Source organism: Companilactobacillus formosensis, from assembly GCF_005405305.1.
Classification (GTDB): Bacteria; Bacillota; Bacilli; order Lactobacillales; family Lactobacillaceae; genus Companilactobacillus; species Companilactobacillus formosensis.
This window is the reverse complement of record NZ_BJDU01000012.1, coordinates 1-56,299: the sequence shown is the minus strand read 5'-3', so window position 1 is coordinate 56,299 and position 56,299 is coordinate 1. Positions and strand designations below refer to the sequence as shown.

The window sequence follows — 56,299 nt, the reverse complement described above, 5'->3', positions numbered from 1 at the left end:
ATGCGTATTCAACTTATAAGAGCGTAAAGAAAAAGAACCATACCAATTAAGGCATGATTCTTAGTAAAAGGTCTTACCAACATGATTTGACTTAGACCCCGATCCTCTTTTTTAATGCTTATTATTTTCTAGGTTTTTGAATTGTTTTATTATCTAGATCAGTTCTGACTACTAAGACATCACATGCAGCAGTTCTAGTTACATATTCAGTAACTGAACCAATGAGAAGTCTTTCCATAGCGTTAAGACCAGTAGCACCGATCATGATCAAGTCGACACCTAACTTCTTTGGAAAGTCAGTAGCGATGATAGCTTTTGGTGAGCCATATTCAATACTGTAGTCAATTTCGTCTAAACCAGCATCCTTAGCCGTTTTAACGTATTTCTTAACTGTTTCCTTAGCTTTTTCAGTAATTTGTTCTACCATTGTTGAATCGAAGCTAGAAACGTTTTGGAAAGCTCTAGTATCAATGACGTGGATTAAATGGATCGCAGCCTTATTTCTCTTAGCTACTTCGACAGCTTTTTTAAATGCTAATTCTGCCTCGAATGAACCATCAATTGGTACGAGAATGTTTTTATATTGTTGTAACATAAGTATCACCCCGTTAATGTAATATTACTGCTTTTATAATTTCATTTTAGTTTATTTGGGGAAATAAATACAGTAATCCAACGATATTTAACGTATATTTGCTAAATAAATTGAAAATCCTGCCGCAATCAAACTACCTAGTAATAGAGTAATGAAGTTTGCCTCACGACTTCCAAAAAAGGCAATGGCAATTCCCATAATAGCGACTAAAACCAGTAGTACAGCCGTATAGCGCATAACGTTTTTAAGTGTTAAATTTTCATCTGGTGAATAAATTAAAAATTTTCCACTACTATGTGACCAAAGAATGTAAGCTAAAGCTAACAAAAAAATCACAAAAAAGATCATTAAAATTTTAATTATCATAATTATTCTGACTCCGTTTCGAATTCTTTTTCCAAGATTGTATTTGTTGGATTCTGAGGTTTAAAGCTTGTTCATATTTACCAGTATCATTTGGTTGATAATAGTGACGATTACGCAAATTATTTGGCAAGTATTGCTGTTCAACCCAAGAGTTTGGATAATTGTGGGGATATTTATATTCAATTCCATGACCCAATTTTTTGGCTCCAGAATAATGAGCATCTTTTAAATCGTCAGGAATGGAATTGGCTTTGCCACTACGAACATCTTCTAATGCAGAATCAATTGCGACCATGCCCGAATTTGATTTAGGGCAAAGACACAAATCAATGACGGCATCTGCTAAGGGAATCCTAGCTTCAGGTAATCCCACCATTTGTGCGACCTGACAAGCTTGAACTGCTCGGGCACATGCTTGAGGGTTAGCCAATCCGACATCTTCATAAGCGCAGACCATCAGCCTTCTAATAGCAGAAGTTAAATCGCCGGCTTCTAATAGACGAGCTAGATAAAGAATTGCTGCATCAGGATCACTACCACGAATTGATTTTTGAAAGGCTGACATAACGTCGTAGTGACTATCGCCATCTTTATCTGAAGAAATAGCTTTTCTTTGAACAGATTCTTCAATAGATTGTAAGTCGATGTGAATTGAAGCGTCTTTTTCTGGTTTTGTCGAAAGTACTGAAAGTTCCAGTCCGTTTAAAATACTTCTTAAATCACCGTTTGTCGAGCTAACTAATAATTCAAGTGCATTGTCATCAAGCTGGACATGGTATTTTCCTAAACCTTTCTCTGAGTCGTTTAAAGCTCTTTTAACGGCTTTTTTTAGATCATCACTATTAAGTGGCTTTAATTCAAAAATTTGCACTCTAGAGCGAATAGCAGGGCTTATATTGATATATGGATTTTCAGTTGTAGCACCGATCAAAATTATCGAGCCACTTTCCAACATTGGCAACAAAAAATCTTGTTTCGTTTTGTCTAGACGATGGATTTCATCAAGCATTAAAACAACCGTACCGCTCATTTTTGCTTCTTCAGCTACGATTTGTAAATCTTTTTTAGTATCAGTTGCTGCATTTAACATGCGAAAGGCATATTTAGTAGAGCCGGCAATAGCACTGGCAATACTAGTTTTACCGATCCCCGGAGGTCCATAAAGAATCATCGAGGACAACATTTTGCTTTCAACCATTCGACGAATGATTTTATGTGGTCCGACTAAGTGTTGTTGTCCGACGACTTCATCGATATTAGTAGGGCGCATTCGATATGCTAATGGTTTTTGCATAGCTCCTCCTATATAATTAATATAATATATTCTACAACAAAGGATTGAGAACATGTTTGATAAAAATGATTTTAAAGTTTTTGAAGATATGACACTTTCTGGACGTTTAGATTTAATTAAAACAAATTTGGACCCAAAATTCGAAGTTTTTGGTACGGATTTATTAAAACATCTAGAAGATGAATATCAACAGCAATTTTTCATGAAAATAGCAAAGCACCAGCGACGGACGAAAAATCCACCTCCAGATACGTGGTTGGCTATTAATCAAGATAAAAAGGGTTATAAAAAAACTCCTCATTTAGAGTTTGGTTTATGGCCAGACCGTTATTTTATCACATTTAGTCTCTTAGCAGATATTCGGAATCGTCAAGAATATTACCCAATTTTAAGAAAATATCAAAAGCAGATAATTCGAGAAGGTTGGGGAGTTTCCAATGATCATACTTCTAGTAAATTGTTGACGGCTGACGATTTTGAAAAAGTTGTTGAGCGTTATCAAAAAGTAAAGTCTAGTGATTTAGTAATTGGTTTTGAGTTGTTAAGTAGTTCCGATGAAGTAGCTAAGGGTAATTATGATCAAATATTAAAAGATAAGTTCTTACAATTGAGTAAGTATTTAATTTACTTCAATCAAGAAATTTCTTCACAAAATTAATTTTTTGTTATTAGTTTAATTTGTTTAAAAAACATCCTATAATGATGTTGAATTAAGAGAATAATAATTAAGGGATGATGAAGATGGAGTGGTATAAATGTGCGGAATTTTGGTTCGGCGTAATCATAACGTTGGCGTTTTTCCAATTGTTTTTTAACGCAACCTTTGGAGTCATGTGGTGGAGCGGCTTGATAGCAAGTATCGTTGGTCTGCTACTTATTTTAAATTCATTAAGTAGGATTAAATTCAAGTAGAGAACGTTATTGGAATGAGATTATTTCATTCTGATAGTGTTCTTTTTATTTATGTATAAAATAAGGCAAAAAAAATACATCCACCAAATAGTGAATGTATTTTTGTCCAAATATTAAAGTACTTGGTTGTAGTATTCAACAACTAGTGATTCATCAATGTTTGGTTCTAGTTCGTCACGTTCTGGGTTACGTACTAGTGAACCTGTCAATGTGTTTTCGTCGAAGCTAACAAAACCAGGACGACCAACAACGTTTTCAAGGTTTTCCTTAACAATAGCAAGGTCCTTTGACTTTTCACGAAGGCTGATCTTTTGACCAACTTGAACTTCGTATGAAGGGATATCAACACGTTTGCCATCAACTGTGATGTGACCGTGGTTTACAAGTTGACGAGCTTGTGGACGTGAACTTGCAAGACCTAAACGGTAAACAACGTTATCCAATCTTGTTTCAAGAAGGATCATTAAGTTGATACCATGGATACCATCCATCTTACCAGCACGGTTAAATAGGTTACGGAATTGACGTTCGTTAACATCATACATGAAACGTAACTTTTGCTTTTCAGCTAATTGTTGACCGTATTCTGAGATCTTACGACGGCCACCATTTGGTCCGTGTTGACCAGGGGCGTAGTTTCTACGAGCGATTTCCTTACCAGTACCTGAAAGTGAGATACCTAAACGACGTGATAATTTCCAGCGTGGGCCAGTATATCTTGACATATTTTAATTCCTCCAAAATGTTTGTCTGGAGTAAAATAATTAACTAGAGCTTAGCATTCGTGCAGTTATCGTTACAAATTTCACCTTGTGCAGCCACAGGTTACTGATTGAACTAAATCGTCGATAACTGTTGACGTTCTTGCCGCTCTTTGCTGCATATTTTACACGAAGGCTAGTATACCGTGATGACGAGTGATTGTCAAAATTATTTTGGGAATAGTTTAAAACTTTATTATGAAAAGCTGACTTAGATAATAATAGGAGTAATATTTGTTATAATTTCATAAAGACAAGAATGAATCGTCATTAGGGGTGTAAATGTGTTTGTAATTATTATTGGAATAATCTTAATCGTTCTATTTTTCTTATGGTACATGTGGTTTTTACAAAAGAAAAATGCTTCCACGTTAAACGAATATAAGGATAGAACTGATCACTTAAAAGAAGCTCGTTTAGAAGGCAAAATTGAGAAACTAACTAAGATGAAATTGTCTGGTGCTAGTGATGATCGTTTTAACCAGTTGAAGGTTGAATACTACAAGCAAGAAGAAGAGATTTTTTCAGATATTCTTCGACAAATGCGTGGAGCTGAATACAAGAACACCGAATTTAAAGTTTTCGGTGCTAATAGCGACTTGAAAAAAATCAATGCTAGTTTGAAACAGTTTGAAGATGAACTCTCTCGAATCTCGCAAGGATTTGATGAACTGCTAAAGAGCAATGAATTGAATGCCACTCATAGTGAAGAATTACAAAAGAAATATCAAACATTACGTAAACAAGTTTTGACGCAATCATTTAGTTATGGTCCAGCAACCGATAAGTTAGAGGATGAATTGTCAGAAATCGCTAATTTATTAGATAACGAAAAGCAATTGACTACTAAGGGTGATCATATTGAAGCTAGTCAAATTTTAGACGATATTAAAATCAAATTAGGTTTGATTACAGACCAATTAAAAGTTATTGAACCTTTGTTCCACGACTTAAATGAAGTTTTCCCAGGACAAGTGGACGAAATCAAGTTTGTCTTTCAAAAGCTAGACAAGCAACATTTCAAATTCAACGATGATATAGTTGCCTTGATTCAAGAAGTTCAAAAAGAAATTGATGAATCAAATGATAAATTAGGTGAATTGAATTTCGACGCCGTTAATACTAATAATGAAGATATCAAACAAAGAATCGATGACTTGTACGAAACGTTAACGTTGGAAATAGACGGTAAGCGTGACGTTTTAAAGGAACAAAAACCTGTCTTAGATTACATCAATCACGCAGTTTTTCAGCACAATCGTTTGGATAAGAGAATTCGAAAACTACAAGAAGGCTATATCTTAACGGATAAGACATTGGATACTTTTAAGGGCAATTTTGACACGTTGAATGAAGTTCGTCGTGAATATGATGCTGACGTGCAGAGTATTGCTGATAAACAGGTGATTTTTTCACAAGTAAGAACTGATTTTAAGAATATCGTTAAAGAATTGGACGAGATTGAGACTAGCGAAAAGGATATCAACGATGAACTCAATCAAATGTTAACTAGTGAACAAATTGCTCGTAATAGTGTCGACGAATATGCCAAACGTTTAGAAATTCAAAAAAAGATGATTGAACAATTGCGTTTGAATGGTTTGCCAGATGATTACCTTGATTACTTCTACATGGTTTATGATGAGATCAATAAATTATATGATAATTTAGATGCTGATCAAATTAATATGGAAGATATTAGTAAAGCGGTCATCATCACTCAAGAAGATTTGAATAACTTGGTTGAAAAAACTTCTAAATTGAAGTATAACGTTCAATTGGCTGAAAAGTTGCTTCAATATGCGAACCGTTATGCTACTAAAGATGGTGCTTTCAGCGATGAATTGGCACATGCGCGTTCATTATTTGATGATGATTACAATTATCAAGAATCAGTCGATGTAATTTCAAAAGCCTTGGAAGAGGTTGAATCTGGTTCAGTTGATCGGATAAAAGAGACAATTAATTCTTAATTTTTCTAAAAGTGTGTTAAATTATAATAGATAAAAATTTGGGCCTTTGAGGCCTTTTTATTTTGGTGAGGCAAAAATGATATATTTTGATAATAGTGCAACAACTAAAGTTAATGATTCAGTTCTAAAAACTTACAATGCTGCTAGTGAAGAATATTTCGGGAATCCTTCAAGTTTGCATAAGTTAGGATTAAGAGCTTATGAATTGTTGGAAACATCTCGTAAACAAATTGCAAAGTTAATGGGCTTCAAGCAAGACGAAGTCGTTTTTACTAGTGGTGGTACTGAGGGTAACAATTGGATCATCAAAGGTACGGCTTTTAAGAAGCGTGAATTTGGTAAACACATCATTACTACACAAATTGAGCATCCATCTGTTTTGAATACGATGCATCAACTTGAAGAATTAGGTTTTGAAGTCACTTATTTACCAGTTGATAAAACTGGTCATATCAGTGCTGATGATCTTAAAAATGCTATTCGTGACGATACGATTTTAGTCTCAACTATGGCAGTTAACAATGAAATTGGTGCAATTCAACCAATCCATGAAATTGCTAATGTTTTAAAAGACTATCCAAATATCAGTTATCACGTTGATTCTGTTCAAGCAATTGGTAAGAATATCCAAGATAAGTTCATGGATCCACGTGTTGATTACTATACTTTCTCCGGACATAAATTCCATGCACCACGTGGAATTGGTTTCATTTATATGAAAGAAGGCAAGCAACTTGAACCACTGATGGCTGGTGGCGGTCAAGAGTCAAATCTTCGTAGTGGAACTGAAAATACTCCAGCAATTGCAGGTATGGCTAAAGCTATTCGTCTTTTGAAAGAGGATGAAGCTAAAAAAGCTGACAAGATGGAACAACTAAAGGAAAAATTAGTTAACCATTTGAAGACTATGGACAATGTTCACGTCTTTTCACAAATTGCTGATAATTTTGCTCCACACATCATTTGTTTTACAATCGATGGCGTTCGTGGTGAAACAATCGTGCATACGTTTGAAGATCGTGATATTTATATTTCTACAACTAGTGCTTGTTCATCCAAAAAAGGTTTGGAATCAGGTACTTTAAAGGCAATGAATGTTAGAGAAAATGTTGCAACTAGTGCCGTACGTGTTAGTTTAGACGAAAGCAATACTGAAAAAGAAATGGATGAATTTATTAAGAATTTAGATGAAATTCATGATCATTTCCAAATTTTGAACTAGGAGAAATACATGGAATATACTGAAATTATGGTTCGTTACGGCGAACTATCAACAAAGGGTAAAAACCGTAAGAGCTTCATCGACCGTCTTCACGGAAATGTAGCTAAAGTTTTGAAGGATTACCCTGATCTTAGAATGCAACCACATCGTGACCGTCTACACATTAAGCTAAACGGTGTCGATGCAAAACCAGTAATGGAAAAATTAAAGAATGTTTTTGGTATCCAAACTTTTTCACTCAGTGTGAAAGTTTCACGTGATTTTGAAGACGTAAAGAAAAAAGCTGTTGAAATGATGCATGAAGCTTATAAGCCCGGCATGAGTTTCAAAGTAGGAACTAAACGTGCAGACAAGACTTATGAACTAGATACTAATCAAATCAACTTGCAATTGGGAGATGCCATTTGTGAGGCTTTCCCAGGAATTGATGTTGAGATGAAACGCCCTGATATCAAGATTTCTGTCGAAGTTCGTCAAGATGGAATTTATTTATCCTACTTAACAGTCAAGGGCGCTGGTGGTCTACCTGTTGGTACTGCTGGAAAAGCTATGTTGATGCTGTCTGGTGGAATCGATTCTCCAGTTGCTGGATACTTGGCTATGAAGCGTGGAGTGGATATTGAAATGGTTCACTTCTTCAGTCCTCCATATACTTCAGAACAAGCTTTGAATAAGGCTAAAGAACTAACTTCTAAGTTGACTGCCTTTGGTGGCAATATCAAGTTTATCGAAGTACCTTTTGCTGAAATTCAAGAAACTATTAAATCTAGTGTTCCTGAAGGTTACTTGATGACGATTCAACGTCGTTTCATGTTGAGATTGACTGATATGATCCGTGAAAAAGAACACGGTTTAGCAATTTTCAACGGTGAGGCTGTCGGTCAAGTTGCGTCACAAACATTGGAAAGTATGGCAGCCATCAATGATGTCACAACAACACCAATCTTACGTCCCGTAGCAACGATGGATAAAACAGAAATCATTCGTTTAGCTGAAAAAATCGATACTTTCAATCTTTCAATTCAACCATTCGAAGACTGCTGTACGGTCTTTGCTCCACCATCACCAAAAACACGTCCAAGTATCGAAAAAACTCGTCATTTTGAAAGTGTCTTAGATATTGACGGATTGCTTCAACGTGCTATGGATGGTATCAAGATTACAACTATTGAACACGGCGACAAGTTCATGGAAAGTGATCAAGAAAACATCAGTAGTTTGCTATAAAATTAATTGACGTTTAATAAAGAATGTTTTATTATCAGAATATCAGCTTTGAGCAGGAGTGTTGATTGAGGAGATTTCAGAGAAGGCATGTTGTTGAGAATTGCCGAATTGAATCAATTGATTGTTGCCTGTGAGCTATCATTAAATGATCGGGCCACCGTTATCTGTTGAGTGAAGAGTGAAAACTCTTAATTTAGGTGGTACCGCGAGCATTCGTCCTATTAGGGATGGGTGCTCTTTTTTTTACAGTCTCTTACCGGCGAAGCCGGTTAGAGAGTGTTATGGGGATGCGCAAGCATCCGTATTCCATGGTATTTGGCGAAGCCGGTTAGAGAGTGTTATGGGGATGCGTAAGCATCCGTATTCCATGGTATTCGGCGAAGCCGGTTAGAGAGTGTTATGGGGATGCGTAAGCATCCGTATTCCATGGTATTCGGTGAAGCCGGTTAGAGAGTGTTATGGGGATGCGTAAGCATCCGTATTCCATGCACTATTAAGTTATTACAGAGTAAAAAAAGTTAAAAATGGAGGAACAACTATGAGAGAAATCGACATGGATACAAAATATAATCCCCAAGAAGTCGAAGCAGGTCGTTACCAAACTTGGTTAGACGAAGATGTTTTTAAACCTTCTGGAGATAAGAAAGCTAAACCTTATTCAATCGTTATCCCACCACCAAATGTTACTGGTAAGTTGCACTTGGGTCATGCTTGGGACACGACGATTCAAGATACTTTGATTCGTTACAAGAGAATGCAAGGCTATGACACTTTATACCTACCTGGTATGGATCATGCCGGAATTGCTACTCAAGCTAAAGTTGAAGCTAAACTACGTGAACAAGGAATTTCTCGTTACGATTTAGGTCGTGAGAAGTTTGTTGACGAAGTTTGGAAGTGGAAAGATGAATTTGCTTCTATAATCAAATCTCAATGGGGTAAATTAGGACTTTCATTGGATTATTCACGAGAAAGATTTACTTTGGATGAAGGTTTGTCAAAAGCCGTCCGTAAAGTCTTTGTTAAGTTGTACAACGAAGGTTTGATCTATCGTGGTGAATACATCATCAACTGGGATCCACAACTACAAACTGCTTTGTCAGATATCGAAGTTATCCACAAGGATGACCAAGGTGCTTTCTATCACGTTAAGTATCCATATGCCGATGGTTCAGGCTACATTGAAATTGCTACAACACGTCCAGAAACTATGTTTGGTGATGTAGCTGTTGCCGTTGCTCCCGATGATGAAAGATACAAAGACATCGTTGGTAAAGAAGTTGTCGTTCCATTAGTTGATCGTAAAATTCCAATTATTACTGACCACTACGTTGATAAAGAGTTTGGTACTGGTATGGTTAAAATCACTCCAGCTCACGACCCTAATGACTTTGCTGTTGGTAATCGTCATGACTTAAAGCGTATCAACACAATGAATGCTGACGGTACAATGAATGAAAATGCTGGTAAATATAACGGCATGGATCGTTTCGATGCTAGAAAGGCTATCGTTAAAGACCTTCAAGATCAAGGATACATGATCAACATCGAACCTTACGTCCACAGCGTTGGTCATTCAGAACGTTCTGGCGTACAAGTTGAACCAAGACTCTCAACACAATGGTTCGTTAAGATGAAGCCACTTGCTGAAATGGCTCTGAAGAATCAAAAGGGCGATGACAAGGTTAACTTTGTACCTGATCGATTTGAAGATACTTTCACACAATGGATGGAAAACGTTCATGATTGGGTTATTTCTCGTCAATTATGGTGGGGACACCAAATTCCAGCTTGGTACAACAAGAAGACTGGTGAAACTTATGTAGGTGAAGAAGCTCCTAAAGATATTGAAAATTGGGATCAAGAACAAGATGTGCTTGATACTTGGTTCTCAAGTGCTCTATGGCCATTTTCAACTATGGGTTGGCCAGATACTGACGCAGAAGATTTCAAGCGTTACTTCCCAACTAATACTTTAGTTACTGGTTACGATATTATTTTCTTCTGGGTTTCAAGAATGATTTTCCAAAGTTTGAAGTTTACTGGTAAGAAGCCATTTGATCACGTTGTTATCCACGGTTTGATTCGTGATGAACAAGGTCGCAAGATGAGTAAATCACTTGGTAACGGTATCGATCCAATGGACGTTATCCAAAAATATGGTGCTGATGCTTTGCGTTGGTTCTTGATGAACGGTTCAACTCCAGGACAAGATACGAGATTCAGTTACGACAAGATGGACTCTGCTTGGAACTTTATCAATAAGATCTGGAACGCGTCTCGTTACGTTATTATGAATCTTGACGATGACACTCCAGCTATGGATGATCTTTCACAAGTAACTAGTTATGACTTATCTGACAAGTGGATCTTAGCCAAATTGAATCACACAGTTAAAGAAGTTAACCGTTTGATGGATAACTTTGAATTTGGTGAAGTTGGTCGTAATCTTTACAACTTTATCTGGAATGATTTCTGTGACTGGTATATCGAAATGAGTAAGGCTACTCTAACTGGTGATGATGAAGCTGCTAAGAAGCAAAAGAAGATGATCTTGACTTATGTCTTGGATCAAACTTTGAGATTGATGCACCCAATCATGCCATTTGTTACTGAAAAGATTTGGTTAACAATGCCTCACAACGGTAAGTCAATCATGCAAGCTAAGTATCCAGAAGACCATAAAGAATTCGATGATAGTGATGCTATGGATCAGATGGACATTTTAATCGAATTGATCAAGTCATTGAGAAAGATTCGTTTGGAAGCTAATGCACCAATGTCTAAAGCTGTTGATATTTTAATCAAACCTCAAGACGACAAGGTTAAAGATGTGGTCTTGAACAATAAGGAATATATTGACCGTTTCATGCATCCAAAGGACTTGAAAGTTGCAACTGACATCAAAGCTCCCGCTTTAGCAATGACGGCTGTTACAAATGGTGCTGAATTGTATGTTCCATTGGCTGAACTTATCAACATTGATGATGAAATTGCCCGTCAAAATGAAGAAGTAGCTAAACTTGATAAAGAAATTGAACGTATCAACAAGAAACTTTCTAACAAGAACTTCGTTGAAAAGGCTCCAGAAAAAGTTGTTGCTGAACAAAAAGAAAAATTGGCTGATTATCAATCACGTCAAGCAAAAGTACAACAAAGAATTCAACAATTGCAAGCTAATAAATAATGTTTGAGTATATAATGATGAGGGTTGGCAAAAGTCCAGCCCTTTTTATTTAAGAAAAATTGGAGAAAAATATTGTTAGAAACTTACGAAGAGACATTAAAATTTATTCATAGTTTACCCAAATTCAAACGAACTAATGATTTGGACAATATTAAAGAAGCCCTGAAACGCTTAGACAATCCCCAGAATAGTTATGAAACGATTCATATTACAGGGACTAACGGCAAAGGAACGACAACTAATTTCTTGGCAAACTTACTAGAAGCCAGTGGTAAGCGAGTAGGAATGTTTACGTCGCCGTTTATTAAAGAATTCAATGAACGTATTCAAATCAATCATCAATATATTTCTAATGACGAATTAGTTAAAGAAGTTAACTATATTAAAGAAAAAGTTGCCGGAATACCCTTGGCAGAATTTGAATTTGTAACGATTTTGGGTTATTTTTATTTCCGTGGTCGTGTCGACATAGCTGTAATTGAAGCTGGGATTGGTGCTCGACATGATAAAACTAATGTTATTACACCAGTTCTCTCAATTATTACTTCAATCGACTTGGATCATGAAAAGTTAATTGGACCAACCTTACAAGATATTGCCAAAGAGAAAGCTGGTATCATCAAACCTAATCGTCCTATCATAACTGGAAGGTTACATGAATCAGTTCAAGGTATTATTCAAACTGAGGCTGAAAAATTAAAAAGCCCATTATTTAGTTATGAACGTGATTTTTCAATAAAAAAATATAAAAATAATGATTTATCTTTATCGTTTATATATTATGATGATAAGCTATCAATAGAAGACATAACTTGTTTTGGTTTTGAAAAAACTACGGCAATTAATGCTTCGATTGCGATACGAGCTTTTCTGGAATATCAAAAAATACATGGTATGAATTTGGATCTAGAATTGATCAGAAGTAATCTCGATAAATATCAATTACCTGGTCGCAGTCAAATAGTTCAAAAGAAGCCATTGATTTTATTGGATGGAGCTCATAATATTTCAGCAATTTACAATTTAATCAATTCTTTGTCATTAAATTATGAAAATAAGGATATAATTGTTTTATATGCAGGGATGAAGGATAAAGATCGTCATGACATTTTGGACGAATTAGTACCAAAATCTAAGCATATATATATTACAAAGCTTGATATGGCAAGGTCTGCTACCAAAGAGGACTATAATTTATCACAGTATTCTAATGTTTCTTTCATTGAAAATTATCGTGGTGAATTGCAGAAAATTATTTCTCACTTGACCGATGATCAAATATTGTTAGTTACAGGATCATTTTATTTAGTTTCAGATTTGGAGAATTATTTTTCGTAATTTCCAATTATGATGATAAATTTAAGAGAAAGAATTTTAAGTTATGGTGTCGCTACATTAAAAGATGAAGAATTGTTAGCGGTAATTTTGGGAAGTGGGACTAAAGAATATCCTGTAGCCAAACTTGCTAAACAAATAGTTTCTGAATCTAGTAGTTTAAACTTGAGTTTAGAACAATTAATGTCTTTTAATGGAGTAGGAGTAGCGCAAGCTTGTAAAATACTTGCGGCAATAGAATTAGGATCAAGAAAAAATAAAGCTGATACCTTATCAGAAGAAACTGTTTCAGTTGATGATATGGGTCAACATTTAATTAAGAAAATTGGGAATGCTCCACAAGAAAAGCTAATAGCAATATATTTAAATAATAGTTATCACGTGATCTCAGAGAAAATTATTTTTATTGGTACAGTCGATTCGGCAACAGTCCACCCTCGTGACATTTTGCGGGAAGCGATTGGGATGTCGGCAACGCAAATTCTGATTGCCCATAACCATCCAAATGGCTCATTGATGTTTTCGCAAAACGATCAGGAGTTCAGTTTAAGGTTACAAAAATGTTGTCATTTAATAGGAATAAACTTAATAGACCATTTAATTATTACGAAAAAGACATATTCTAGTCTAAAGTCTTTAAATTTAATTTAGGATATGATTTCGTCGTACTTTCATTCGGCGTTTTCTATGATATAATTTTGATTAGCGTAAAATGTGGTGTGTACTTTAAAGGAGAGAAAATAAATTGTTTGGTATTGGATCAAAGAAGCTCGGTATAGACTTGGGAACTGCAAATACTCTAGTTTATGCTGAAGGAAAAGGTATAGTTTTAAATGAACCTTCAGTCGTTGCAAAGAACAACAACACTGGAGAAATCGTTGCTGTCGGTTCAGACGCACGTGAAATGATTGGTCGTACACCGGGTAGTATTTCTGCAATTCGTCCAATGCGTGACGGTGTAATTGCCGATTATGACACAACAGCAGCTATGATGAAGTACTTCATCGAAAAGACTGCTAATAATTCAAAGCCATCAGTTATGGTTTGTGTTCCAAGTGGTGTTACAGAAGTTGAGAAGCGTGCTGTTATTGAAGCAACACAACATGCAGGTGCTCGTGAAGCTTATGTAATTGAAGAACCATTTGCAGCAGCTATTGGTGCAGGTCTACCAGTTATGGACCCAACTGGTAATATGGTTGTTGATATTGGTGGTGGTACTACTGATGTTGCTACTATTTCATTGGGTGGTATCGTTTCATCACGTTCAATCCGTGTTGCTGGTGACAAGTTTGATGAATCAATTTCTGCATATATTAAGTCAAACTTCAACCTACAAATTGGTGAGAGAACTGCTGAAGACGTTAAAATTCAAGTTGGTTCTGCTTCAATCGAGAAGTCAAAGGAACTTGAATCAATGCAAATTCGTGGTCGTGATTTAGTAACTGGTCTACCTAAGACAGTTTCATTGACTGGTGAAGACATAGCTACTGCTATTCACGAAAATGTTGAAGAGATCATTGAAACAATTAAAGAAACTCTTGAGGAAACATCTCCTGAGATTGCCGCCGACGTTATCGATCATGGTATCGTACTTACTGGTGGTGGTGCTTTATTACATCATTTACCTGAAGTGATATCTGAAGCAACTGGAGTTCCCGTATTCATTGCTCAAGACCCACTAGATTGTGTGGCCATCGGTACTGGAGAATCACTAAAAAATATCGATGTAATGCGTCGCCAAAAATAAGCGGGTTAATCCCGTTTTTTTTATTTGATCTACTAGGAGGAAGCAATGCAAAAGTTCTTTTCAAATAAAAAATTGATTATCTTAATGATACTTATTATCGTAACTTTTGGACTTTTAGCGGTGACGGTCAATATTCGTGATAAAAAGAGTACGCCACCGGTAGTTCAACAAGTTGGTAATGATGTTGTCAGTGTAGTTGGTGGGGTTTTTGCCTATCCAACTAATGCTGTGAAAAATGCTACCTCAGAGTTTTCTGATTTGTACAATACTTATACTGAGAACAAGCGATTAAAATCTCGTATCGGTGAATTAGCTCAAAATCAGGCTAAGCTAGAAGTAGTTCAAGAAGAAAATAAAAAACTCAAACAAGAATTAAAACTTAATAGCACTTTGACAGATTATTCCACTGTCAATGCTTCTGTTTTGTCACGCTCACCAAGTAGCTGGCAAAGCTATTTAACAATCAACCGTGGTCAAACAAGTGGCATTAAGAAAAATATGCCGGTCATGTCTGGTAAAGGTTTGATTGGTAGAATTATTGAAGTTGATAAAGTAAGTTCAAAAGTTGAATTGATTTCAACCGATAATGAATTGAATGACAAATTTGCGGCGGAAATTTTAGGCAACAATAAAAATATTACTGGTGTTGTTAGTCGTTACGATAGTGATACTGGTGACTTAGTCATGGAAAACGTCACTTCAACAAAGAATATCAAAAAAGGCCAAAGCGTTATCACTTCTGGTTTAGGTGGTTTGACGCCTCGAGGGTTATACATTGGTAAAGTTTATGGAATTAAGAAAGACAATTACGGTATGACTAACTCGGTATACATTACTCCAGCAGCTGAATTGCGCAATTTCACAGTTGTTACAGTAATCAAATCATCAGTTAGCGGTGAAAAGTAATGAATATTAAAACTCGTAAAGTAGTTGGACAAGTAATTTTTCTATTATTAGCATTCTACTTAGATGGTTTGTTGAAATGGGCCTTTTTGAACAACATAAACCATGGTGGATTTAACGTTTTGCCACAGTTGATGTTAATGTTAATAGTTATGTTGACAATGAGAATCGATGATCGTAGACATTTAATAATTTTAGGAATTGTCTTTGGACTTTTGTACGATTCCTATTATTATGGAATAATAGGATTGTATACGGTTCTTCTACCTCTTTTGATGGTTGGAATTGATCATTTTAAGTTCTTGCTATTAAAGAACAATATGGGGTATGACCTTTCGATTTATTTCTTGTCATTGACATTTTTGCAGTCAGGGATTTATTTGTTGGAGCGATTGTTGCAACAAACTAATACTGATGTATTAGATTTCATCACATATACATTGGGTCCGACATTGTTATGGAACGTAATAGTGTTCTTTATTCTTTATGTTCCATTGGCAAATTTATCGAGTTGGATGGTGAAATATCGGAGGGATAGTAAATGAGTGACATCATTTTAAAAGGTGATAAGAATGGCTTTTCGGTCATTATTGACGATAAAGCCAATTATGGCGCAGCTTTGAAGGAAATGAAGGATTTAATTATCCAACAAAATGCCAAATCAACTAATGAAAATGATGATGTTATTTATTTTACTGTTAAGACAGGACATCGTTTATTAACAGAAAGTCAAAAAAACGATATCCGTGGTTTCTTTGATGAATATCCACAACTAACTTTGAAAGATATCGAAGCAGATGTTGAGGATAACGTAAAAGTAGCCGATATTTTGAAAGCTAATCGAACTAATGTTGAATCAGGAATCGTTCGCAGCGGACAAAAAGTCGATTATGAGGGCGATTTGATTTTCTTAGGGACATTGCATCGAGATGCTCAAGTAAGAGCTAGCGGGTCAATTTATATCCTTGGCGATGTGAATGGAATCGTTCATGCAGGATACCCTGATAACACAGACGCAATGATTTTTGGTAATTTAAAAGATGTTGATCAATTAAGAATTGCTGATGTGATTGAAATCGTAACTGATGATAACAAAGAAGATTTTCAAGCTGGAAAGTATGCTTTCATAGATGATTTGCATTCTATCAGCATTGATGATCTGAAAAATTATAAGCGTTAGTTTAAAAAAAGGACAGGTTAACTATGGGGATATCAATCGTTGTAACTTCTGGAAAAGGTGGAGTTGGAAAGACTACTACCACTGCAAATGTTAGTACTGTCTTGGCAAGCCTTGGAAAAAAGGTCTGCATGGTTGATTTAGATATTGGTCTGAGAAACCTGGATGCGGTCATGGGGCTAACCAATCGGATTGTTTATGACATTGTTGATGTAGCACAGCATCGAGTGGTAGTGTCGCAAGCTTTAGTCAGAGATCCACGTTTCGAAGATAATTTATATTTGTTGGCAGCTTCACAATTTGCTGATAAATACGTTTTAGATAAAGAATCCGTTGGTAGTATCGTTAATGAATTGAAGCAACGTTTTGATTTTGTAATGATCGATTGTCCAGCTGGGATTGAGTATGGTTTTCAAAATGCCGTATCTATTGCTGATGGAGCTTTGGTAGTTACAAATCCAGAAGTCGCTTCCGTAAGTGATGCTGATCGTGTCGTTGGTATTTTGGAAAATATGAATATGCCAATTACGCCACATTTGATTATTAATCGGATTAGAAAAAATATGATCAACGACGGTACTTCGATGCGAATTGATGATATTGTTAATCATTTAGGCATTCCCTTGTTAGGAATCGTAATCGATGAAGATAAAGTTATTTCAGCTTCTAATTCAGGTAGAACAGTAGTTTTTGACGATCAAAGTGATGCAGGTCACAGTTATCAAAATATTGCTCGTCGGATGCTTGGCGAAAACATTCCTCTAGATTTATCGGCTCATACAAAAAAGGTCGGTTTTTGGGGCAGAGTGTTTGGAAGAAAATAAAGACTATGGTACAATTTTTCTGTAAATTGAATAAGTCAACACAGGGGGAGCCATTCGGCTGAGAGTGAACTAAGTTCAGACCCTTTAAACCTGTTATGTTAATGCATGCGTAGGGATAGTGTTGTTCAAGCAGAAGCTCGAACTCTCTTGTGATGACGAAAATCAGAAGGGAGTTCTTTTTTTATGATCAATAATGTTAGTAAAGGTAGGGGCAATGATTTAGTTGTCATTACCGAAGGGGCGTTGATTACCGCTTTGGCAATGGTTTTATCATTTATTCCACATTCAACTGGTGTTTCAGCCGTGGAATTTTCTTATGGACTGATTCCAATGTCGATTTTTGCTTTACGCCGCGGCTTGAAGCCTGGATTAATGGCTGGATTAGTTTGGGGAATTTTAGACTTAGTTATTCGCGGTTTTAGCAACGGTGGTTTTTTGAATCCTCTACAAGGTTTTGTGGAATATCCAGTTGCCTTTGGTGTGGTTGGTTTGATTGGACTTGGTAGTGTACAAGTAAAACGTTCAATTGAGCAAGGAAATAATGCCTTAGGACTAATCATTTTTTATTCAGCTATTGGATTTTTCGCTAAATACTTTTTCCATTTTATTGCAGGTGGTATTTACTGGGGTTCATATGCTCCAAAGGGAATGAATCCTTGGATCTATTCATTGGTCATCAACGGTGGTAGCTTTATTGCTAACATGATTATGTTATTGATTTTAGCGGTATTGTTGAATAAGATCTTTAAGCGTTTGATTATGGTTAAAAATTAAAATAGAACAAAATAAAATCCTCGTAGAAAATGTATTTTGCATTTTCTACGAGGATTTTTTTATTTTAAATAAAGCTCATCACTGCACCTAAAACTACACCACCGATAGTTACTAAGATCATTAGCCAAACGACTACTTGTGTAATTTTAGTCAAAGTGCTTTTAGGTTTTTTATCGTCCAATAGTTCCACCACCAAATTAAATATATAGTGAAATACTACTTCACAAACTCATTTTATGCAATGTTTGCAATCGCTGCCAATATAATTTAAAAAATTACCCACCGCTAGAACCATACAAATAGTAATGGCTTTCACTTTTCTTGTGAAATTATTAATATCGTGTGGTTAAAAGTGGGGAATTGTGGTAAATTAGGAAGTGTTAAAGAATTGAGGTGAACTGTCCGTGTTCATGGGTGAATTTCATCACACACTAGATACTAAAGGTCGGGTAATCGTCCCGGCAAAATTTAGGAAACTACTTGGTGATAAGTTTGTAATTACTCGAGGTATGGATGGTTGCCTTTTTGGGTATCCAATTGAGCAGTGGGAAAAACTTGAAGCTCAATTGGATAAGTTGCCTTTAACAAAAAAAGACGCAAGAGCATTTACACGGTTCTTTTACTCTGCTGCGGCAGAAGTCGAATTTGACAAACAAGGTCGAATTAATCTTTCGGCACCACTAGTTAAATTTGCTAAATTACAAAAGGATTGTGTAATTGTTGGAGTTTCAGATCGAATTGAAATTTGGGATGCAGAGCGTTGGAACGAATTTAGCCAAGAGGCTGAAGATAATTTTGAGGAAATATCGGAGAAAATGACAGACTTTGACTTCTAATGTATATAAACATAAAACAGTACTTTTAAAAGAAACTATTGATGAAATAAATCCACACGATAATGGTATTTACGTTGACGCAACCTTTGGTCGTGGAGGACACACTAAAGAATTATTGAGTCGCGTACACAATAGTCATCTTTATGTTTTTGATCGTGATGAAGCTGCCATTGAGGTCGGTGAGAATATTCAAAATGATCCAAACATTATTGGTGATAATTCACTAACTCTAATACGTGATAATTTTGAAAATATGCAAGAACGTTTGAACGAACTTGGAATAGAGAAGGTTGACGGCATTGTTTATGATTTAGGAGTTTCGTCTCCTCAATTTGATGATGCCCAAAGAGGCTTTAGCTATAAAAAAGAAGCCCGTTTAGATATGCGGATGGATCAGAGACAAGATCTTGATGCTGAAAAAATCGTTAATGACTGGTCATTTAATGAATTAGTAAGTATTTTCTATAAATATAGTGATGAAAAATTTGCTAAACAAATTGCTCGTGCCATTGAACGTACTAGAGATGATCATCGTATTACTTCTACCTTGGAATTAGCAGATATTATTAAGAATGCTATTCCTGCAGCAGCTAGAAGAACTGGTGGTCATCCGGCTAAACGTGTTTTTCAAGCGATTAGAATTGCTGTTAATGATGAATTGGGTTCTTTAGAGAGATCTCTTGAACAAGCCATAGATTTGTTAGCACCAAAAGGCAGAATAAGCGTTATAACTTTTCAATCCAAAGAAGACCGAATTGTAAAACATATTTTTAAAAACAATTCCCATGTTGATTTACCAAGGGGACTTCCTGTCATTCCTGATGATATCAAGCCTGTCTTGAAACAGATCACTAGGAAACCAATCTTGCCTAATGAAGAAGAATTGTCTGAAAACAATCGGGCTCATAGTGCGAAATTACGTGTCGTTGAAAAGATATAATGGAGAAATAATAATATGAGAGAAGAAAGTACTGCCAGAAACTTACAAGAATATCAAGTTGAACAACAACCACAAGAGCAGGTTCAGTCTGCTCCCAAAACTTCTAGTGTTGCTTTGTCGAAGTTTGAGATTTTCTCAATCGTGACATTAGCTTTATTGACCTTGGGCTTAATGGTTACTTTGGTCAGTATTAAGGTTTCAATGACTTCTTCTCAAAATAAATTAGATAGTCTGACTACACAGATTACAAAAACAAATACCAGTAACGTTAATTTAAGACAAGAGATTTCTGAATTAACTAGTTTTGATCGCTTTTCTTCGTTTGCAAAGAAGCATAATTTGAAAATGAGTGACAACAATGTAAGGAATATTTCAAAATGAGTAAGTTCAGAAAATTATTTAAAAATAAGGCAAGACGCAATCATTATATTGTTGGGATAGTAATTTTGATTGCGACTGCCTTTTCTTTTATCCTTTTTATCCAAAGATTCGCTTATATCTCAATGAGTAAGCAATATGACGGCGTTAATTTGGAACAAAAGACGAAACAAAAATACGAGCGAGTAACAAAAGTCAATGCCAAGCGTGGTGATATCCTAGATGTTAACGGGGATATGATTGCGGGAGATTCAACTATTTACAATATTTATGCAATTGTGGATCATAAGTCGAAAACGGCTAATGGCAAGGCTGACTATGTGGTTGATAAAGATAAAACGGCTCAAGTTTTGAGTAAATATCTGTCTTTATCAAAGAAACAGATCAAAAAATATTTAACACCTGCTAGTAAAAAACAGTATCAAGTCGAGTTTGGTCCATCAGGTCGTGGTTTGTCGATTGAAATAAAGCGTAAGATCACGTCCAAAAATTTACCTGGAATCCATTTTATTGAATTGCCTTCAAGATCTTATCCTAATGGTGTCTTTGCGACAAACTTAGTCGGTATTACCAAGGCCGATGATGCCAATGATAAAAATAGTAATATCAGTGGTGTGATGGGAATTGAAAAGTATTTCAATAAAGTGTTATCTGGAAAAAATGGTAAACAAATCACTAAAGTTGACAAAAATGGCAATGAATTACCTGGATCACAGATGATAGAAAAGAAGTCTTCTGATGGTTCTAATGTTTACTTAACCTTGAACAGTAAAATTCAACAGTATGCCGAAATTTTAGCGCAGACCGTTGAAGAGAAGTATGAACCAAAAAATTTACAGATTTTAGTAATGAATGCTAAAACTGGTGCGATTGAAGCGGCCACACAACGCCCAACCTTTAATCCGACGACCGGTAAGGGACTCAGCAATAGTTGGCGTGATACGTTGGTTGAAGACCAATTTGAACCGGGTTCAGTAATGAAGATTTTGACTTTATCAGCTTCGATCGATTCCGGAAATTACGATCCTAATCAACTTTATCAATCAGGTACGGTTGAAGTCGGTGGTCGAACGATTGGTGATTGGAATACTGCCGGTTGGGGTTATATTCCTCTTTCTGAAGCTTTTACGAGATCATCTAACGTTGGAATGGTTAAATTGGAACAAGAAATGGGTTCACAAACTTGGATGAACTACATGAAGAAATTCCATATCGGCCAAAAAACCGGGGTAGATTTGCCTGGTGAGGTTTCGGGTAGTATTTCTTATGAGCACACGAGTGACCAAGCTATGACTTCGTTCGGTCAAAGTGTCAACGTTAATACTATGCAAATGTTGCAAGCTTTTTCGGCTATTGCTAATGGCGGTAAAATGATCAAGCCACAAATTATCAAAAAAATCGTTGATGCCGACACAGGTAAAACAACTAAGAAATTTAAACGTGAAGTAGTTGGCCAACCAATCAAAGCTAGCACTGCTAAAAAAGTTCAAAAAGCTATGCGTCAAGTCGTAACGAAGAGTTATGGTACAGGGATAGTTTATAATGTACCTGGAGTTAAAGTTGGTGTAAAAACCGGTACTGCTCAAATTGCCTCGCCAAGTGGTGGTTATTTGACAGGTTCAAATAATTATATTTTCTCCGTTGCGGGGATGATTCCATACAATGATCCTAATTACATTGTTTATGTCACAATGAAACAGCCCCAAAAGATGACGGAATCTGCTGAGAAGATTTTATCTGAGGTCTTTAATCCATTAGTTAAACGTTTAGTTAGCCAAGGAAAATCTCAGACTGATTCTGTTGAAGCGGGTAGTCAGTACGTGAATGTACCTAGTCTTTTGGATAAGTCGACGAACTCAGCGTTGAGTAAGATCAAAGATTTAGGATTACAATCAGGTGTAATTGGTACGGGTGATAAAGTAGTTCAACAATTACCTGATAGTGGTCAAAAAGTGATGCCAGGGCAAAGAATGGTCCTATTAACTAATGGGGCAATGACGATGCCAGATTTAACAGGTTGGTCAAAAAACGACGTTTTGAAGTTTGCTGAAATAACTGGTAAACAAGTTACGACAAAAGGTGATGGATACGTCGTCAAACAGTCAGTTGAGGCTGGTCATGTGATAAATGACAGTGGTAAAATTATAATCACATTGAAAAATAAATAATTAAGGGGATTTTCATGGAAATTAGTCATATTATTTTCGATATAGTTAGCTCGTTTGCTATCGTTGCAATTTTGATGCCATTTTTAATTGGTTATCTAATTAGACATAAGGAAGGACAGTCGATTCGTGAAGAAGGTCCAAAGTGGCACGCCAAAAAATCCGGAACGCCAACAATGGGTGGTCTGTTAGTAATTTTAGCTACTTTGATCACAAATATTTGGGTCGGACTTTGGCAAGGTCAATTAGATCGTTCATTGTTGATTACGACCTTTGTTATCGTGTTGTACGGATGTATTGGTTTCATCGATGATTTCATTAAAGTTTTCAAGAAGAGAAACCTAGGCTTACGTGCTTGGCAAAAAGCATTGTTACAAGTAATCGTTGGAATTATTTTCTTGTACGTTTATAACGACGATCAATTGCCAATGAACTTCACTATTCCTGGAATCTTGTCGATCGATTCAGTAGTGATTTTCGTTTTATTCACGATTTTTTGGTTGGTTGGTTTTTCAAATGCTACTAACTTGACTGATGGGTTGGATGGTTTATTAGGTGGTTTAGGAACAATTTCTTACTTCACTTACGGAATTATTTCTTTGAACCAAAATAAGCCTGATTTAGCTATCGTCTGTTTCTCAGTAGTTGGTGCTTTATTGGCATTCTTGTTGTACAACCACAAGCCAGCCAAGATTTTTATGGGCGATGTTGGTTCATTGGCTCTTGGTGCTGGATTAGCAGCTATTTCAATTTTATTAGGTCGTTACTGGTCACTATTGTTGATTGGTTTGGTTTATGTAATCGAAACAGCTAGTGTTATGTTGCAAGTCTTTTCATTCAAAGTATTCCATCGTCGTATTTTCAAGATGACACCAATTCACCACCATTTTGAAATGATGGGTTGGAGTGAATGGAAAATTGACATTATCTTTTGGATCTTTGGAGCAATCTGTTCTGCAATTTATTTAATTTTATTCGTATAGGGAAGTAGTTTAAGCAATGAAGAAGAGTAATTATTCAAATAAAAAAATCTTAGTATTAGGTTTAGCCAAGAGTGGTTATGCCGTAGCCAAATTATTAAAAAAAATGGGTTCTGATGTTACCGTTGTCGATTCTAATCCCCTTGAAGGTAACACTGAAGCTCAAGCTTTGATCGATGAAGGATTTAAAGTTATCACTGGAACTAACAGTGCTGATTTGATTGATGATTCATTTGATTATTTAGTTAAAAATCCAGGAATTTTCTATTCTAACGAGTTGATTCAAAAAGCCGAGGAATTGATGATCCCAGTTATTACTGAACCGGAAATTGCTTATAGTTTTAGTGATGCCACAATGGTTGGTGTTACGGGAACAAACGGTAAAACTACAGTAACGACTTTGATTCAATTGATGCTCAAGCATTCACCAAAGTTCGAGAATTCTTATTATGCTGGAAATATTGGTATTCCTATTTCTGATGTTATTCAAAAAGCAACTGCCAAAGATGTCGTTGTAACTGAACTTTCTAGTTTTCAATTGCAAGGTACAATTGAATTACATCCACATGTAGCAGTTTTAAATAATATTTATTCAACTCACCTAGATTTCCACAAAACTCGTGCAAATTACATCAAAGCTAAGATGCATATTACTAAGAACCAGACTGAGAATGATTACTTCGTAGTTAATTACAATACTGAAGAATGGCGAGGCTTAGCAAAACAATCAAAGGCCCAAATCTTGCCATTTTCTGATAACCAGACGTTAGATCAAGGTGCTTTTGTAAAGGATGATGTCATTTATTGCAATGGCGAGGCTGTTATGAACATTGACGAAATCAAAATTCCTGGTGAGCATAACGTTCAAAATGCCTTGGCAGCTATCAGCGTAGCTAAATTGTTCGATGTAAGTAATGCTGATATTATTGACGTTTTATCTTCATTCAAGGGTGTTAAACACCGCATCCAATACGTTGATACCTTTGGTGGACATAAATTTTATAATGATTCCAAAGCCACTAATGTGGAAGCAACGATCGTAGCTCTAACAGCTTTCAAACAGCCAATTACTTTGATTGCTGGTGGCTTGGATCGCGGAAACGGATTTGACGAACTTATTCCTGCCTTGAAGGGAAAAGTTAATAATTTAGTAGTTTATGGTCAAACAGCAGATAAGGTGATTGAATCAGCTCAAAAGGCTGATGTAAGTAACATTGTTAAAGTTGATAATTTGACTGAAGCAGTTCCTGAAGCATACAAGCAAAGTGATCCAGAAGATGTTATTTTGCTTTCGCCAGCTGCAGCTAGTTGGGATCAATTCCACACCTTTGAAGAACGTGGTGACCAATTTATTCAAGAGGTCGAAACTTTAAAGGGAGAAATTAATCATGACTAAAATGCGCATAATTGTTTCCGGTGGTGGTACCGGAGGACATATTTATCCCGCAATGGCCTTAATTAAACGTTTAAAAGAACGTGACATGATTGAGGATGTTTTATACGTTGGGACAGAAAAAGGCCTAGAAAGCAAGATTGTGAAGAATGCTGGCATTGCTTTTAAGACAATTGAAATTCAAGGGTTTAGACGTAAATTGAGTTTGGAAAACTTGAAAACTGTTCAATTATTCTTATCAAGTATTCGTAAATCCCGTAAGATCATCAAAGAATTTAAGCCAGATATCGTTATTGGAACTGGTGGCTATGTCTCAAGTGCTATCGTATACGCAGCTCACACGATGCACATACCAACCGTGATTCATGAGCAAAATACAATTGCCGGCGTTACCAATAAGTTTTTAGCCAAATTCGTTGATAAGATTGCGATTGCTTTTACTGAAGCAGCAGACCAATTCAATGAAAAAAGAAAGATTGTTTTCACTGGTAATCCTCGAGCTCAAGAAGTGGTTAACATTCAAAAAAATGATCGTTTGAAAGAATTTGGTTTAGAACCAGATAAAGATACGGTCATGATTTTTGGAGGTTCTAGAGGTGCTAAGCCCATCAATCAAGCTGTGATCGAAACAATGTCTAAATTTGTTGAAAGTGATTACCAAGTATTGTTCGTAACTGGTCGAGTACATTATGATAATGTTGTTAAACTAATCGATGATAAGTACCTTAAGAGTGCAAATATTTCGGTATTACCATATATTGATAATATGCCAGAAATTTTACCTGATATTAAATTGATTGTTGGTCGTAGTGGTGCTACTAGTATTGCGGAGATAACGGCACTTGGAATTCCGGCAATTTTCATTCCAAGTCCTTACGTAACTCATGATCATCAAACAAAAAATGCACTTTCAGTTGCTAAAGTCGATGCTGCCGTTATGATTGCTGAGAAAGATTTGAACTCTGATAGTTTGTTTAAGGAAATCAATCAAATTATGGGTGATGCTGAGCTGCAACAAAAAATGTCAGTCAATTCTAAAAAAATTGGCGTGCCCGATGCAACTGATCGCTTGATCAAGGTTTTGGTCGACTTAGTAAATAAGTAAGATTTGAGGATTAGGTGTTGAAAAAGATAAAAATCAAAGTAAGTAAGAATAGTTTAATCATCGTACTAGTTTTTTTCATAGTTTTGATTGCTTATTTTGGTTCGCCATTGAGTAAAGTTAGGAATATCAATGTCAAAGGCGTCAATGATTTGGGAGCACAACAAGTTATCGATGCTACTAAGATTGACGATCATTCTACTTTGTTCAATGTTTTGTTGCACCATGGTTCGATATCAAAAGAAACAGAAAAAAAGTTGCCATCGATTGAATCTATTTCATTTCGTACTCGTAATTTGCGTGATTTAACGATTACGGTCAAGGAACGTCCAACGCTTGGATTTATTGCCAAAAACGGTGGTTATTATCGGATCATTAATAATGGCCAGATAATTGATCAAAAACTCAATTCACCGATTGGAAGTTATCCAATTTATAGTAATTTTAGTCATAAAAGATTGAAACAAATTTCCAATATTTATGCTAAATTGGCTAAAAACATTCAAACTAACATTTCTGAAATTCGTAACGCTCCGACAAAGCTGAATCCATATCGCATTAAAATCGACATGAATGATGGCAATAAAGTAATAGCTGATATGAGAACTGTTCAGTCGAAGTTGAAATATTATCCGGGAATGGCTGCGCAGATGAAGAAAAAAGGCGTTATAGATTTAGAGATCGGTGCCTATTCTTATCCCTTTAAAGACAAGAAATAGGTTTAATATAATCATATTTGTGTTAAAATTTTTTAGTGAATAGATTTTTCTAGGTAAGGGAGGCTGCTACGATTAATGGACAATTCTGAATTCTTTGTAGGTCTAGATATTGGTACTAATTCAATAAAAGTAGTCGTTGCTGAATCGTCTGATGATAGATTAAGTGTCGTAGGCGTTGGCAGTGAACGTTCTGAAGGAGTCAGTCGTGGCGTTATAGTCGATATAGACAAAGCGGCAGGTGCTATCAAAAAAGCTATCAAAAAGGCCGAAACACAAGCAAATATAACTATTCGTAACGTTGTAGTCGGTATATCGGCGAACATGTTACAGATTGAGAAATGCCAAGGGATGATAGCAGTTGGTTCTCAATCAAAAGAAATTAATGAAAATGATGTCAGACAAGTAATGCTGGCCGCTATGGTCCAAAACTTACCTAGTGAAAGAGAAGTAGTTTCTCTAATACCTAAACAATTTTCCGTTGATGGATTTACTAATATACGTGATCCACGAGGAATGATCGGCGTTCGTTTGGAAATGACGGGAATCATTTACACAGCGCCAAAAACAATCGTACATAATACTAAAAAGGCCATTCAAAAGGCCGGTCTAAATATTATTCATAAAGTAATCTCTCCAATGGCATTGAGTCAAGTGGTACTAAATGACGGCGAAAGTGATTTTGGAGCTGTTATTATCGACATGGGAGCTGGACAAACGACCGCTTCAGTCGTGCACGATCACAACTTGAAATTGTCAACTGTAGATTTTGAAGGCGGAGATTATGTAACGCATGATATTTCTGTCGTCTTGAATACAACGGTTGAGAATGCCAACCAATTAAAACTCTATTACGGTAATGCATCAGCTGATAAATCAGAAACTGAAGAAAACATTAACGTAGAAGTGGTTGGTAAGAATGAACCAACCATGATTTCAGAAGAGTATTTGGCTGAAATCATTGAAGCTAGATTGAACCAAATCTTTACGAGATTGCAAGCACCACTAGAAGAGGCTGGAGCGCTATCACTTCCGGGTGGTATCGTACTTACTGGTGGTGTAGCGGCAACTCCTAACATTGAAGATCTTGCTCGAAAGATATTTGATGTTAAAGTAAGAAGCTATGTACCTACCCAAATGGGTATGCGCTATCCTTCTTATTCTTTAGGATTGGGATTAGTTACTTATGCTTCTAGATTGAATGACATTGGAGTAATTGCTGACAATGTTGTCAATGGTGCTACTGTATCAAACAGTAGACCTCAACCGACTGTTCCAGAACCACAACCAGAACAACCGGTTGATACGACTCAAGAGGACCAACCAACTGAAGAAGAGACGCCGGAACCAAAAGAGAAAAAGACGTCGAAATTCAAGGACTTTTGGAGTAGATTTTTTGATTAATAAATAATAAATTAAATGATTTGTAGGAGGAACTCCTTAATGGAATATACTTTAGACTCAAGCCAAAACAAGGGAGCGATAATTAAAGTTATCGGTGTCGGTGGTGCCGGCGGAAATGCTGTTAATCGAATGGTTGAAGCAGATATCAAAGGTGTTCAATTCATCGCTGCTAATACTGATGTTCAAGCTCTAGAAAATTCAAATGCTGAAACTAAAATTCAATTAGGACCTAAATTGACTAGAGGTTTAGGTGCTGGTTCGAATCCTGAAGTTGGACAAAAAGCTGCTCAAGAAAGTGAAGAAGCCATTAAAGAGGCTCTTGAAGGCGCAGATATGATTTTTGTCACTGCCGGAATGGGTGGTGGAACTGGTACTGGTGCCGCTCCTATCGTTGCCAATATTGCTAAAGAAAGTGGTGCTTTGACAGTTGGCGTTGTTACACGTCCATTTGCCTTTGAAGGTGCTAAACGTTCACGTTTTGCTGCTGATGGAATTACTGAATTGAAAAAAGATGTTGATACATTAGTTTTGATTTCTAACAGCAAACTATTGGAAATTGTTGATAAGAAGACACCAATGAATGAAGCCTTCAGTGTTGCTGATGATGTTTTACGTCAAGGTGTTCAAAGTATTTCTGATTTGATCACATCACCTGGTTTTGTTAACTTGGACTTTGCCGACGTTAAGACAGTTATGTCTGATCAAGGTTCTGCTTTGATGGGTATCGGTACAGCTAATGGCGAAAATAGAATCACTGAAGCTACTAAGAAAGCTATTTCTTCACCATTGCTTGAAGTTTCAATCGATGGTGCTAAACAAGTACTTCTTAATATTACTGGTGGTCCAGACTTGTCATTATTTGAAGCTCAAGATGCAGCGCAAATTGTTTCCGAACAAGCCACATCAGATGTTAATATAATCTTTGGTACTTCAATCGATGATACTTTAGGTGACCAAGTCAAAGTAACAGTAATTGCTACAGGTGTTGAAAGTGGCGACAAGAAGAAGGAACCAACTAGACGTCCATTGCACAATCCAAGAGCTACGTTGGACAATAATAAAAAATCTGAGGAACAAGCACAACCTAAACCTCAAGCTAAGCCATCCAATGATCCCTTAGCGGATTGGGATATTAATCGTGATGCATCGAAGAATAATAATGTTTCTAGTGAAAAGGGCGATTTTGAAATTTTCCAAAAGCCAGAGACAATTGATTTAAGCGATGACGATGATGATTCAACTCCTCCAATTTTTAAGCGTCGTAACAAAAAATAAAAGGAGACTTTCCTATGGCATTTGAAAAATTAGGCAGTTTTTTTGGTATTAATGATGAAGACGACTTCGATGAAAAGAAGCCAGAAACAGAACCAAAGCAAGAAAACTACGCAAATAACGAAAAGGTAGTATCTATGAGTACAGCTAGTGAAGCTCGAACTAAGGCCAACAGTAAAATTGCTATTTACCAACCTAGAGTTTACTCAGATGCGAAAGTTATCGCTAAGCAACTTTTAAATAATAAAGCTGTGATCGTTAATTTCACTAATGTCAATGATCAACAATCAAAACGGATCGTGGACTTTTTGACAGGTGCTATTTATGCCATTAATGGTGAAATTAAGCGTGTTGGCGATAAGATTTTTCTTTGCACACCACCTAAGTTTGAAATCGACGGAAGCATACCAGATATAAACGAATAAAGTCGAGGAATGATATGGATCGAATTGTAAGTGGACTGCCGTTCATTATTAGTTTGGCTTTCGAATTGTATGAATTTATAATTTTTTTGTATTGTATAATGTCTTTTATACCTTCATTGTATAATTCAGCTTTTGGAAGTCTGATAGTTAGAGCAGTAGATCCATTCTTGAACTTAATTAGAAGATTTATTCCTACTAGTATAGGTTTTCTAGATTTTTCTCCAATAGTTGCACTGATATTGATTCGATTATTGCAGAAAGCGATATTTTTAATAATTTAATTATGGATGATAAAAATACAATCATTGGCGGCGGCTATTTTCGTCCAGAAGAAAAGCCGTTCATTGATAAAATAAGTGATATTTTATTAAGAGCTCAATCGATGTATACGCCACAATTGACTGATTTTTTGAATCTGCGCGAACAAACAATTTTGAATAACCTGATTAACAAGTATGACGACTTATATGTTCATTACTTCGGGGGTTTTAGAAATTCTGAAAGAGTCAGGGGAATAATTGCTCCTGACTATTTTGTACCGCAAGATTCTGATTTCGAGATTGCTATGTATGAAATACGTTATCCAGAAAAATTTGCTAATTTACATCACGGTCAAATATTAGGCTCATTAACAGGATCAGGCGTAGAACGTGACCGTTTTGGAGATATAATTACCGATGGTGAAAATTGGCAATTTTTTGTATTTAATTCGATGAGCGATTATATTGAAGAACAAGTGAAAAAGATTGGTCCTTACAAGATTCATTTGATTAAAAAAGATTTTTCTGAGGTTCTTTTGCCAAAAGATGAGTCAGTTGGTGAAACGATCCTAGTGCAATCATTGCGTTTGGATTCAATTATTGCAACAGTCTATGACTTATCTCGACAAAATGCTAAGGCCTTAGTCGATCATGGTAAGGTCCAAATTAATTGGGTCGTCAATAAGAATGCGTCTGCGTTTATTGCCATTACTGATACTCTTAGTGTTAGGGGCTTTGGTCGTATTCGAATCAATGATATTATGGGTCGATCAAAGAACAGCAAGTATATTCTACTTGTTAATATCTTTAAGAAATAGGGGCGTGAAGTTATGATATTGTCACCAGTAGAAATACAGGATAAAGAATTTGATAGTAAATTTCGAGGTTATGACCGCGACCAAGTTGATAGTTTTTTGAAACAAGCAGCTCAAGACTATAATTTAGCTCTCCAAAAAAATGCTCAATTAGAAAAAGAGCTCAAAGAAACTTCAGAACAGTTGAAATATTTTACTGATATGAAGGATGCTTTGAATCAGTCTATTTTGGTGGCTCAGGAGGCCGCTGAGAAGGTTAAAAATGAATCTGAACAAGAAGCCCAGATTATTGTTGAAGAGTCTCAGAAGAAGGCTCGGGACTTGTTGAATCAATCAACCGAAAAATCCAATCAAATTTTACAAGATGCTTCTGATCGAGCTCGGCAAGTGACGATTGAAACGGATAATCTGAAAAAGAGTGTCAATTCATTCCGTCAGGGCTTGCAAGGCATGTTGAAACAACAATTGGATATGGTTGATAGTCCAGAATGGTCAAAACTCAACGACAGTACTTCTACTGACAAGTTAAAACAAGAAGTTGGCGATCATTCAGACGGTGACACAAGTACCAATTATCAAAATAATCAACAAAAATCTTCACAAGATTATGAAAATAATCAAGAATCAGTTTTCAATTCAGATCAAATGAACTATAATGACAATTATCAGGATGACCAACCAGACGAAACATATACGATTAATCATCAACAGAATGAACCAACATTCAATTTCTCTGATGATAAATCGGGTGATGATCCTAAAAAATAACTTGAGAGAACAAGTGCCTTTTGGATATTTTTTCAGCGAGCTAGTGTATGGTGTGAGACTAGTAAAAATTAATCTAGGTATATCAACTCTTAAACAATTTATGTAATTTACCAATAGGTGGTATAGCGAGAACTCGTCCTAAATTGGATGGGTTCTTTTTATTTTCAGAAGGGGTGAAAAGATGCGAGTAAAAGATACTCTAAACTTAGGTAAAACTAAGTTTCCAATGCGTGGTAACCTTCCAAACAAAGAAGCGGAATGGGAAAAAGCTTGGGAAGAAAACAAAATTTATGAAAAGCGTCAAAAATTAAACGAAGGTAAACCAACTTTCGAACTATTGGATGGTCCTCCATTTGCTAATGGTGACATTCACATGGGACATGCTTTGAACAAGATTTCAAAGGATATCATTGTACGTTACAAGTCAATGAACGGTTTCCGTTCTCCTTACGTTCCTGGTTGGGATACTCATGGTCTTCCAATCGAACAACAACTTGCTAAAAAAGGTGTTAAACGTAAGGAAATGACAATGAGCGAATATCGTAAATTATGTTACGAATTTGCTGAAGGTGAAATCAAGAAACAAATGGCTGGTTTCAAACGCTTAGGTGTTTCAGCTGATTGGGATCACCCATACATCACATATCAAAAAGAATTTGAAGAAGCTGAAGTTAAGGTCTTCGGTGAAATGGTCGACAAGGGCTACATCTATCGTGGTAAGAAACCCGTTTATTGGTCACCATCTTCAGAATCAACGTTAGCTGAAGCTGAAGTTGAATATAAAGATATCAAGTCACCATCAATTTTTGTAGCTTTCAAAGTTCGTGATGGTAAAGGCGTTGTCGATGACGATGCTTCATTCATTATTTGGACAACTACTCCTTGGACAATTCCATCAAATAAGGCTATTTGTGTGAACCCTAAGTTCATCTACGCCGAAGTTAACGCTGATGGTAAGAAATATGTTGTAGCTCAAGAAAGAATTCAATATGTTCAAGAAGAATTAGGTTGGAAGAACGTTGAAATCCTTAAGACATTCAAAGGTTCAGAATTGGAATATGTTACAGCAACACATCCATTCTATGACCAAGAATCACTTTTGATTTTAGGTAACCACGTAACGCTTGATGATGGTACTGGTTTAGTTCATACAGCTCCTGGATTTGGTGCCGATGACTTTGTTGTTGGTATGAAATACAAGTTGCCAGTCTTCTCACCAATCGATGCTCAAGGTAAGTTCACTGACGAAGTTCCTGAATATCAAGGTGTCTTCTACGATGATGCTAACAAATTGATTACAGAACGTATGAAAGAAAACGGCTCACTCTTGAAGTTGAGTTTCTTCACTCACAGTTATCCACATGATTGGCGTACTAAGAAACCAGTTATTTTCCGTGCTACACCACAATGGTTTGCCTCAATCGATAAATTCAGACAACAAATCCTTGATGCTATCGATAAGATCGACTTTAAGCCAGCTTGGGGTAAAACTCGTCTTTACAACATGATTCGTGACCGTGGCGACTGGGTAATTTCCAGACAACGTGCTTGGGGTGTTCCACTACCAATTTTCTACGCTGAAAATGGTGACCCTATCATGACTAAGGAAACTGTTGACCACGTAGCTGAATTGTTCGGTAAATATGGTTCTAACGTTTGGTTTGAAAGAGATGCTAAGGATCTTCTTCCAGAAGGTTATACTAATGCTGGTTCACCAAATGGTAAGTTCACTAAGGAAACAGATATCTTGGACGTTTGGTTCGACTCTGGGACAGTTCATGCGGGAGTTGCGAAAACTCGTGATAATCTAACTTACCCAGCTGATTTGATTCTTGAAGGTTCTGACCAGTATCGTGGTTGGTTCAACTCAATGCTTGTAACTTCAGTGGCAGCCTTTGGTGAAGCTGGATACAAGTCAATTCTTTCACAAGGTTTCACTTTGGATAAGAATGGCGTTAAGATGAGTAAATCACTTGGTAACGTTATTGCCCCTAGTGACATCGAAAGACAATTTGGTGCTGAAATTATTCGTTTGTGGGTCGCTTCAGTTGACTCAAGTTCTGATGTTTCTGTTTCAGTTGACTCATTCAAACAAGTTTCCGAAACTTATCGTAAGATCAGAAATACTATCAGATTCATGCTAGCTAACACAACTGACTTTGATCCTAAGACTAATGCTGTTAGTTACGATGATCTTCGTCCAGAAGACAAGTACATCAAAGTCAAATTGAACAACTTAGTTAAAGAAGTTCTCAGTGACTATGACAAGTATGACTTTGCTGACGTAGCTAAGAACGTAGTTAGCTTCATCGTCAATGAAATGTCTACTTTCTACTTAGACTTTGCTAAAGATGTTGTTTATATCGATGCTGAAGATGCACATTCACGTCGTTCGATGCAAACAGTTATTTACGAAACAGTTGTTAAACTAGCCAAGTTATTGACACCAATTCTTCCACATACAATGGAACAAGTTTGGGAATACCTCAAAGAACCAGAAGAATTCGTTCAATTAGCTGAAATGCCAGCTGTTGAAGAAATTCCTGATGAAGCAGAAATTCAAAAAGATTGGCAAGTATTCATGGACTTTAGAGATAACGTCTTGAAATCCCTTGAAGTTGCTCGTGCTAATAAATTAATTGGTAAATCACTTGAAGCTAAAGTTACTGTACATCCAAGTGACGAACTAAAGGCCGTTCTTGACAAAATCGATAGCAACTTTGGTCAATTGTTGATCGTTTCTCAATTTGAATTGGTTGATGCAACACCAGAAAATGCTGACAAGTATGAATTGGCTGATATCTTAGTCCAAAAGGCCGAAGGTGAAGTTTGCCAAAGATGTCGTATGATCAAGACTGATGTTGGCAGCGACAGTAATTATCCAACATTCTGTGCTAGATGTGCTAAAATTGTTGCTGAAGAATATCCAGAAACAAAAGCTGAAGGCTTTGATGATTAGGAATGGTGAATAATGTTCACAGGAAAAATTGTAAGATTTAATAATAATCGTGGTTTTGGCTTTATAAATAATGGTGAGGAAGATATCTTTTTCTTTGCGGACTCAGTTCTCAACCGTGATGACTATTTCATCAAAGATGGACTAGAAGTTAGCTTTGAAATTGCACCAGGTTATAAAGGTCCACAAGCGGTAAATGTTAATATCAAAGATGAAGAAAGCGCTGATTAGTGCTTTCTTTTTCTTTGGCACAGGTTGTAGTCAGTTAAATTTCTGGTAAAATATCTGCAAAAGGTAAGCATTGTTCCAGCCAGATTTGCTTTGCTATGGAGGACGGTATGCTCTAACTGAGAAAGAATCATTTTAGTCCATTAGTTGGTTTGTTATGATATTAGTAAGTTCATTAATCAAGTCAGGAAGGTTTTGCAATGAAAAAAGAAGATTCAAGATATTATGAAGAAGTAGTAGCCAAAAAACAAATGTTTGGCGGCAAGATTTTTGATGTGAATGTAGAACAAGTGGTTTTACCCAATGGTATTCCAGATATTCGTGAAGTTGTGGAACATCGTGGAGCTGTCGCAATTATTCCGTTCACTGACGATGATAAAATGATTTTTGTTAGACAATGGCGTACACCAATGGGACAAGAAACTTTAGAGATTCCAGCAGGAAAAATTGATGCAGATGAAGGTAGCGACTTAAAAGAAGTTGCTTTGCGTGAGATGGATGAAGAATTAGGTTTGACTACTGATAATTTAAAACAAGTTACTTCATTTTTCTCTAGTCCTGGATATTCCAATGAAAAATTAACTGTTTTTGTAGCTAGAGATCTCAAAAAAGTAGAATTTAAACGTCCACTTGATCCAGACGAATTTTTGAATGTAGAGAGTTTGACTTTAGACGAAGCTAAGGAACAAATTAAAACTGGTGACATTTGTGATGCCAAAACTATTTATGCGATTACGTATTGGGAATTATTAAAAGCGAAGGAAAAATAAATGTTTTCAAAAGTAAAAGATTTTATTAATTCTAAAGTTAAAAAATCGACTCATCCACAGACTGTAGTTCGGGCTGATCAAGTTGAAGCACAACAGCAAAAGATTAGAGAACAAGAAAGACAACGTGCTGAAAAAGAATATCAGCAACAACATCCAGAACAAACTATTCAAGAAAATTTAGAAATTTTTGAGTATAAGACAAATAAATTGAAAAAGAAGTTGAATATTGCCATCATTACAGTATTCGGCCTCATCGTTTTAGTATTTTTAATATTATTTTTTATTTAAGGAGTTAAAGTATGAAAATTGGCGTAATCGTCCCTATGGAAGAAGAAATCAAATTAATGAAGGAGTCTCTAACAGACATCCAAACAGTTACAGTTGCTGGAGTTGAATTTACACTCGGTAATTATAAGAATCATGAAGTATATTTAGCTCAAAGTGGTATTGGTAAAGTTCAAGCTGGCATGACAGCTACTTTGATGAATGATCGTTATCAACCAGATTTTGTCGTTAATACTGGTTCAGCTGGTGGTATCGGTGAAGGTTTGAGTGTTGGAGATGTAGTTATTTCTAATAAATTGGCCTATCATGATGTTGATGCAACCGGTTTTGGCTACAAAGTAGGTCAACTTCCTCAAAAAGACCTTTATTTCAACGCTGATCCTGATTATGTTAAAGCAATTTCTGAAGCAGCCACAAGAACTGGTTTGACTAGTAAAGTTGGTTTAATTGTTTCCGGAGACCAATTTGTTGACGGAAAAGAAAAAATTGCTACAATTAAAAAGTCGTTCCCTGATGCTTTGGCAGCAGAAATGGAAGGCGCAGCTGTGGCTCAAGTCTGTGTTGAATTCAAAACACCATTCGTTGTTATTCGTTCAATGAGTGATGTGGGCGACGAAAATGCTAGTGTAAACTTTGACGAATTTGTTTTACAAGCCGGACGCAAATCAGTAACTATGTTATTGAACTTTTTAGACCAAGAATAGAGGGGATTTATTGTGGCATTTATTTATTTAGATAATGCTGCCACCACACCGATGGCTACACCTGTAGTCGATGTAATCAGTGAACAGATGGCTAATAATTTTGGTAATGCATCTGCTACCAATTATTTTGGTCGTCAAGCTCGAAAAGTTTTGGATGAAAGCCGGCATACGATTGCTCAAAGTCTCAACGCTAAAGACTCAGAAATTGTCTTTACTAGTGGTGGAACTGAGAGTGACAATACCGCTGTAATTCAAACAGCATTATCTAGACAAAAATTAGGTAAACATATCATAACGACTGCGATTGAGCATGAAGCGATTCTTAAACCGTTAGCTTATCTAGAAACTTTGGGTTTTGAAGTAACTTATTTAAAACCTAATGAACGCGGTGAAGTGACTGCTCAACAAGTCAAAGATGCTTTACGTGACGATACTATTTTGGTAACGATTATGTATGGCAACAATGAGGTTGGTTCGATGAACCCAATTAAAGAGATTGGTGAAGTCTTAAAGGATCATCAAGCATATTTCCACACTGATGCTGTTCAAGCATTTGGAATGGAAGATATTGATGTCAAAGACCAACACATTGATATGTTATCGACTTCGGCTCATAAGATTAATGGACCGAAATTCATCGGCTTTTTGTATATCAACGATGATATTCATATTCCATCTTTTATTAAAGGTGGCGATCAAGAAACTAAACGTCGTGCAGGAACGGAAAACGTGCCTGCCATCGCTGGTTTTGCGAAAGCCGTTGAGTTGATTACTCCGGAAGAAAAGCAAGCTCGACAAGATCGTTATTTTGGATTTAAACAAACGATTCAAAAGATCTTGACAGAGAATAAAATTGATTTTGACATCAATGGACCAAAGGATAAACATGCTTTGAATCACGTGATGAATTTGTATTTGCCAGGAGTTGATCGTGGCGTCTTATTGACGAGATTAGATCTTGACGAAGTGGCAATTTCTGGTGGTTCTGCATGTACAGCTGGAAGTTTGGAACCATCACACGTCTTAGTGGCTATGTATGGTGAAGACAGCCCTAGAATCAATGATTCAGTCAGAATCAGTTTTGGTAAAGACAATACTGAAAAAGAAGTAGTTGAATTTACCAACAAACTAGTTAAAATCGTGCAAGACTTGACTAATTAGGCAATTTTATTCAAACTTATAATTAAGAAAACTATGATTATGAGGGATGATTATTATGGATAAACGCCAAGCTCAAGTACAAGGGGATCAAGAAGTTTACGAACTTAACCCCGAAGTAAAGAAATATTCACTATTGGATTCTGGTTTCATGGAAACAAATAAAGGTAGCTTTCGTCTGGAACACCCAATCAATGGGTCATCTCCATACGAAGCTAGATACTATTTGCGTGCCGTTGTTAGCAAGAATCTAGACAGTTTGAAATTGTCGATCACTGATAAGAGTGGTATGCACAATATCAATATGTTCAAAATTAAAGATGTAGAAAAGGAAATCAGTGACTATCGTTATTTGATGAACTTTTTGAAAGAAAAAAACGTATTAGTTAAATAAAATGAGGTTTTCAAATGGATAATAAGAAGAAGCGTGTTGTAGTAGGTATGAGTGGTGGCGTTGACTCGTCAGTTAGTGCACTTCTTTTGAAACAACAAGGCTATGAGGTTATTGGAGTTTTCATGAAGAACTGGGATGACTCTGATGATTCTGGTGTATGTACTGCTACTGAGGATTATGAGGATGTTGCTAAGGTTGCTAACAAGATTGGTATTCCTTATTACTCAGTTAATTTTGAGAAGGAATATTGGGATCGCGTATTCGAGTATTTCTTAGCAGAATATCGTAAGGGTAGAACACCAAACCCTGATGTTATGTGTAACAAAGAAGTTAAGTTCAAGGCTTTCTTAGATTATGCTAACAAATTAAACGCTGATTACATCGCTATGGGTCACTATGCACAATCATTCCGTGATGACAACGGTGTGGTTCACTTGCTTCGTGGCGGCGATGCTAATAAGGATCAAACTTATTTCTTAAGTACTGTTCAACAAGATCAATTACAAAAGGCATTATTCCCAATCGGTGGTATGCAAAAGTCAGAGGTTCGTCGTATTGCTGAAGAGGCTGGACTAGCCACTGCTAAGAAGAAGGACTCAACTGGTGTATGTTTCATCGGTGAGAGAAACTTCCGTAAGTTCTTGAGCGAGTTCTTGCCTGCACAACCTGGTAAGATGATGACACCAGACGGTGAGATCAAGGGTGATCACGCTGGTTTGATGTACTACACAATCGGTCAAAGACAAGGTCTAGGTATCGGTGGAAATGGTAAGTCAAACGAGCCTTGGTTCGTAGTTGGTAAGGACATGAGTAAGAACATTCTTTATGTCGACCAAGGATATGATAATCCAAGACTTTATGCTGATCATTTGGATGCATCTGACTTGTCATTTATTACAGGTTTAGATTATGGCGATACTTTCCATGCCACAGCTAAGTTCAGATATCGTCAACAAGATACTGGCGTTACAGTTCATGTTTTAGGCGATGGCAAGGTCAATGTTGAGTTTGATAATCCAGTTCGTGCAATTACACCAGGACAAGAAGTTGTCTTCTATGATGGCGAGGAGTGTCTAGGTGGCGCAACTATCGATTGTGCTTATATGGCAGAAAAGAAGTTACAATATATCTAAAAAAGATAACAGTAATCAAAATTGGCTAAATTAGGTCAATTTTGATTACTGTTTTTTATATTTTCAGTAAAAAACACTCCAACTTGAAAAAATCTTCCAAAAAACCGATAATTAAAGGTAATTAACTTTGTAAGGTGAGAATAAAATGGAATTATATTTTGTCAGACACGGAAAGACCGAATGGAATTTAGAAGGAAAATATCAAGGTGGACATGGTGATTCACCACTTTTGCCAGAAAGTTTGCATGATATTAGTTTATTGGCAAAAAGATTGCAAGATATAAATATTGATCATATCTACTCCAGTCCTTTACCACGTGCCAAAACAACAGCTGAAACTTTGATCAAAGATTTGGATCGTCAAATACCTTTTGATGTCGTTGATGGTCTTAGAGAATTTGATTTAGGGATTATGGAAGGTCGCAAATTTTCTGAATTAGAAAATGAAATGCCAGAAGTAATTTATGCGTTTAGACATCAACCCAAAGATTATGATTATGATTTGATCAAAGGAGAATCTTTTGAACAAGTTGCTAAGAGAACTACTGCGGCAGTTAAAGAAATAGTTGCTCAAAATTCTCCTGATAGCAATCTTGTGATAGTTAGTCATGGGGCTGCTTTAGTGACTTTGATCCAATCCTTATTAGGAACTAAGATTTGTGATATCCGCAAAAATGGTGGTCTTTCCAACACTAGTCTGACTCATTTACAATACCAAGATGGCCAATTTAAATTAATCAAGTGGAATGAAACTAGTTACCTGGACAAACAATTAGACAGTTCAGATACTATTTGAGGTAACCAATGAACAAACAAGCAGAAAAATTATTTAATCAAGGCGATAAGGAAGCCGCTGTTAAATTATTAGTAGCGGATTTGAAACAGAATCCAAAACAATTGCCTGAGATTTTACAGTTATCAACTTATTTAGTCCAAGCTGGTGATTTAGAACAAGCCGAGGAATTATTAGCTCGTTCATTAGAGCTTTTTAAAGACAATCAGGATTTACTTTATAATTTGGGCAATGTTTATTATTTAGCTGATAAATATGATAAAGCTAACGATATCTTTCAAAAATTGGTCAATAATGACTATGATTTTGAAGCATATTTCATGATGGCTAAAACTTTGGATGAACAAGGTAAACGTCAATTAGCAATTATGTATGCTTTGACAGCAGTTGAAAAGGCACCTAAGGATTTACGTTCAAACGAATTATTAGCCGATTTATTGCTAGCTAACGGTAATTTTCAAGAAGCCTTAACGTTTTATCAAGCAGCTAATAAAATCCAACCAGAGGCCAAATTTTACTTCAATATGGCTTTGTGTGCGATGAATCTAAAAAAAGAATATCAATCATATTTAAATCAAGCTAAAAAATTGGACGAAAAGTATTATTTGAAAAACGAAAAGAAATTGGCTGATATACAAGAATTCATAAAAAAGCAAGGAGACAGCAATGACGGACAGTAATGAAACACCATACTTCTTAGGCACTGTCAAAGCTATCTTTTTTGAAAATCCAGAAAATCTTTATAAGATTTTTACAATTAAAATAAAAAAAACCAATACCGATTGGGATGCCAAGGATATTGTTGTGACTGGTAGCTTTGGTGAAATATCAGAAGAAGAAGAGTATCGCTTTGAAGGCCGAATCGTTGATCATCCCAAATATGGCAAGCAATTTCAAGCTACTTCGTACCAAAGAAGTCGTCCCAATGGTCGCAAAGAGCTAATAAGTTTCTTTTCTAGTGAGGAATTCCCTGGTATTGGTAAAAAGAAAGCTGAAAGAATTGTCGATGAATTAGGTAACGATGCTATTGATAAAATCCTTAAAGATCCACATGCACTGGATTTCTTAAAATTAGGTACTGAAAAAACTCAACAAATTATTGAACAAATCTCTAGCAATCATCAGACGGAACAAGCTTTGTATCAACTAAACAATTATGGCTTTGGGCCTACTTTGAGTGCACGTATCTATCAAAAGTATGGAGTTCAAACATTAGAGAAAATACAAGATGATCCTTATCAGTTGGTTTTAGATGTCAAAGGCGTTGGGTTCAAGCGAGCTGATGAATTGGCTAGAAGATTAGGAATTACTGGCGATGATCCACGACGGATCAAGGGTGCTTTGATTCAAATGACAAGCTCAATGATCAATGAAACTGGCGATACTTATGTTGATGGTCAAGATTTGATTAGAAGAGTTATGGGAGTTTTGAGAAATAATTCCACTGAAGACTTATCGCAAAAGTTAGTAGCTGGTTTACGAGATTTAGTCAAAAATGGAGTTTTACTAGTTGAAGATGGCAATGTTTATCAAAAAGATTTAGCAGACTCTGAATGGTCGATTGCACAATCTTTGAAGATGATCACTGATACCTTCAAAGGTGTCTCATGGACTGAACATGCCATGAAAAAAGAACTTAAAAAAATAGAAAAGCGTTTCAAAGTTAAATATGATGATTCGCAAGAAAAGGCTATCCGTCAATCATTAACTCATCCAATCTTTCTACTGACTGGTGGTCCCGGAACTGGTAAAACAACGATCATCAATGCAATCGTAGCGGCGTACGCTGAATTAAATGACATGCCGCTTGATCCGGCTGCAGATGATTATGCGATTGCTCTTGCTGCTCCAACTGGAAGAGCTGCCAAACATATGGGTGAAGCAACAGGTCTGCCAGCTATGACGATTCATCGTTTGCTAGGTCTAACAGGGACTGAAGATGATGAATATGCTGAACCAAGTCTTGATTGCAAATTATTGATAATCGATGAGATGTCAATGGTCGATACAAAATTGTTCAAGGTTTTGATAACTGCTGTTCAACCAGGAACGCAGATTGTCTTAGTAGGTGACCGTGATCAGTTGCCATCAGTTGGACCAGGACAAATTTTTGCAGATTTGATCAATAGTGATGCTTTCCCAACCACTATCTTAAAAAATATTCATCGTCAAGACGAAGATTCAACGATTATTCAGTTGGCTCACGATATAAATGAAGGAATTATCGTTGATGGTATTTTTCAAAACAGGGCAGATCGAAGCTTCATCAATTGTGATAGCCGAAATGTTCCTAATGTTTTGTCACAAATTATCGCAAAATCGAGTGAGCGTGGTTTTGATATTGCAGATGTACAAGTTCTAGCTCCAATGTATCGTGGCCAAGCTGGGATCGACAATTTGAATTATGTGATTCAAAACGTTGTTAATCCAATGAAACCGAAGAGAAAAGAAGTTTCGATGGGTAATGTTAAATATCGCATCAATGATAAGGTCGTCTATTTGGTCAATACGCCTGAAGACAATGTTTTTAATGGTGAAATTGGAAAGATTGTCGGGATAATTTTGGCTAAAGAGAATACCGACCACGTTGATCAATTAGTAATTGATTTTGATGGCAATGAAGTGACTTTAGACCGTAAAGATTGGACTAATATTTCACTTGCTTATTGTACGTCGATTCATAAATCTCAAGGTTCAGAATTTGAAATGGTAATTTTGCCATTAGTTAATGAAGAATCCAGAATGTTACGGCGTAATTTATTGTATACAGCTGTAACGCGTGCTAAGCGATTATTGATCATGGTGGGTGACAGATCAGCTTTTGAACGATCAATCAAAGATCAATCGAGTGAACGTCAGACCACATTGAAACAAAGAATTTTTACGACATTTAAGATTAAAGAGCCAGAAACGCCATCAGAAGAAACACAAGAACAAACACCAATCGATTATCGTTTGACTTTAGACATGATAATGAACAATGCTATTGATCCGATGATTGGAATGGAACATATAACTCCTCAAGATTTTTTGGAGAAAAAATAACCTCGTTAGAGTGCAATGAAACAATGCATTCTAGCGAGGTTTTTGTGTAAAGACTATTTAACTGGTAGCCAAAAAGGATGTTGACTGATTTCGAAATTGAAATTGAATTCATGCTGGTTCAATTCTTCGCCATCCATTTGACCGTATTGATCAGTTTGGTTGTGAAGAGAAAAATGACTATCTTCAATATGCCAAACATTTTTATCCTGTAGATGAGAACCATTAGTCAACAATTTGCTGAATAATTTGACGAATGTCATCCCAGTGATTTTTTTGACGACGACTAAATTCAAATGATGGTTGAAAGGAGTAGCAGTTGGGTCAATCGCAAAACCACCACCAAAATAAGGATGGTTCGTGGCAACTACAATGTATGCTGAATCAAAATGTTTATTTTTATTTTCATAATCAACATCTAATCCAAAGGCTGGTTGCTTTTTGATGACTTTTAACAAATTAGTGAAATAAGAAAGGGTTCCCAAATGTAATTTGTTAAGAAAATCTTTTCGTTCGGAATGATTTGTGTAATAAACTGTACGAGCATCGAAACCAATACCAATATTGTTAATAAAATAATGGGAAAAGTTATTATTATAGGCTTTACCAACATCAATTATTTGAGGTTGCTTCATTGAAAGAATTGCCTGTAATAAAATTACTGGATCCTTAATTTTTAGTTTGATGCCACGGCAAAAATCATTACCAGAGCCACCAGGAATATATCCCAAGGCAGTATTAGGATAATTAGATTCTTTGATGCCATTGACTGCTTGGTTCAACGTTCCATCGCCACCGATAACGATAATTTTACTATCGCTTGGGTGATTGGCTAATTGTTTAGCAATTCTTACACCATCGCCATCTTTTAAAGTTTTATGAATTTCATAAGCAATTTTATTTTTTTCTAGAAAATTTATTACCTTACGGCAGGCGGAAATTGCTAGTCCATTGCCAGCATGATGATTTAAAATTATTTCGACTTTTGTAGTTTTACTCATTTGAATACCCTTAAATAAAAAAAGTAGATCAAATGATCTACTTTAGATTGAAGTTCCAATTAACATTGGCAAGATAACCGGATTTCTAGCTGTACGTTTGTACAAGAATTCTTGTAATCCTTCAATGATAATACGTTTTAATGTTGCTTCAGTAACTTTTTCATCTTCATCGTCAAAAGCATTTTTAATCAGATGGAAGACACGTTTTTGTGCTTGGTTGATCAATTCACCTGATTCACGCATATAAACAAATCCACGTGAAAGAATATCAGGACCAGCTAAAACAATATGCTTTTGGTAATCGATAGTAGCAACAACGACGACCATTCCTTCTTCAGAAAGGACTTGACGGTCGTGAATAACTACATTTCCAATATCGCCGACACCTTTACCATCGACATAAACATCGCCAGCAGGGAAGTGTCCAGCTACACGAGCAGTATCTTTAGTCAAAGCTAGAACATCACCATTTTCCAAAAGGAAAGAGTGATCTTGTGGTACGTCACACAATTCAGCTAATTCAGTGTGAATCTTCAACATTCTGTATTCACCGTGAATTGGCATGAAGAATTTAGGCTTCATCAAACGAAGCATCAATTCTTGTTCTTCTTGGCCACCGTGACCAGAAGCGTGGATGTTGTTGACTTTACCGTGAATAACTTCAGCGCCAGCTTCTGAAAGTTGGTTGATCAAATGGTTGACACTGATTGTGTTACCAGGAATTGGGTTACTTGAGAAAATAACGGTATCACCTGGTTGAATTGTGATTTGTCTGTGAGTACCATTGGCAATTCTACTTAAAGCAGCTAATGGTTCACCTTGTGATCCAGTACATAGAATCAAAGTTTCAGATGCTGGAGTTTGATTCAAAGCATGTGGATCAATCAACATATTGTCAGGGATATTCAAGTATCCTAGTTCACGACCATTTTCAATCGCTTGTTCCATGCTTCGTCCGAAGACCGCAATCTTTCTACCTTGTTGCATTGCTGCATCAACCGCTTGCGAAATACGATAGATGTTAGAAGCGAAGGTAGCAAAGATGATTCGTCCTTGAATTGTTTCAAAGATTTGGTGAATCGTTAAACCAACTGAACGTTCTGATTTAGAAAAGGTAGGTATTTCAGCGTTAGTACTATCAGATAGTAAACACAAAACACCTTTAGCACCTAGTGCAGCCATCTTTTGTAAGTTAGGTGATGGCAATCCAGCAACTGGTGTTAAATCGAACTTGAAATCACCAGTTTCAACGATAATTCCCTGAGGGGTATGAACAGCGATACCTAAGGTATCAGGAATTGAGTGAGTCGTTCTAAAGAATGAGACACTAGTCTTTGGGAATTTAATAACATCGTCTTCGTGCAAGACGTGCATTTCGGTCGTTCTTAATAGACCATGTTCTTCCAATTTACCTTTAATTAATGCACAAGCTAATGGACCGGCATAAACAGGGATGTTAGGAAGTTGTTGAAGGAGATAAGGGATACCACCAATATGATCTTCGTGACCGTGAGTGATAAATAGACCCTTGATCTTGTCCTTATTTTCTACTAAGTAGCTGTAATCAGAAATGACATAATCAATTCCGAGGAGTTCATCTTCTGGAAACTTAATTCCAGCATCAATTATAATCAATTCATCTTGATATTGAACTCCATACATATTTTTACCGATTTCACCAAGGCCCCCGATGGCAAAGACGGCAACTTCATTATTTTTAACTTTAAAGGACATTAACTAAAACTCCGTTAATTTAAAGTCAGGGCTCTTTTTCTCATATTCGAGATGTTTTTCATCGAGCTCCTGAATAAATTCGATGTCATAGTCAGTATTGTCCTCTACTGCTTGACGTACTTCGATACTTGAAGCAGCGTCCATATAGAGTGAATGTGTAAATTCACGACGGGGGTTATCTAGTTCACTTGTTTGATACAAAACTTTATAAATCAATATATAATTCTCCTTTAATCAAATTGAATGAAACAAGTCAGTCTCATTCGGTAATTCTTTTCCAGTCCATTTGCGCACTATTCAATAGATAGCACAATTCTACCATAATAATTTATCTAAGTATACTGAACTACTATTACGAAATGACTACAGTACTTGGATCTAATTCAAATGGAGCAGTCTTACTGATCTTGTCGTAATACAGGTGACCGTTTAAATGATCAATTTCGTGTTGGCAAACAATAGCAGGATAATCTCTGACACGAAGTGTTTGTGAATTGCCATCGAAATCATCATATTTAATAGTGATACGATCAGCACGAGGAACAAATCCAGGAACGTCTTTATCAACTGATAAGCAACCTTCGCCTTCAGATAGAGCAGCTCTTTGCACGGAATTTCTGACGATAACAGGGTTGATCAAAGTCATTTTGAGAAGTGGCTTGTCAGGATCTTCATCATTAGGAACTAAAACAGAAGCCATCATCTTTGAAACGCCAACTTGAGGTGCAGCCAGACCAACGCCAGCTCTTAATTGATGTTTTTCAGCATATTCTTCATCTTGACTCTTAACGAGATATTCCATCATGTTGTCCGCTAAAGCTTTATCTTCATCACTTAGTGGAAATTGAACCTTTTCTGCAACTTTTCTTAAAACGGGATCGCCATCACGGACGATATCTTTCATAAAATACATAGTTTCCTCCAAATGTTAAATTGTACAAAATTACCTTAGTATATCTATTATAGATTATTTTTCTTAAAAAATAGAAGTAAATGAAAATTTTTTTGAAAAAGCAAGTAAGAAAGCGCAATCATTTTAAAAGGTTTTTATTGGGTCATATCTTTGTTATATCAAACATCATAATGATAAAATGGTAAATGTACATGTTACCGATTTCATATTGGTGCATAAATAAAAAAGATGGCTGGAGGTTTTGTTAATGAAGCTAATTGATTTTGGCGTCAGGGAAGATGAAAAGAAATATATTCAAGAATGGTCAAAGACCAACAATATTGAAGTAAAAATCGTGACTGATTTGTTAACGCCAGAAACAGTCAAAATGGCTCAAGGATATGATGGAATAGTTGCTTATCAACAGTTGCCATACGATGAAAAAATTTTTGATACGATGAATGAATTTGGGATTCATGTTTTATCGTTGCGCAATGTTGGTGTAGATAATGTTCCATTTGAGGCTTTAAAGAAAAATAATATTCGTTTGACCAATGTTCCAAGCTATTCACCAGAAGCAATTGCTGAATATTCAGTTGCTGGTTTGATGGCATTATTACGTAATTTTAAACATATGATCAGAAAAGTGGATCAACATGATTTCAGATGGGCACCAGATATTGGTCGAGAATTGAATCAGTTAACGGTCGGTGTAGCAGGTACCGGTAGAATTGGTCGAGCCGCAATAAAAATTTATCAAGGATTTGGCGCAAAAGTCATTGCATATGACAAATTTCACAATCCAGAAATTGAAAAACAAGGATTGTACGTCGATGATTTAGATACGCTTTTAAAAGAATCTGATGTTGTAACCCTACATATTCCTAGTCTTGGCAAGGGACATACCGTGATAAATAAGGATACGATTGCTGAGATGAAAGATAATGCGATTGTAGTCAATTCGGCACGTGGAGATTTGATCAATACCCAAGATCTCTATGATGCAGTAGCAAATGGAAAGCTATATGGCGCGGTTTTGGATGTTTATGAGAAAGAAGTCGGTGTATTTAATACTGATTTGAGTGATCAAGAATTTAGCGACAAATTATTAGAACAAGTAATTAAGAGTAATCGTATTATTTTAACGCCACATATCGCCTTTTATACAACTAAGGCCGTAAAGAATATGGCAACTGTTTCTCTCAATTCAATGGTCAGCGAATTAGAGAATGGAAGCTCTGAAAATGAAATAAATTTGGATAAATAGTTACAATTTTCACAAACCTATGAAAAATATTTTTGAATTTTTTTTGTGCCAAGAACGTTGAAACTACTTGTTTTTTAGCAGATCAATGTTAGACTAAAATTATATGAAAGCCCTTACAAATATTCACAAGGGATGAGTTTTTTATGAAAGGACTGTGGAGAATGGCAAATAAACCAATTGTTGATTTTGAAGCAATAAAAAATAATTTATCAAATGTTTCGAAACCCATTCAAGTATTGAACGAAAATGCTGAAATTACGGATCAAGAGGTTTTTGATAGTTTTTCAGATGAGGATTTAGTTGAATTCATGAAAAAAATGGTCTGGGAACGTGCTCTACATGAACAGACAATGAACTTTTCACGTCAAGGACGCATGGGCTTCTATGCTCCAACTGAAGGTGAGGAAGCTTCTGAGATGGGAACTGTTCTCGCAATGAAGAAACAAGATTATCTTCTACCTGCTTATCGTGATGTACCTCAATTGATTCAACATGGAGCTACTGTAACGGAAGCTTATCTTTGGTCAAGAGGACATGTTTTAGGTAATAAATTTAAAGCTCGCTCAATGATGCCACAAATTATCATCGGTGCTGCTTATGTTGAAGCTGCTGGTGTTGGACTTGGTATCAAGAAGAATAAAGAAGAAGACACAATTGCCTTCACATATACTGGTGATGGTGGTACTTCACAAGGTGATAGTTATGAAGGAATGAACTTTGCTGGTGCTTATCAAGCTCCCGTTTTGTTCATTGTTCAAAATAATGGTTTTGCCATTTCAACACCTCGTGCTAAACAAACTGCCGCACCTACATTGGCTCAAAAGGCTGTTGCTGCTGGTATTCCTAGTGTTCAAGTTGATGGGATGGATATCTTAGCTTGTTATGCAGTTGCTAAGGCAGCTCGTGACTACATGGTTGCTGGCAACGGTCCTGTTTTGATTGAAACCTTAACTTATCGTTTCGGTGCTCACTCAAGTGCGGGTGATGATCCTAAACGTTACAGAACTAAGGATCAAGAACAACCTTGGTTTGAAAAAGATCCATTGATTCGTCTCAGAAAAGTTCTTACAGATAAGGGACTTTGGTCAGAAGATGAAGAAGATAAATTAGTTGATGAATATAAAGCATCATTTAAGGATGCAATCAAGGAAGCAGATAATGTTCCTGCCGATAAAGTTTCCGATATGTTGAAACGTACTTTTGAAATTCCAACTCCAGAAATGAAACAAGAAATTGATAAATTTGAAGCAAAGGAGTCGAAGTAAAAATGGCTAAGAAAACTTATATTCAAGCAGTTACGGATGCCTTAGACATTGTTCTGGAAGACGATCCAAAAACATTGATCTTCGGTGAAGATGTTGGTAAAAATGGTGGTGTTTTCAGAACTACTCAAGGACTTCAAGAAAAATATGGTGAAGATAGAGTCTTCGATACTCCACTTGCTGAATCAGGAATCATGGGATTGGCAACAGGACTTGGTTTAACTGGTTGGCGTCCAATTCCCGAAATTCAATTTATGGGATTCTCTTTTGAAGCCGTCGACCAAATTGCTGGTCAATTAGCTAGAATGCGTTTTAGATTCGATGGTTTGAAGAATGCCCCTGTTACAATTCGTACACCATATGGTGGTGGTACACATACAGCTGAAATGCATGCTGATAATCTAGAAAACTTCTTTACTGGTGTTCCCGGACTTCGTGTTGTAATGCCAAGTAATCCTTATGATGCTAAAGGTTTGTTGATTTCATCAGTTGAAAATAATGATCCAGTACTATTTATGGAAAACTTGAAGCTATATCGTTCAATGAAGGATGATATTCCGGATGGTAAATACACAGTTCCTTTGGATAAAGCTAATGTTATTCGCGAAGGAAATGATATTACCATTGTCGCTTATGGTGCTGAAGTTAATGAAGCCCTTAAAGTTGCTGATAGTTTAGCTGAAAAGAATATTTCAGTTGAAGTTATCGATCTTAGAACCGTGTCACCAATCGATACGGAAACAATTTTCAAGTCAATTGAAAAAACTCACAAAGTTGTAATCGTTCAAGAAGCTCAAAAAATGGCCGGAGTTGGCGCACAAGTTGCATCAGCCATTGCTGAAGGCGCTATTCTTTCTCTCGATGCACCAGTTGGTAGAGTTGCAGCACCAAACAGTGTTTATCCATTTGCATTAGGTGAAGACATTTGGATCCCACGTGCCAAAGAAATTGAAGAAAAAGTAAATGAGATTCTCAACTACTAATTAATCGAAGGAAGGGAAAACAACTATGGCTTACAAATTTAAATTACCAGAACTTGGCGAAGGGATGGCCGAAGGTGAAATTGCTAGCTGGCTAGTTAAAGAAGGAGACACCGTAAAAGAAGATGACTCCTTGGTAGAAATTCAAAATGATAAATCAGTTGAAGAACTACCATCTCCAGTTGCCGGAACTGTCAAACAAATTGTAGCTAAAGAAGGAGAGACAGTTGAAGTCGGCGATACTTTGATTGTTATCGATGATGGTTCACCAGACGATGGCGACGATGAAACTGAAAAGAAGACTGAGACTAAGGAAGAAACTAAACCAGCTGCAGCTAAAGAAGAAGCCGGACCTGCAACAGGATCAGCCAACGCTAAATATTTGGCAATGCCATCAGTTCGTCAATATGCACGAGACGAAGGTGTTGATTTGAGCCAAGTAACTCCTAGTGGTAAGCATGGTCAAATTACTAAAGCAGACGTTGATGCCTTTAAGAGTGGCAATCCACAAGCAGCTGCCCAAACTTCAGCAACTGCTCCAAGTACAGCTGCAGCCCCAAGTGCACCAGCTCAACCAATTACTCCTTACAAGTCAGCAACTCCTGAATTAGAGACTCGTGAAAAGATGTCTATGACTAGAAAAGCTATTGCTAAGGCAATGCTCAATAGTAAACACACAGCTCCTCACGTAACTAGTTTTGATGACGTTGAAGTAAGCGCTTTGATGGCTAACCGTAAGAAGTACAAGGCAATTGCTGCTGATAAAGGTATCCATTTGACATTCTTGCCATACATTGCCAAAGCTTTGGTAGCTGTTTTGAAGGCGTACCCTGAATTGAATGCTTCAATCGATGATTCAACAGAAGAAATCGTCTACAAACACTATTACAATATCGGAATTGCCACAAATACTGAACATGGACTTTACGTTCCAAATGTTAAGAACGTTGATTCTAAGGGCATGTTTGAAATTGCCAAAGAAATCACTGAAAACTCACAAGCTGCTTATGACAACAAGTTGAGTATGGACCAGATGTCTGGTGGTTCAATCACTATCAGTAATGTTGGTTCAATCGGTGGTGGCTGGTTCACTCCAGTTATCAATTATCCTGAAGTAGCAATCCTTGGTGTTGGTAAGATTGCTAATGAACCTTATGTAGATGAAGATGGCAACATTCAAGTAGGTAAGATGTTGAAGCTATCACTAAGTTATGATCACAGATTGATCGATGGTGCCTTAGCTCAAAATGCTTTGAACTTATTGAAGAAATTGTTGCACGATCCAGACATGTTATTGATGGAGGGCTAATTTAAAATGGCAGAAAATGTAATAGAAAAAGATACCGTTATTATTGGATCAGGCCCTGGTGGTTATGTTGCAGCAATCAGAGCTTCAGAATTAGGACAAGATGTAACAGTTATTGAAAAATCAGATACCGTTGGTGGTGTTTGTTTGAATGTTGGTTGTGTACCTTCAAAGGCTTTGATCACGGCCGGTCACAGACTACAACAAGCTAAAGATTCATCGACTTACGGTATTACAACTAGCGATGCCACAATCGACTTTACTAAGACACAAGCTTGGAAAGATGAAAAAGTTGTTGCTCGGATGACTAATGGTGTTCAAATGCTACTCAAAAAGCATCACGTTGAGTTGATCAATGGTGAAGCATATTTGGATAGCGATACACAATTACGTGTAATGCCAAGTGGTCCTAGACAATTCATGGACAACGGTGGCGGTCAAACTATCAAGTTCAAGAATTTGATTTTAGCAACTGGTAGTCGTCCTATCGAAATCAGAGGATTCAAATTCGATGATCGAGTAATCGATTCAACTGGTGGTTTGAACTTGAAGGAAGTTCCTAAGGAATTCATCATCATCGGTGGTGGTTATGTCGGAACAGAGCTTGCCGGTGCCTATGCTGACCTTGGCGCTCATGTAACAATTCTTGAAGGTTCTCCAAATATCATTCCTAACTTCGAAAAAGACATGGTTTCTATCGTTAAGAAGAACCTCGAGAAAAAGGGCGTTACGATCATTACTAACGCTATGGCCAAAAAGAGTGAAAATAAAGGCGATCACGTTGATGTTACCTATGAAGTAGACGGTACTCCAACTACGATCAGTGCCGATTATTGTATGGTAACAGTCGGACGTCGTCCCAATACTGATAACTTTGGTCTTGAGATGACTAATGTAAAGACAACTGACAGAGGTCTAGTTGAAGTTGATGAACAAGGCAAGACTTCAGTTGATCATATTTATGCTATTGGTGATATCACTCCCGGACCAGCTCTAGCTCACAAAGCTTTCTTTGAAGCTAAGACTGCAGCAGGTGCTATTTCAGGCAAGAATACAGCTAATGATTATATTGGCGTTCCAGCTGTTTGTTTCACTGATCCAGAATTAGCAAGCGTTGGTTTGACAGAAAAGGATGCTAAAGATCAAGGTATCGATGTCAAAGTTGCTAAATTCCCATTTGCCGGTAATGCTCGTGCAGTCTCTTTGGATGCTGCCGAAGGATTCGTTAAGTTGATTGCTCAAAAAGATACTGGCACACTTCTTGGTGGGCAAATTGTTGGACCTGGTGCTAGTGATTTGATTTCTGAATTGAGTGTTGCAATTAATTGTCAACTAAATGCTGAAGATATTGCTCTCACAATTCATCCACATCCAACTCTAGGTGAACCAATTCAAGAAGCTGCCGATATTTTGATTGGTTATCCAACACATATTTAAATCAGTCTTGCGTTTAGAAACCAAAATAAGATGTTTTGTAAACTAAATAAAATGATTTGACTAAAAGCGATGCAATTGCACCGCTTTTTTTGTATAGTAGAATAAATGAAAGGGGTTATTTCAATGCAAGATAATTACAGCTATCCGCTTGATGAGACTTGGAGTCAAGAAGATATCGTGACAGTGATAGATTTATATAATGCCGTCGAAAAAGCCTATGAGTCTGGTATCAAGCGGGATGAATTTTTGCAAAAATACCGCTCATTCCAACAAGTAGTGCCAATGAAGATGGAACAAAAGCGCCTCGACAAAGAATTTGAAAGTGAGTCGGGCTATTCAATTTATCAAGTCTTCAAGCAGTGTCAAAAAGCTAAAAACAGTGAGAAAGTCAGGATTAGAAATGAACGTAGATAGTAAAAAAATCGACGCTTTTCTAGTAGAATTATTAACTAAAGTCGGCGCCAATTTACGAGAAGATTCTATTAAGAAAATGTCTGTTGGTACGAAAAAAAATCGTAATGATTTAGTAACTAATTTCGATAAAAAAACTGAACAATTTGTTAATTCAGAAATTAAAAAGGCTTATCCAGAGGCTACGATTGTTAGTGAAGAAGGCTATGGCGATTTGGTCAAAGATATGTCGGGTTTAGTTTTCTTTGTCGATCCTATCGATGGTACGATGAATTTTGTAAAGCGCGGTGACGATTTTGCCTCAATGATTGGCGTTTACATTGACGGTGAACCATTAATTGGTGCTATTATAGACGTTATGGATAATGAAATTTATCATGGTGGTAAGGAAATTGGATTATTTATCGATCAAACGCCGATTGATTCTCCAAAGAATTTACCTTTGATAGAAGGGTTAGTTGACATATCAGCTCCAATGGCTCTGGCTAATAAATTTGGCGTTCAAGAAGTTGTTAAGAAGAGCAGTGGACTAAGAGTTTACGGTAGTGCTGGAATTATTTTTGGACACCTTTTAACTGGAAAAGAAGTCATGTATATGTCATACTTAGCTCCTTGGGATTTAGCCGCTGGACGCGTTCTGTGTGAAGCAGCGGGGATGAGTGTCGTAAGTATTGACGATTCGCCAATAAATATGTTAGAATCACAAGTCGTAATAGTTGGTACTCAGAAGGTTGCTTCTGAAGCACTAAAGACACTTAAAGCGCGTTAGTGAACTGTGACAGTCATTCACAGTTTTTTTATTGCAAGTAATCTAAACACGTATTTATGGAAGGAAGAACTAATTTGACTAAGAGAAGAGAAGATATTAGAAACATTGCGATCATCGCTCACGTTGACCACGGTAAAACTACATTAGTTAACGAAATGCTAAAACAATCAGACACACTAGGAAAGCACTACGAAATCCAAGACCGTGCGCTTGATTCAAATGCTATTGAAAGAGAACGTGGTATCACAATCCTTTCAAAGAATACAGCTGTTGATTACAAGGGTAAGAAGATCAATATCTTGGATACACCAGGACACGCGGACTTCGGTGGTGAAGTTGAACGTATCATGAAGATGGTTGATGGTGTATTGCTAGTTGTTGATGCATATGAAGGTACAATGCCTCAAACACGTTTTGTTTTGAAGAAGGCTTTGGAACAACACTTAACACCAATCGTTGTTATTAACAAAATTGATAGACCAGGTGCTCGTCCTGCAGAAGTTGTTGACGAAGTACTTGAATTGTTTATTGAATTAGGTGCTGATGATTCACAACTTGATTTCCCTGTTATTTACGCTTCAGCTATCAATGGTACATCAAGTTATTCAGATGACCCTGCTAAGCAAGAACACACAATGGACCCATTGTTTGACACAATTTTGAAGACAATCCCTGCACCAATCGACAACTCAGATGAACCATTACAATTCCAAGTTGCCCTACTAGACTACAACGATTATGTTGGTCGTATCGGTATTGGACGTATCTTCCGTGGAAAGATCAAGGTTGGTGACAATGTTACTGTTATGAAACTTGATGGTTCTACAAAGAACTTCCGTGTAACTAAATTATTTGGTTTCATGGGCTTGAAGCGTGTTGAAATCAATGAAGCTAAAGCTGGAGACTTAATTGCTGTTTCTGGTATGGAAGATATTTTCGTTGGTGAAACTGTTACACCAGTTGACCACCAAGAAGCACTACCATTGCTACGTATTGATGAACCAACATTGAAGATGATGTTCTTACAAAACAATTCACCATTTGCTGGTCGTGAAGGTACAGAAGTTACTGCTAGAAAGATCGAAGACCGTTTGAGAAAACAATTGCACACTGATGTTTCATTGAAGGTTGAAGATACTGATCAAGCTGGTGCTTGGATGGTTTCAGGTCGTGGTGAACTTCACTTGTCAATCCTTGTTGAAGAAATGCGTCGTGAAGGTTTCGAATTGCAACTATCACGTCCAGAAGTTATTTACAAGACTATCGACAATCAAAAATGCGAACCTTTCGAAGAGGTTACAATTGATACTCCTGACGAATACGTTGGTTCAGTTATCGATTCAATGGCTCAAAGAAAAGGTGACATGGAAAACATGGAAAGTACAGGAAATGGTCAAACAAAACTTATTTTCTCTGCACCTTCACGTGGTTTGATTGGTTATGCTACTGAATTCTTATCAATGACTGGTGGTTATGGTATCTTTAACCATACATTCTCAGAATACAAGCCAGTTGTTAAGAACTGGAACCCAGGTAGAAGAACTGGTGCTTTGGTTTCAATCAACCAAGGTCAATCAACAACATACTCATTACAATCAGTTGAAGATCGTGGTACATTGTTCATCGGTGCTGGTGTTGATGTCTACGAAGGTATGATCGTTGGTGAAAGTAGCCGTGATCAAGATATCGCTGTTACTGTTACAAAGGGTAAGAACCTTACAAATACTCGTGCTGCTGGTAAAGACCACGCTGCTGCAATCAAGACACCTAAGGATATGTCACTTGAACAATCAATCGAATTCCTAAACGAAGACGAACTTTGTGAAGTTACACCTAAGAGTGTTAGATTACGTAAGAAGATCTTGAACACAAACGAACGTAAGAAGTTCGACAAACAAAAGAAAAACACTAAATAATTGATAATTTTGGGTCTAAGTCAAATCATGTTGGTAAGACCTTTTACTAAGAATCATGCCTTAATTGGTATGGTTCTTTTTCTTTACGCTCTTATAAGTTGAATACGCAT

55 protein-coding genes and 1 riboswitch are annotated in these 56,299 nt (G+C 36.6%); of the genes, 46 read left to right on the top strand and 9 right to left on the bottom strand.

Going from position 1 to position 56,299, the window contains the following annotated elements; all coding sequences use genetic code 11:
- Positions 1-121: 121 nt before the first annotated feature.
- From FFM65_RS11855 to FFM65_RS11845, 3 genes are all read right to left on the bottom strand, one after another.
- Positions 122-595 carry a universal stress protein gene (locus FFM65_RS11855; protein ID WP_059074147.1) on the bottom strand — a complete coding sequence of 158 codons (474 nt, stop codon included), beginning with the start codon at positions 593-595 and terminating at the stop codon, positions 122-124.
- Positions 596-682: 87 nt separating this feature from the next.
- Entirely contained in the window at positions 683-961 is a 279-nt protein-coding gene (locus tag FFM65_RS11850) for a hypothetical protein (protein ID WP_010020152.1), read from the bottom strand.
- Positions 951-2,255, bottom strand: a complete 1,305-nt coding sequence (locus tag FFM65_RS11845) for a replication-associated recombination protein A (protein ID WP_119318943.1) — start codon at positions 2,253-2,255, stop codon at positions 951-953. Before FFM65_RS11845 ends, FFM65_RS11850 begins: the two co-directional genes overlap by 11 nt.
- Positions 2,256-2,307: 52 nt before the next feature.
- Here FFM65_RS11845 and FFM65_RS11840 point away from each other — a divergent pair, with 52 nt between their 5' ends.
- Positions 2,308-2,913: a DUF1054 family protein gene (locus FFM65_RS11840; protein WP_119318942.1), complete on the top strand. Its 606-nt coding sequence runs from the start codon at positions 2,308-2,310 to the stop codon at positions 2,911-2,913.
- Between the two features lie 367 nt (positions 2,914-3,280).
- Here the strand turns inward: FFM65_RS11840 and rpsD are convergent, their stop codons facing one another.
- Complete coding sequence (gene rpsD, locus FFM65_RS11835) at positions 3,281-3,892, bottom strand: 30S ribosomal protein S4 (protein WP_119318941.1); 612 nt, start codon at positions 3,890-3,892, stop codon at positions 3,281-3,283.
- Between the two features lie 320 nt (positions 3,893-4,212).
- Between rpsD and FFM65_RS11830 the strand changes: the two genes are divergently transcribed.
- The 12 genes from FFM65_RS11830 (at position 4,213) to thiT (ending at position 18,297) form a co-directional block, all read left to right on the top strand.
- Positions 4,213-5,901 carry a septation ring formation regulator EzrA gene (locus FFM65_RS11830; RefSeq protein ID WP_119318940.1) on the top strand — a complete coding sequence of 563 codons (1,689 nt, stop codon included), beginning with the start codon at positions 4,213-4,215 and terminating at the stop codon, positions 5,899-5,901.
- Between the two features lie 76 nt (positions 5,902-5,977).
- Entirely contained in the window at positions 5,978-7,123 is a 1,146-nt protein-coding gene (locus FFM65_RS11825) for a cysteine desulfurase family protein (protein ID WP_119318939.1), read from the top strand.
- A gap of 9 nt (positions 7,124-7,132) precedes the next feature.
- Complete coding sequence (gene thiI, locus FFM65_RS11820) at positions 7,133-8,350, top strand: tRNA uracil 4-sulfurtransferase ThiI (protein ID WP_119318938.1); 1,218 nt, start codon at positions 7,133-7,135, stop codon at positions 8,348-8,350.
- Between the two features lie 538 nt (positions 8,351-8,888).
- Entirely contained in the window at positions 8,889-11,537 is a 2,649-nt protein-coding gene (locus FFM65_RS11815) for a valine--tRNA ligase (RefSeq protein WP_119318937.1), read from the top strand.
- Positions 11,538-11,609: 72 nt separating this feature from the next.
- Positions 11,610-12,875, top strand: coding sequence for a bifunctional folylpolyglutamate synthase/dihydrofolate synthase (locus tag FFM65_RS11810; protein WP_119318936.1), 1,266 nt, complete (start codon positions 11,610-11,612; stop codon positions 12,873-12,875).
- Positions 12,876-12,884: 9 nt separating this feature from the next.
- The gene (radC, locus tag FFM65_RS11805; RefSeq protein ID WP_119318935.1) at positions 12,885-13,523 is read left to right on the top strand and encodes a RadC family protein; all 639 of its coding nucleotides are present in this window, start codon (positions 12,885-12,887) and stop codon (positions 13,521-13,523) included.
- Positions 13,524-13,617: 94 nt separating this feature from the next.
- Positions 13,618-14,619 (top strand): rod shape-determining protein, encoded by a 1,002-nt coding sequence (locus FFM65_RS11800; RefSeq protein ID WP_010020136.1) that lies wholly within the window; start codon positions 13,618-13,620, stop codon positions 14,617-14,619.
- A 45-nt stretch (positions 14,620-14,664) separates the two neighbouring features.
- Positions 14,665-15,525, top strand: a complete 861-nt coding sequence (gene mreC, locus FFM65_RS11795; RefSeq protein ID WP_119318934.1) for a rod shape-determining protein MreC — start codon at positions 14,665-14,667, stop codon at positions 15,523-15,525.
- Positions 15,525-16,067, top strand: coding sequence for a rod shape-determining protein MreD (mreD, locus tag FFM65_RS11790; RefSeq protein ID WP_119318933.1), 543 nt, complete (start codon positions 15,525-15,527; stop codon positions 16,065-16,067). The genes mreC and mreD overlap by 1 nt, the downstream gene beginning before the upstream one ends.
- Positions 16,064-16,702, top strand: a complete 639-nt coding sequence (locus tag FFM65_RS11785) for a septum site-determining protein MinC (protein ID WP_119318932.1) — start codon at positions 16,064-16,066, stop codon at positions 16,700-16,702. Before mreD ends, FFM65_RS11785 begins: the two co-directional genes overlap by 4 nt.
- 23 nt (positions 16,703-16,725) lie before the next feature.
- Positions 16,726-17,523 (top strand): septum site-determining protein MinD, encoded by a 798-nt coding sequence (gene minD / locus FFM65_RS11780; RefSeq protein ID WP_119318931.1) that lies wholly within the window; start codon positions 16,726-16,728, stop codon positions 17,521-17,523.
- A 33-nt stretch (positions 17,524-17,556) separates the two neighbouring features.
- A riboswitch (TPP riboswitch) is annotated at positions 17,557-17,657 on the top strand.
- 49 nt (positions 17,658-17,706) lie between these two features.
- On the top strand, positions 17,707-18,297 hold the full coding sequence (gene thiT / locus FFM65_RS11775; protein WP_059074159.1) for an energy-coupled thiamine transporter ThiT: 591 nt from the start codon (positions 17,707-17,709) through the stop codon (positions 18,295-18,297).
- A 64-nt stretch (positions 18,298-18,361) separates the two neighbouring features.
- Here thiT and FFM65_RS11770 read toward each other — a convergent pair whose 3' ends face one another.
- The gene (locus FFM65_RS11770; RefSeq protein ID WP_369833169.1) at positions 18,362-18,487 is read right to left on the bottom strand and encodes a DUF4044 domain-containing protein; all 126 of its coding nucleotides are present in this window, start codon (positions 18,485-18,487) and stop codon (positions 18,362-18,364) included.
- 214 nt (positions 18,488-18,701) lie between these two features.
- Between FFM65_RS11770 and mraZ the strand changes: the two genes are divergently transcribed.
- The 25 genes from mraZ to recD2 all read left to right on the top strand — a co-directional run bounded on the left by mraZ (position 18,702) and on the right by recD2 (position 43,217).
- Entirely contained in the window at positions 18,702-19,133 is a 432-nt protein-coding gene (mraZ, locus tag FFM65_RS11765; protein ID WP_119318930.1) for a division/cell wall cluster transcriptional repressor MraZ, read from the top strand.
- Complete coding sequence (rsmH, locus tag FFM65_RS11760; protein WP_119318929.1) at positions 19,123-20,073, top strand: 16S rRNA (cytosine(1402)-N(4))-methyltransferase RsmH; 951 nt, start codon at positions 19,123-19,125, stop codon at positions 20,071-20,073. The genes mraZ and rsmH overlap by 11 nt, the downstream gene beginning before the upstream one ends.
- Before the next feature lie 15 nt (positions 20,074-20,088).
- Positions 20,089-20,454, top strand: coding sequence for a cell division protein FtsL (gene ftsL, locus FFM65_RS11755; protein WP_119318928.1), 366 nt, complete (start codon positions 20,089-20,091; stop codon positions 20,452-20,454).
- Positions 20,451-22,619: a penicillin-binding transpeptidase domain-containing protein gene (locus FFM65_RS11750; RefSeq protein WP_119318927.1), complete on the top strand. Its 2,169-nt coding sequence runs from the start codon at positions 20,451-20,453 to the stop codon at positions 22,617-22,619. The genes ftsL and FFM65_RS11750 overlap by 4 nt, the downstream gene beginning before the upstream one ends.
- A 14-nt stretch (positions 22,620-22,633) precedes the next feature.
- Complete coding sequence (gene mraY / locus FFM65_RS11745; RefSeq protein WP_119318926.1) at positions 22,634-23,599, top strand: phospho-N-acetylmuramoyl-pentapeptide-transferase; 966 nt, start codon at positions 22,634-22,636, stop codon at positions 23,597-23,599.
- Positions 23,600-23,615: 16 nt separating this feature from the next.
- Positions 23,616-24,992 carry a UDP-N-acetylmuramoyl-L-alanine--D-glutamate ligase gene (gene murD / locus FFM65_RS11740; RefSeq protein ID WP_119318925.1) on the top strand — a complete coding sequence of 459 codons (1,377 nt, stop codon included), beginning with the start codon at positions 23,616-23,618 and terminating at the stop codon, positions 24,990-24,992.
- A 1-nt stretch (position 24,993) separates the two neighbouring features.
- A complete protein-coding gene (murG, locus tag FFM65_RS11735) occupies positions 24,994-26,094 on the top strand; it encodes an undecaprenyldiphospho-muramoylpentapeptide beta-N-acetylglucosaminyltransferase (protein WP_119318944.1) in 1,101 nt (366 codons plus the stop codon).
- A 17-nt stretch (positions 26,095-26,111) separates the two neighbouring features.
- On the top strand, positions 26,112-26,810 hold the full coding sequence (locus FFM65_RS11730) for a cell division protein FtsQ/DivIB (RefSeq protein WP_162898006.1): 699 nt from the start codon (positions 26,112-26,114) through the stop codon (positions 26,808-26,810).
- Between the two features lie 75 nt (positions 26,811-26,885).
- Positions 26,886-28,211, top strand: coding sequence for a cell division protein FtsA (gene ftsA, locus FFM65_RS11725; protein WP_119318923.1), 1,326 nt, complete (start codon positions 26,886-26,888; stop codon positions 28,209-28,211).
- A 39-nt stretch (positions 28,212-28,250) separates the two neighbouring features.
- Positions 28,251-29,486 carry a cell division protein FtsZ gene (gene ftsZ / locus FFM65_RS11720; protein WP_119318922.1) on the top strand — a complete coding sequence of 412 codons (1,236 nt, stop codon included), beginning with the start codon at positions 28,251-28,253 and terminating at the stop codon, positions 29,484-29,486.
- 14 nt (positions 29,487-29,500) lie between these two features.
- Positions 29,501-29,908 (top strand): cell division protein SepF, encoded by a 408-nt coding sequence (locus FFM65_RS11715; protein WP_119318921.1) that lies wholly within the window; start codon positions 29,501-29,503, stop codon positions 29,906-29,908.
- Between the two features lie 14 nt (positions 29,909-29,922).
- Positions 29,923-30,189 (top strand): YggT family protein, encoded by a 267-nt coding sequence (locus FFM65_RS11710; RefSeq protein ID WP_057812027.1) that lies wholly within the window; start codon positions 29,923-29,925, stop codon positions 30,187-30,189.
- A gap of 2 nt (positions 30,190-30,191) precedes the next feature.
- Positions 30,192-30,986, top strand: coding sequence for a YlmH family RNA-binding protein (locus FFM65_RS11705; RefSeq protein ID WP_119318920.1), 795 nt, complete (start codon positions 30,192-30,194; stop codon positions 30,984-30,986).
- Between the two features lie 12 nt (positions 30,987-30,998).
- Positions 30,999-31,751, top strand: coding sequence for a DivIVA domain-containing protein (locus FFM65_RS11700; RefSeq protein WP_119318919.1), 753 nt, complete (start codon positions 30,999-31,001; stop codon positions 31,749-31,751).
- A gap of 181 nt (positions 31,752-31,932) precedes the next feature.
- Positions 31,933-34,710 (top strand): isoleucine--tRNA ligase, encoded by a 2,778-nt coding sequence (gene ileS / locus FFM65_RS11695; protein ID WP_119318918.1) that lies wholly within the window; start codon positions 31,933-31,935, stop codon positions 34,708-34,710.
- Between the two features lie 12 nt (positions 34,711-34,722).
- On the top strand, positions 34,723-34,938 hold the full coding sequence (locus FFM65_RS11690) for a cold-shock protein (RefSeq protein ID WP_059074171.1): 216 nt from the start codon (positions 34,723-34,725) through the stop codon (positions 34,936-34,938).
- A gap of 197 nt (positions 34,939-35,135) precedes the next feature.
- Positions 35,136-35,705: an NUDIX hydrolase gene (locus FFM65_RS11685; protein WP_119318917.1), complete on the top strand. Its 570-nt coding sequence runs from the start codon at positions 35,136-35,138 to the stop codon at positions 35,703-35,705.
- The gene (locus tag FFM65_RS11680) at positions 35,706-35,993 is read left to right on the top strand and encodes a hypothetical protein (protein WP_119318916.1); all 288 of its coding nucleotides are present in this window, start codon (positions 35,706-35,708) and stop codon (positions 35,991-35,993) included. It begins immediately after the preceding gene.
- An 11-nt stretch (positions 35,994-36,004) separates the two neighbouring features.
- Positions 36,005-36,694 carry a 5'-methylthioadenosine/adenosylhomocysteine nucleosidase gene (locus tag FFM65_RS11675; protein ID WP_119318915.1) on the top strand — a complete coding sequence of 230 codons (690 nt, stop codon included), beginning with the start codon at positions 36,005-36,007 and terminating at the stop codon, positions 36,692-36,694.
- A 12-nt stretch (positions 36,695-36,706) separates the two neighbouring features.
- Positions 36,707-37,855, top strand: a complete 1,149-nt coding sequence (locus FFM65_RS11670) for a cysteine desulfurase family protein (RefSeq protein WP_119318914.1) — start codon at positions 36,707-36,709, stop codon at positions 37,853-37,855.
- Between the two features lie 55 nt (positions 37,856-37,910).
- A complete protein-coding gene (locus tag FFM65_RS11665) occupies positions 37,911-38,246 on the top strand; it encodes a hypothetical protein (protein WP_010020099.1) in 336 nt (111 codons plus the stop codon).
- A 14-nt stretch (positions 38,247-38,260) separates the two neighbouring features.
- Complete coding sequence (gene mnmA, locus FFM65_RS11660; protein WP_119318913.1) at positions 38,261-39,379, top strand: tRNA 2-thiouridine(34) synthase MnmA; 1,119 nt, start codon at positions 38,261-38,263, stop codon at positions 39,377-39,379.
- Between the two features lie 145 nt (positions 39,380-39,524).
- Complete coding sequence (locus FFM65_RS11655) at positions 39,525-40,175, top strand: histidine phosphatase family protein (RefSeq protein WP_119318912.1); 651 nt, start codon at positions 39,525-39,527, stop codon at positions 40,173-40,175.
- An 8-nt stretch (positions 40,176-40,183) separates the two neighbouring features.
- Entirely contained in the window at positions 40,184-40,852 is a 669-nt protein-coding gene (locus tag FFM65_RS11650; RefSeq protein WP_119318911.1) for a tetratricopeptide repeat protein, read from the top strand.
- Entirely contained in the window at positions 40,839-43,217 is a 2,379-nt protein-coding gene (gene recD2 / locus FFM65_RS11645; protein WP_119318910.1) for an SF1B family DNA helicase RecD2, read from the top strand. Before FFM65_RS11650 ends, recD2 begins: the two co-directional genes overlap by 14 nt.
- Positions 43,218-43,270: 53 nt before the next feature.
- Here the strand turns inward: recD2 and FFM65_RS11640 are convergent, their stop codons facing one another.
- The 4 genes from FFM65_RS11640 to def all read right to left on the bottom strand — a co-directional run bounded on the left by FFM65_RS11640 (position 43,271) and on the right by def (position 46,862).
- A complete protein-coding gene (locus FFM65_RS11640) occupies positions 43,271-44,215 on the bottom strand; it encodes a diacylglycerol/lipid kinase family protein (RefSeq protein WP_119318909.1) in 945 nt (314 codons plus the stop codon).
- A gap of 42 nt (positions 44,216-44,257) precedes the next feature.
- Positions 44,258-45,949, bottom strand: a complete 1,692-nt coding sequence (rnjA, locus tag FFM65_RS11635) for a ribonuclease J1 (protein ID WP_119318908.1) — start codon at positions 45,947-45,949, stop codon at positions 44,258-44,260.
- Between the two features lie 3 nt (positions 45,950-45,952).
- Positions 45,953-46,165, bottom strand: a complete 213-nt coding sequence (locus FFM65_RS11630) for a DNA-directed RNA polymerase subunit epsilon (RefSeq protein WP_010020092.1) — start codon at positions 46,163-46,165, stop codon at positions 45,953-45,955.
- A gap of 136 nt (positions 46,166-46,301) precedes the next feature.
- Entirely contained in the window at positions 46,302-46,862 is a 561-nt protein-coding gene (gene def / locus FFM65_RS11625; RefSeq protein WP_119318907.1) for a peptide deformylase, read from the bottom strand.
- Positions 46,863-47,109: 247 nt separating this feature from the next.
- On the opposite strand from def, the gene FFM65_RS11620 reads away from it, so the two are divergent.
- From FFM65_RS11620 to typA, 8 genes are all read left to right on the top strand, one after another.
- Complete coding sequence (locus tag FFM65_RS11620) at positions 47,110-48,108, top strand: D-2-hydroxyacid dehydrogenase (protein WP_119318906.1); 999 nt, start codon at positions 47,110-47,112, stop codon at positions 48,106-48,108.
- Between the two features lie 161 nt (positions 48,109-48,269).
- Positions 48,270-49,373 carry a pyruvate dehydrogenase (acetyl-transferring) E1 component subunit alpha gene (pdhA, locus tag FFM65_RS11615; protein WP_029606539.1) on the top strand — a complete coding sequence of 368 codons (1,104 nt, stop codon included), beginning with the start codon at positions 48,270-48,272 and terminating at the stop codon, positions 49,371-49,373.
- A 2-nt stretch (positions 49,374-49,375) separates the two neighbouring features.
- Positions 49,376-50,353, top strand: coding sequence for an alpha-ketoacid dehydrogenase subunit beta (locus FFM65_RS11610; protein WP_057812001.1), 978 nt, complete (start codon positions 49,376-49,378; stop codon positions 50,351-50,353).
- Positions 50,354-50,378: 25 nt separating this feature from the next.
- On the top strand, positions 50,379-51,659 hold the full coding sequence (locus FFM65_RS11605; RefSeq protein WP_119318905.1) for a 2-oxo acid dehydrogenase subunit E2: 1,281 nt from the start codon (positions 50,379-50,381) through the stop codon (positions 51,657-51,659).
- Positions 51,660-51,665: 6 nt separating this feature from the next.
- Positions 51,666-53,093 (top strand): dihydrolipoyl dehydrogenase, encoded by a 1,428-nt coding sequence (lpdA, locus tag FFM65_RS11600; RefSeq protein WP_119318904.1) that lies wholly within the window; start codon positions 51,666-51,668, stop codon positions 53,091-53,093.
- 123 nt (positions 53,094-53,216) lie between these two features.
- Complete coding sequence (locus tag FFM65_RS11595) at positions 53,217-53,507, top strand: UPF0223 family protein (protein ID WP_119318903.1); 291 nt, start codon at positions 53,217-53,219, stop codon at positions 53,505-53,507.
- Positions 53,494-54,273 carry an inositol monophosphatase family protein gene (locus FFM65_RS11590; protein WP_119318902.1) on the top strand — a complete coding sequence of 260 codons (780 nt, stop codon included), beginning with the start codon at positions 53,494-53,496 and terminating at the stop codon, positions 54,271-54,273. The genes FFM65_RS11595 and FFM65_RS11590 overlap by 14 nt, the downstream gene beginning before the upstream one ends.
- 56 nt (positions 54,274-54,329) lie before the next feature.
- On the top strand, positions 54,330-56,189 hold the full coding sequence (gene typA, locus FFM65_RS11585) for a translational GTPase TypA (protein WP_119318901.1): 1,860 nt from the start codon (positions 54,330-54,332) through the stop codon (positions 56,187-56,189).
- Positions 56,190-56,299: the final 110 nt, after the last annotated feature.

Coding starts and splice junctions, on each gene's coding strand:
- FFM65_RS11855 (WP_059074147.1), bottom strand. CDS start 595: ATGTTACAACAATATAAAAACATTCTCGTACCAATTGATGGTTCATTC.
- FFM65_RS11850 (WP_010020152.1), bottom strand. CDS start 961: ATGATAATTAAAATTTTAATGATCTTTTTTGTGATTTTTTTGTTAGCT.
- FFM65_RS11845 (WP_119318943.1), bottom strand. CDS start 2,255: ATGCAAAAACCATTAGCATATCGAATGCGCCCTACTAATATCGATGAA.
- FFM65_RS11840 (WP_119318942.1), top strand. CDS start 2,308: ATGTTTGATAAAAATGATTTTAAAGTTTTTGAAGATATGACACTTTCT.
- rpsD (WP_119318941.1), bottom strand. CDS start 3,892: ATGTCAAGATATACTGGCCCACGCTGGAAATTATCACGTCGTTTAGGT.
- FFM65_RS11825 (WP_119318939.1), top strand. CDS start 5,978: ATGATATATTTTGATAATAGTGCAACAACTAAAGTTAATGATTCAGTT.
- thiI (WP_119318938.1), top strand. CDS start 7,133: ATGGAATATACTGAAATTATGGTTCGTTACGGCGAACTATCAACAAAG.
- FFM65_RS11815 (WP_119318937.1), top strand. CDS start 8,889: ATGAGAGAAATCGACATGGATACAAAATATAATCCCCAAGAAGTCGAA.
- radC (WP_119318935.1), top strand. CDS start 12,885: ATGATGATAAATTTAAGAGAAAGAATTTTAAGTTATGGTGTCGCTACA.
- mreC (WP_119318934.1), top strand. CDS start 14,665: ATGCAAAAGTTCTTTTCAAATAAAAAATTGATTATCTTAATGATACTT.
- mreD (WP_119318933.1), top strand. CDS start 15,525: ATGAATATTAAAACTCGTAAAGTAGTTGGACAAGTAATTTTTCTATTA.
- FFM65_RS11785 (WP_119318932.1), top strand. CDS start 16,064: ATGAGTGACATCATTTTAAAAGGTGATAAGAATGGCTTTTCGGTCATT.
- minD (WP_119318931.1), top strand. CDS start 16,726: ATGGGGATATCAATCGTTGTAACTTCTGGAAAAGGTGGAGTTGGAAAG.
- thiT (WP_059074159.1), top strand. CDS start 17,707: ATGATCAATAATGTTAGTAAAGGTAGGGGCAATGATTTAGTTGTCATT.
- ftsL (WP_119318928.1), top strand. CDS start 20,089: ATGAGAGAAGAAAGTACTGCCAGAAACTTACAAGAATATCAAGTTGAA.
- FFM65_RS11750 (WP_119318927.1), top strand. CDS start 20,451: ATGAGTAAGTTCAGAAAATTATTTAAAAATAAGGCAAGACGCAATCAT.
- mraY (WP_119318926.1), top strand. CDS start 22,634: ATGGAAATTAGTCATATTATTTTCGATATAGTTAGCTCGTTTGCTATC.
- murD (WP_119318925.1), top strand. CDS start 23,616: ATGAAGAAGAGTAATTATTCAAATAAAAAAATCTTAGTATTAGGTTTA.
- murG (WP_119318944.1), top strand. CDS start 24,994: ATGCGCATAATTGTTTCCGGTGGTGGTACCGGAGGACATATTTATCCC.
- ftsA (WP_119318923.1), top strand. CDS start 26,886: ATGGACAATTCTGAATTCTTTGTAGGTCTAGATATTGGTACTAATTCA.
- ftsZ (WP_119318922.1), top strand. CDS start 28,251: ATGGAATATACTTTAGACTCAAGCCAAAACAAGGGAGCGATAATTAAA.
- FFM65_RS11715 (WP_119318921.1), top strand. CDS start 29,501: ATGGCATTTGAAAAATTAGGCAGTTTTTTTGGTATTAATGATGAAGAC.
- FFM65_RS11710 (WP_057812027.1), top strand. CDS start 29,923: ATGGATCGAATTGTAAGTGGACTGCCGTTCATTATTAGTTTGGCTTTC.
- FFM65_RS11705 (WP_119318920.1), top strand. CDS start 30,192: ATGGATGATAAAAATACAATCATTGGCGGCGGCTATTTTCGTCCAGAA.
- FFM65_RS11700 (WP_119318919.1), top strand. CDS start 30,999: ATGATATTGTCACCAGTAGAAATACAGGATAAAGAATTTGATAGTAAA.
- ileS (WP_119318918.1), top strand. CDS start 31,933: ATGCGAGTAAAAGATACTCTAAACTTAGGTAAAACTAAGTTTCCAATG.
- FFM65_RS11690 (WP_059074171.1), top strand. CDS start 34,723: ATGTTCACAGGAAAAATTGTAAGATTTAATAATAATCGTGGTTTTGGC.
- FFM65_RS11685 (WP_119318917.1), top strand. CDS start 35,136: ATGAAAAAAGAAGATTCAAGATATTATGAAGAAGTAGTAGCCAAAAAA.
- FFM65_RS11680 (WP_119318916.1), top strand. CDS start 35,706: ATGTTTTCAAAAGTAAAAGATTTTATTAATTCTAAAGTTAAAAAATCG.
- FFM65_RS11675 (WP_119318915.1), top strand. CDS start 36,005: ATGAAAATTGGCGTAATCGTCCCTATGGAAGAAGAAATCAAATTAATG.
- FFM65_RS11665 (WP_010020099.1), top strand. CDS start 37,911: ATGGATAAACGCCAAGCTCAAGTACAAGGGGATCAAGAAGTTTACGAA.
- mnmA (WP_119318913.1), top strand. CDS start 38,261: ATGGATAATAAGAAGAAGCGTGTTGTAGTAGGTATGAGTGGTGGCGTT.
- FFM65_RS11655 (WP_119318912.1), top strand. CDS start 39,525: ATGGAATTATATTTTGTCAGACACGGAAAGACCGAATGGAATTTAGAA.
- FFM65_RS11650 (WP_119318911.1), top strand. CDS start 40,184: ATGAACAAACAAGCAGAAAAATTATTTAATCAAGGCGATAAGGAAGCC.
- recD2 (WP_119318910.1), top strand. CDS start 40,839: ATGACGGACAGTAATGAAACACCATACTTCTTAGGCACTGTCAAAGCT.
- FFM65_RS11640 (WP_119318909.1), bottom strand. CDS start 44,215: ATGAGTAAAACTACAAAAGTCGAAATAATTTTAAATCATCATGCTGGC.
- rnjA (WP_119318908.1), bottom strand. CDS start 45,949: ATGTCCTTTAAAGTTAAAAATAATGAAGTTGCCGTCTTTGCCATCGGG.
- def (WP_119318907.1), bottom strand. CDS start 46,862: ATGTATTTTATGAAAGATATCGTCCGTGATGGCGATCCCGTTTTAAGA.
- FFM65_RS11620 (WP_119318906.1), top strand. CDS start 47,110: ATGAAGCTAATTGATTTTGGCGTCAGGGAAGATGAAAAGAAATATATT.
- pdhA (WP_029606539.1), top strand. CDS start 48,270: ATGGCAAATAAACCAATTGTTGATTTTGAAGCAATAAAAAATAATTTA.
- FFM65_RS11610 (WP_057812001.1), top strand. CDS start 49,376: ATGGCTAAGAAAACTTATATTCAAGCAGTTACGGATGCCTTAGACATT.
- FFM65_RS11605 (WP_119318905.1), top strand. CDS start 50,379: ATGGCTTACAAATTTAAATTACCAGAACTTGGCGAAGGGATGGCCGAA.
- lpdA (WP_119318904.1), top strand. CDS start 51,666: ATGGCAGAAAATGTAATAGAAAAAGATACCGTTATTATTGGATCAGGC.
- FFM65_RS11595 (WP_119318903.1), top strand. CDS start 53,217: ATGCAAGATAATTACAGCTATCCGCTTGATGAGACTTGGAGTCAAGAA.
- FFM65_RS11590 (WP_119318902.1), top strand. CDS start 53,494: ATGAACGTAGATAGTAAAAAAATCGACGCTTTTCTAGTAGAATTATTA.
- typA (WP_119318901.1), top strand. CDS start 54,330: ATGGAAGGAAGAACTAATTTGACTAAGAGAAGAGAAGATATTAGAAAC.